Annotated in this window: 39 protein-coding genes, 1 tRNA gene and 1 pseudogene; 17 read left to right on the top strand and 24 right to left on the bottom strand. The window is 54.7% G+C overall.

All coding sequences use genetic code 11. From position 1 onward, the window contains the following. The first annotated feature begins 255 nt into the window (after window positions 1-255). Both PHP98_04845 and PHP98_04840 read left to right on the top strand, forming a co-directional pair. Entirely contained in the window at window positions 256-3,585 is a 3,330-nt protein-coding gene (locus PHP98_04845; GenBank protein MDD5482960.1) for a helicase-related protein, read from the top strand. Beyond that, window positions 3,567-4,622, top strand: a complete 1,056-nt coding sequence (locus PHP98_04840; GenBank protein MDD5482959.1) for a Fic family protein — start codon at window positions 3,567-3,569, stop codon at window positions 4,620-4,622. The genes PHP98_04845 and PHP98_04840 overlap by 19 nt, the downstream gene beginning before the upstream one ends. Before the next feature lie 117 nt (window positions 4,623-4,739). Here PHP98_04840 and PHP98_04835 read toward each other — a convergent pair whose 3' ends face one another. Both PHP98_04835 and PHP98_04830 read right to left on the bottom strand, forming a co-directional pair. Further along, window positions 4,740-4,913: a DUF2188 domain-containing protein gene (locus PHP98_04835; protein MDD5482958.1), complete on the bottom strand. Its 174-nt coding sequence runs from the start codon at window positions 4,911-4,913 to the stop codon at window positions 4,740-4,742. Window positions 4,914-4,918: 5 nt separating this feature from the next. Beyond that, window positions 4,919-5,353, bottom strand: coding sequence for a hypothetical protein (locus PHP98_04830; protein ID MDD5482957.1), 435 nt, complete (start codon window positions 5,351-5,353; stop codon window positions 4,919-4,921). A 153-nt stretch (window positions 5,354-5,506) separates the two neighbouring features. On the opposite strand from PHP98_04830, the gene dinD reads away from it, so the two are divergent. Then, window positions 5,507-6,328 (top strand): DNA damage-inducible protein D, encoded by an 822-nt coding sequence (gene dinD, locus PHP98_04825; GenBank protein MDD5482956.1) that lies wholly within the window; start codon window positions 5,507-5,509, stop codon window positions 6,326-6,328. 146 nt (window positions 6,329-6,474) lie between these two features. Here the strand turns inward: dinD and PHP98_04820 are convergent, their stop codons facing one another. Further along, on the bottom strand, window positions 6,475-7,008 hold the full coding sequence (locus PHP98_04820; protein MDD5482955.1) for an O-acetyl-ADP-ribose deacetylase: 534 nt from the start codon (window positions 7,006-7,008) through the stop codon (window positions 6,475-6,477). 150 nt (window positions 7,009-7,158) lie between these two features. Here PHP98_04820 and pdxA point away from each other — a divergent pair, with 150 nt between their 5' ends. Continuing rightward, window positions 7,159-8,190 (top strand): 4-hydroxythreonine-4-phosphate dehydrogenase PdxA, encoded by a 1,032-nt coding sequence (pdxA, locus tag PHP98_04815; protein ID MDD5482954.1) that lies wholly within the window; start codon window positions 7,159-7,161, stop codon window positions 8,188-8,190. A gap of 57 nt (window positions 8,191-8,247) precedes the next feature. Further along, complete coding sequence (gene rsmA / locus PHP98_04810) at window positions 8,248-9,147, top strand: 16S rRNA (adenine(1518)-N(6)/adenine(1519)-N(6))-dimethyltransferase RsmA (protein MDD5482953.1); 900 nt, start codon at window positions 8,248-8,250, stop codon at window positions 9,145-9,147. A gap of 175 nt (window positions 9,148-9,322) precedes the next feature. On the opposite strand, the gene PHP98_04805 is transcribed toward rsmA, so the two are convergent. Continuing rightward, entirely contained in the window at window positions 9,323-10,900 is a 1,578-nt protein-coding gene (locus tag PHP98_04805) for an NAD(P)H-hydrate dehydratase (GenBank protein MDD5482952.1), read from the bottom strand. Between the two features lie 29 nt (window positions 10,901-10,929). Continuing rightward, on the bottom strand, window positions 10,930-12,636 hold the full coding sequence (locus PHP98_04800) for a SurA N-terminal domain-containing protein (GenBank protein MDD5482951.1): 1,707 nt from the start codon (window positions 12,634-12,636) through the stop codon (window positions 10,930-10,932). 110 nt (window positions 12,637-12,746) lie between these two features. Between PHP98_04800 and galE the strand changes: the two genes are divergently transcribed. Next, window positions 12,747-13,718: a UDP-glucose 4-epimerase GalE gene (galE, locus tag PHP98_04795; protein MDD5482950.1), complete on the top strand. Its 972-nt coding sequence runs from the start codon at window positions 12,747-12,749 to the stop codon at window positions 13,716-13,718. A 56-nt stretch (window positions 13,719-13,774) separates the two neighbouring features. On the opposite strand, the gene PHP98_04790 is transcribed toward galE, so the two are convergent. Next, window positions 13,775-14,755: a helix-turn-helix domain-containing protein gene (locus tag PHP98_04790; GenBank protein MDD5482949.1), complete on the bottom strand. Its 981-nt coding sequence runs from the start codon at window positions 14,753-14,755 to the stop codon at window positions 13,775-13,777. A gap of 27 nt (window positions 14,756-14,782) precedes the next feature. Between PHP98_04790 and PHP98_04785 the strand changes: the two genes are divergently transcribed. Both PHP98_04785 and PHP98_04780 read left to right on the top strand, forming a co-directional pair. Beyond that, window positions 14,783-16,654 (top strand): hypothetical protein, encoded by a 1,872-nt coding sequence (locus tag PHP98_04785; GenBank protein MDD5482948.1) that lies wholly within the window; start codon window positions 14,783-14,785, stop codon window positions 16,652-16,654. A 59-nt stretch (window positions 16,655-16,713) separates the two neighbouring features. After that, window positions 16,714-17,877, top strand: coding sequence for a uroporphyrinogen decarboxylase family protein (locus PHP98_04780; GenBank protein ID MDD5482947.1), 1,164 nt, complete (start codon window positions 16,714-16,716; stop codon window positions 17,875-17,877). A gap of 25 nt (window positions 17,878-17,902) precedes the next feature. On the opposite strand, the gene PHP98_04775 is transcribed toward PHP98_04780, so the two are convergent. The 6 genes and pseudogenes from PHP98_04775 to PHP98_04750 all read right to left on the bottom strand — a co-directional run bounded on the left by PHP98_04775 (window position 17,903) and on the right by PHP98_04750 (window position 23,685). Then, entirely contained in the window at window positions 17,903-18,511 is a 609-nt protein-coding gene (locus PHP98_04775) for a site-2 protease family protein (protein ID MDD5482946.1), read from the bottom strand. Continuing rightward, window positions 18,511-19,488 (bottom strand): MoxR family ATPase, encoded by a 978-nt coding sequence (locus tag PHP98_04770; GenBank protein MDD5482945.1) that lies wholly within the window; start codon window positions 19,486-19,488, stop codon window positions 18,511-18,513. The genes PHP98_04775 and PHP98_04770 overlap by 1 nt, the downstream gene beginning before the upstream one ends. Before the next feature lie 123 nt (window positions 19,489-19,611). Then, window positions 19,612-19,833: pseudogene (locus PHP98_04765) on the bottom strand (FHA domain-containing protein). A gap of 210 nt (window positions 19,834-20,043) precedes the next feature. Beyond that, window positions 20,044-20,763, bottom strand: a complete 720-nt coding sequence (locus PHP98_04760; protein MDD5482944.1) for a hypothetical protein — start codon at window positions 20,761-20,763, stop codon at window positions 20,044-20,046. Next, entirely contained in the window at window positions 20,760-23,195 is a 2,436-nt protein-coding gene (locus tag PHP98_04755) for a hypothetical protein (protein MDD5482943.1), read from the bottom strand. The genes PHP98_04760 and PHP98_04755 overlap by 4 nt, the downstream gene beginning before the upstream one ends. A 175-nt stretch (window positions 23,196-23,370) precedes the next feature. Next, on the bottom strand, window positions 23,371-23,685 hold the full coding sequence (locus tag PHP98_04750) for a hypothetical protein (protein ID MDD5482942.1): 315 nt from the start codon (window positions 23,683-23,685) through the stop codon (window positions 23,371-23,373). A gap of 362 nt (window positions 23,686-24,047) precedes the next feature. Between PHP98_04750 and ppdK the strand changes: the two genes are divergently transcribed. Beyond that, window positions 24,048-26,816, top strand: a complete 2,769-nt coding sequence (gene ppdK / locus PHP98_04745; GenBank protein ID MDD5482941.1) for a pyruvate, phosphate dikinase — start codon at window positions 24,048-24,050, stop codon at window positions 26,814-26,816. A 74-nt stretch (window positions 26,817-26,890) separates the two neighbouring features. On the opposite strand, the gene acpS is transcribed toward ppdK, so the two are convergent. The 10 genes from acpS to PHP98_04695 form a co-directional block, all read right to left on the bottom strand. Then, window positions 26,891-27,301, bottom strand: a complete 411-nt coding sequence (gene acpS, locus PHP98_04740) for a holo-ACP synthase (GenBank protein ID MDD5482940.1) — start codon at window positions 27,299-27,301, stop codon at window positions 26,891-26,893. Window positions 27,302-27,391: 90 nt separating this feature from the next. Beyond that, window positions 27,392-28,123, bottom strand: coding sequence for a pyridoxine 5'-phosphate synthase (locus PHP98_04735; protein ID MDD5482939.1), 732 nt, complete (start codon window positions 28,121-28,123; stop codon window positions 27,392-27,394). Continuing rightward, a complete protein-coding gene (gene fabD, locus PHP98_04730) occupies window positions 28,111-29,076 on the bottom strand; it encodes an ACP S-malonyltransferase (protein MDD5482938.1) in 966 nt (321 codons plus the stop codon). The genes PHP98_04735 and fabD overlap by 13 nt, the downstream gene beginning before the upstream one ends. A gap of 103 nt (window positions 29,077-29,179) precedes the next feature. Next, window positions 29,180-30,205: a ketoacyl-ACP synthase III gene (locus PHP98_04725; protein MDD5482937.1), complete on the bottom strand. Its 1,026-nt coding sequence runs from the start codon at window positions 30,203-30,205 to the stop codon at window positions 29,180-29,182. Then, window positions 30,202-31,200, bottom strand: a complete 999-nt coding sequence (plsX, locus tag PHP98_04720; protein MDD5482936.1) for a phosphate acyltransferase PlsX — start codon at window positions 31,198-31,200, stop codon at window positions 30,202-30,204. Before plsX ends, PHP98_04725 begins: the two co-directional genes overlap by 4 nt. Window positions 31,201-31,214: 14 nt before the next feature. After that, window positions 31,215-31,400: a 50S ribosomal protein L32 gene (rpmF, locus tag PHP98_04715; protein MDD5482935.1), complete on the bottom strand. Its 186-nt coding sequence runs from the start codon at window positions 31,398-31,400 to the stop codon at window positions 31,215-31,217. A gap of 49 nt (window positions 31,401-31,449) precedes the next feature. Beyond that, window positions 31,450-31,938 (bottom strand): DUF177 domain-containing protein, encoded by a 489-nt coding sequence (locus PHP98_04710; GenBank protein MDD5482934.1) that lies wholly within the window; start codon window positions 31,936-31,938, stop codon window positions 31,450-31,452. A 63-nt stretch (window positions 31,939-32,001) separates the two neighbouring features. Further along, window positions 32,002-32,526 (bottom strand): pantetheine-phosphate adenylyltransferase, encoded by a 525-nt coding sequence (coaD, locus tag PHP98_04705; GenBank protein ID MDD5482933.1) that lies wholly within the window; start codon window positions 32,524-32,526, stop codon window positions 32,002-32,004. After that, window positions 32,523-33,140: a 16S rRNA (guanine(966)-N(2))-methyltransferase RsmD gene (gene rsmD / locus PHP98_04700; GenBank protein ID MDD5482932.1), complete on the bottom strand. Its 618-nt coding sequence runs from the start codon at window positions 33,138-33,140 to the stop codon at window positions 32,523-32,525. The genes coaD and rsmD overlap by 4 nt, the downstream gene beginning before the upstream one ends. A 222-nt stretch (window positions 33,141-33,362) precedes the next feature. Next, on the bottom strand, window positions 33,363-33,782 hold the full coding sequence (locus PHP98_04695; GenBank protein ID MDD5482931.1) for a hypothetical protein: 420 nt from the start codon (window positions 33,780-33,782) through the stop codon (window positions 33,363-33,365). A 186-nt stretch (window positions 33,783-33,968) separates the two neighbouring features. Here PHP98_04695 and PHP98_04690 point away from each other — a divergent pair, with 186 nt between their 5' ends. The 6 genes from PHP98_04690 (at window position 33,969) to PHP98_04665 (ending at window position 39,747) form a co-directional block, all read left to right on the top strand. Further along, window positions 33,969-35,192: a hypothetical protein gene (locus PHP98_04690; GenBank protein ID MDD5482930.1), complete on the top strand. Its 1,224-nt coding sequence runs from the start codon at window positions 33,969-33,971 to the stop codon at window positions 35,190-35,192. A 13-nt stretch (window positions 35,193-35,205) separates the two neighbouring features. Next, entirely contained in the window at window positions 35,206-35,979 is a 774-nt protein-coding gene (locus tag PHP98_04685) for a hypothetical protein (GenBank protein MDD5482929.1), read from the top strand. Between the two features lie 7 nt (window positions 35,980-35,986). Beyond that, complete coding sequence (locus PHP98_04680) at window positions 35,987-36,664, top strand: hypothetical protein (protein ID MDD5482928.1); 678 nt, start codon at window positions 35,987-35,989, stop codon at window positions 36,662-36,664. Between the two features lie 54 nt (window positions 36,665-36,718). Continuing rightward, the gene (locus PHP98_04675; GenBank protein MDD5482927.1) at window positions 36,719-37,768 is read left to right on the top strand and encodes a DUF3387 domain-containing protein; all 1,050 of its coding nucleotides are present in this window, start codon (window positions 36,719-36,721) and stop codon (window positions 37,766-37,768) included. A 330-nt stretch (window positions 37,769-38,098) separates the two neighbouring features. Further along, entirely contained in the window at window positions 38,099-38,746 is a 648-nt protein-coding gene (plsY, locus tag PHP98_04670) for a glycerol-3-phosphate 1-O-acyltransferase PlsY (GenBank protein ID MDD5482926.1), read from the top strand. After that, entirely contained in the window at window positions 38,743-39,747 is a 1,005-nt protein-coding gene (locus PHP98_04665) for an NAD(P)-dependent glycerol-3-phosphate dehydrogenase (protein ID MDD5482925.1), read from the top strand. Before plsY ends, PHP98_04665 begins: the two co-directional genes overlap by 4 nt. On the opposite strand, the gene PHP98_04660 is transcribed toward PHP98_04665, so the two are convergent. Then, a complete protein-coding gene (locus PHP98_04660; protein ID MDD5482924.1) occupies window positions 39,644-40,981 on the bottom strand; it encodes an SUMF1/EgtB/PvdO family nonheme iron enzyme in 1,338 nt (445 codons plus the stop codon). The two genes, PHP98_04665 and PHP98_04660, sit on opposite strands and share 104 nt — an antisense overlap. 37 nt (window positions 40,982-41,018) lie before the next feature. Here PHP98_04660 and PHP98_04655 point away from each other — a divergent pair. Next, window positions 41,019-41,100: transfer RNA gene (locus PHP98_04655), tRNA-Leu, on the top strand. A gap of 42 nt (window positions 41,101-41,142) precedes the next feature. Here the strand turns inward: PHP98_04655 and PHP98_04650 are convergent. Next, window positions 41,143-42,306, bottom strand: coding sequence for a nucleoside-diphosphate kinase (locus PHP98_04650; protein MDD5482923.1), 1,164 nt, complete (start codon window positions 42,304-42,306; stop codon window positions 41,143-41,145). A 135-nt stretch (window positions 42,307-42,441) separates the two neighbouring features. Between PHP98_04650 and PHP98_04645 the strand changes: the two genes are divergently transcribed. After that, window positions 42,442-43,728, top strand: coding sequence for an RsmB/NOP family class I SAM-dependent RNA methyltransferase (locus tag PHP98_04645; protein MDD5482922.1), 1,287 nt, complete (start codon window positions 42,442-42,444; stop codon window positions 43,726-43,728). The last annotated feature ends 100 nt before the right edge of the window (window positions 43,729-43,828 follow it).

The raw sequence follows: 43,828 nt of genomic DNA, 5'->3' as shown, positions 1-43,828 counted from the left end.
CATACTGCTTCCAAGTGTTTGTATTCATGCCGGAAAGCAATAGCAGACAGATTCCGGATTGTCCAGTTTTATTTTCTATCTTCTTGATTCAGCCTGTGTTACCACCACGGGTAACACAGCCCTGTTCTTCTCCCGCTTCTTGGTGTTTTCCGTTTGTTTTTCTTTGTTAATGTGCTATGAATGAAGCGGTATAAAATGGCGGATTGTTGCGTCAAAAGTAAAACAATGCGTCTGATCATAAATAAAGGTTGATGGATGATTAAGCAAACAATTTCAGGCATTTGGGACAACCATAAACGGGGCGCTATGGGGCAGTTCCTGGGGGACAGGATAAAACCGGACGCTGACCTGTCGTTTGTTTCCGCTTATTTCACGATCTATGCCTACGAGGCGTTAAAATCTCAACTAAACGATATCAGCCACCTTCGCTTCTTGTTTGGCGAGCCACAGTTCATTAAGTCCGTTGACCCTGACAAAACAGAGACAAAGGCATTTCGCATTGAGAACGACGCGCTTGCCTTAAGCAATCATCTTGAGCAAAAACATGTTGCCCGCGATTGTGCCGAATGGTTGAAGAATAAGACCGAGATCAAGTCCATCACCAAGTCCGGTTTCCTCCATGGTAAAATGTATTACATCAACAACAAGGGCGTTTCACAGGCAATCATCGGAAGCTCGAACTTCACAGTGCGGGGTTTGGGACTTGGCGTCTCCGGCAACAACATTGAATTAAATCTGGAAGTCAATGACAACCGGGATCGCGACGATTTAAAAAACTGGTTTGACGAGGTCTGGAACGATAAACGCCTCGTGAACAACGTAAAGCCCCAAGTCCTGGCTTATCTCTCTGAACTGTACCAAAATCAAGCGCCTGAGTTTGTCTACTTTAAGACGCTTTATCATATCTTTGAAAAGTATCTTTCAGAATCAGAGCGTGGCGGCTTGCTTAACGAGAAAACGGGTTTCTACGAGACCCAGATATGGGATATGCTCTTTGACTTCCAGCGCGACGGCGTCAAGGGCGCCATTAACAAGATTTTGAAACATAATGGCTGTGTTCTTGCCGACAGCGTGGGGCTGGGAAAAACATTTGAGGCGCTTGCCGTCATCAAATATTTTGAACTGTTGAATGCCCGCGTCCTTGTTTTATGTCCCAAGAAACTACGCGATAACTGGACGGTGTGCCGGGAGAATGACGAGAGAAATCCTTTGAAGGCCGACCGGTTTGCATACACGGTCCTCTCGCATACCGATCTCAGCCGGGAGAGCGGAAAATCAGGCGATGTTGATCTCGCAACCCATAGCTGGGGCAACTATGACCTCGTGGTCATTGATGAATCGCACAATTTCAGAAACAACGCCGGCGGGAAACAAAAGGACGACGGCCGGCACAGCCGCAGTAGATATGAACGGTTAATGAAGGAAATTATCCAATCCGGAGTAAAGACCAGGGTGCTTTTACTCTCGGCCACGCCCGTGAACACCAATTTGAGGGACCTTAGAAACCAGATTTATCTCATCACCGCCGGTGATGATCGCGTCTTTGAGGAAAAACTGAAGATTTTCAGTATTGCCCAGACCATGCAGACCGCCCAGACGCATTTCACCCGCTGGGCCGATCCCAAAAAAAACGCTGACAGAAAAGTTGTCCGGTTGTTGGAGTCTCTGGATTCCGCGTTTTTTACTTTACTGGACGAGTTGACGATTGCCCGGTCCAGAAAGCATATTGAAGGCTATTATGATATCAATAAGATCGGAAAATTTCCGGAAAGGCTGAAACCCATATCGCTTGCCCCGGATATTGACACGAAAAGATTCTTTCCAACTTATGACGAACTCAATGAGCAAATATCACAATACAAGCTCTCCGTGTTTAATCCCTCCGCCTATGTTCTTCCTGAATATGTGGCGCAATATGCCAGGGAAGGGGAACAAATACAGCTCTTCAACGATCAGAAGACACGCGAATATTACCTGATCGGCATGATGCGCGTGAATTTTCTGAAACGGCTGGAAAGTTCCATTGAATCCTTTGAAATCACGATTGAGCGCACCATTAAAAAAATCAGCGATCTGGAAGAAAAAATAAACCACTTTGATCGGAACCGGCACGAATACGTGAATCCGGAGTTGTTTGAAACGGAGGATGACGATGAGCTTGAAGACTTGAAAGAACGCCTCATGGTCGGCAAGAAACTGACCTACAAGCTCGAACACCTTGATATCAAGCGTTGGCTGAAAGACCTCCAGGCTGACAAGAAACAGCTTATCAAAATCCACGAAGCGGCCGCCGCCGTTGACGTGGACCGCGACCAGAAGCTCCAGGAACTTAAGCGTCTCATCCGCCGGAAGATTCAGTCTCCGGTCAATCCCGGGAATAAAAAGATTCTCGTATTCACTGCATTTTCAGATACGGCAATGTATCTTTATAAGGCGTTAGAAGACTGGGTAAGCCGGGAACTCGGCCTCCATATCGCCCTCGTAACCGGCAGTGGAGACAATAAGACCACTTTCAAGCCCAGGGAATTCCGCGCCCAGACCGATTTCAATGCCATATTGACCAACTTCTCTCCCCGTTCAAAATCCAGGGCAAAGATGAGCAGCATGCCGCAAGAAGGCGAGATAGACATCCTGATTGCCTCGGACTGCATTTCAGAAGGCCAGAACCTGCAAGACTGCGATTATCTCATCAACTATGATATTCACTGGAACCCGGTGCGAATCATCCAGCGCTTCGGCCGGATTGACCGGATCGGCTCATCCAATAAACAAATCCAGCTTGTCAATTTCTGGCCCACCCAGGATTTAAACAAGTACATTAACCTCAAAGACCGGGTTGAAGCGCGCATGGCGCTCGTTGACCTGGCCGCCACGGGCGAGGACGACCTGCTCAACACCGATCAAATTAAAGACCTCCTGCGTGATGATCTGCGCTATCGGCAACGGCAGTTGCTGAGGCTCAAGGATGAAGTGCTTGATCTGGAAGAGATGGATGATGCGGTTTCATTGAGCGAGTTCACACTTGATGATTTCCGGGTTGAATTAATGAACTACCTCCAGGCAAACAGAGAAAACCTGAAAAATGCGCCAATGGGGCTATATGCCGTGGTACCCCCTTTGAATGAAACAAAAAACTGTGATCTCTTTAACAAGTCCATGCAGGATATCATCCGCCCGGGAGTAATCTTTTGCCTGAAACATGATATTGTTTTGGAAGAAGGAAAACAAAAGAGCGTTAACCCGCTAAATCCATACTACCTCCTCTATGTGCGCAATGATGGGGAAGTCCGCTTCACCTTTGTGCACGCCAAGCAGGCGCTTACCATGTATCAGGCTTTATGCCGTGGTGAGACCGAGCCTATAAAAACATTGTGCGAATTATTTGATTCTGAAACAAAAAACGGCGCGGATATGTCCAAATATAATGAACTTCTCAAAAAAGCCGTTCATTCAATCGTTCATACATTCCAAAAACGGACCGCGGCGGGAATTCAATCGGGCCGTGATTTTGTCATCCCGGACAAGAAACAGCAGGTATCGGATGTTGATGATTTTAAGCTGGCGACATGGCTGGTGATAAAATGAAGACCCTTGAACTCATTCAGGACCGCCGTCTCCAAATCCCCATGTCCGTGTCGTGGTATTTGTCGGACATTGGCAAAGCACAGGGACTCCAGGAGCTTTTTGCACGGCAATCGCCCCAGCGCCTGAAAGCGCTCAAGGAGCATGCCATCGCGCAGAGCGCTATATCCTCGAATCGCATTGAAGGCGTGGAAATTGACCGGTCCCGCGTCGGCACCGTGGTGTTTGGCCACCCGACCCTGAAGAACCGCGACGAAGAGGAAGTTGCCGGCTACCGCGATGCGCTTAACTTGATTCATACGAGCGGATATGCTTTGCCGATATCCGAAGAAACAATCCTTAAGCTCCATAAACTCTCTCGCGGCAATGTATGGGACGCGGGTCAATACAAGGACAAGCCGGTTGATATCATTGAGAAATTCCCGGGAGGCGGAGAGCGCATTCGCTTCCGAAGCGTTGCCCCCGTGGAGACTCCCGACTTTACCCGCAAATTGATCTCTCTGTGGCGTGATCAGAGTCGTGACCATGACATATCCCCGCTGATCGTCATGGCGGCGTTCAACCTCGACTTCCTGTGTATCCACCCGTTTCGCGACGGGAACGGGCGTGTTTCAAGACTTCTTCTGCTGTTGACCGCCTATCACCTTGGCATTGAGGTAGGCCGATACATCAGTCTTGAGCGATTGATTGAGGAGAATAAGGAACGGTATTACGAAACGCTTCAGCAAAGCTCGCAAGGCTGGCATGACGGCAAACACGATCCTTGGCCCTATGTCGGGTATTTGTTGTTCATCATCAGGAAAGCCTATGATGAATTCGAACAACGCGCAGGAGAGCTCGGCGTGCCCAAAGGCGAGAAAACGGCCGCGATTCTCAGAGCCATCGAGCAGTCTCCCTGTCTATTTGCGATAAGCGATATTCAGAACGCATGTCCGGGTGTGAGCGTGGATATGATTCGACGCATTCTTAAAGGCCTTAAGGCCGATGGCCGTGTCGAGTGCCTGGGTATGGGGCGCAATGCTCGCTGGAAAAAGAAGTAGGTAATATCCAATTATATGGGTAATAAAGTAGGTAATTCAGCTTGAGTGTAGTACGCCTACGCAAGGGTATCGGTGGGGGTATTATGTAATACATAATAGGTAATGGTAATAGGTGATTTAACAGGTAAAGTTGCGGCTCAAAAGGATTATTCCATGTTGATTTTGCGCGATTTCGCGTCCAGTGCCAATTGCATCAGACTGCTTATCGAACAAACCAGTGAGCCGGGAATTACCTTCTCCACGGATACCCCACTGGCTACCAACAGGAACAATATGTTGATTTTTACTCATTTTGATCACCGCCTTTCTTGTGTTATATCTGGTTGTTCGCCAAAATCAGGCGGCGGCTCTTTGGCCTCGAATTCAATCAAGCCAAATGTTCCAGGTTCTGGTCTTGTAAATATCTCATTACGCCTTGTATATGCACTTAAAGAACCAGCGATTGCGTTCCTATTCTCTTTTGTTATTTCCTTTCCAATCCCTTTTAGTATGTCCTCGATATATTGAGGTTTTCCAATCTTCAATAAAAACAGCCTAACTTTTTCCATTTCGCTTCCTTTGCGTAGCGAACGAGAGGTTGACAACCTCAAATCTGCATCTTTTGGCAATAATTTCAAGGTATCTTGAAGAGCCTGAATATAGGCTTTTGCTTCTCCAATACTGGTTTCAAAACTCCTTATTTCCACTTGTTTTTTCTCTATGCGCTTCTCTATTTCAGCACGAGTATTCATAAAATCTCCTTTCAATGCCTAAAATGTGCAACAAACAAAGAAAGAAATCAAGGAAAATATGAAATAAAAAACATTGACTTTTATTGCTACTTATGCTTTTCTTTTATCATTCGATAACACCAATAAACATAGAAAGGACAAAAAGGAGCTATAATGCAGCAACAATCCCCTGTAATTTCGCCATTTGACGCCATAATGAAGGTTTCCAGTCGTGGTATTCAATATTGGATGGCTCGCGATTTATATAAAGATTTAGGATACTCAACATGGGAACCTTTTCCGGGAGTTATTGAAAAAGCAATAAAGGCATGTGAAGGGAGTGGACAAGATGCAATCCATCATTTTCGCCGGACAACGAAAATGATGGAAATCGGAAAAGGAGGAAGGAGAATAGTGGAAGATTGGTTTCTTACCAGATATGCCTGTTATTTAGTGGCTATGAATAGCGATACATCAAAGAAAGAGGTTGATTTTGCCCAAACATATTTTGCCATTCAAACGCGACGACAAGAAATGTCTGACAGTTTCTTACTAACAGCAAAAGAAAGCCGTTTCAAACTCAGAGATCGTGTAAAAATTGCCAATAAAGATTTAACTTCGACGGCTAAAGTAGCTGGCGTACAAAACTATGCTTTATTTCATCATGCCGGACATGTTGGATTTTATAGAATGAAATTGGATGATGTTAAGGCACGGAAAGGAATTTCTCGCACTGATGAGTTGCTGGATTGCATTGGAAGTCTAGAATTGTCGGCCCATGAATTCAAGTCTCATCTTACGCGTGAATCTATCAAAAACAAGAATATCAAGGGGCAGTATGCGTTAGAAGATGAACATAAAAGAATGTCAAAGGTTGTTCGAAATACTGTTCATAACGAAACCGGTAAATTCCCAGAAGAATTACCCGCAGAACCATCGCTTAAAAAATTAGCCTCTATGCAAAGAAAAGCTCTTAAATCAGGTCCTTCACCGTGAAGTATAAATACAGAAGTCCTGCCCACACAGCGGACACAAGAAGACCAGATATGGCGTTATCTAGGACACCGGTAAAGCGGATGCCTATGTCTTGAAAAAAGAGGTTCCATATCATAAATCTGTCACCTACAACGTCTTGGTCAATGCTACTTTCGCAGAACCTCTGCAAACCCGATAGCATAATCATTCAAATCACCTTTTGAAAAACATACGAAAATGATTTTTTTCATGGTAGTGTCAGTCTCAAGAAATCTCATGGTTTCCCTGAGCGCAACTCTACAGGCTTGATCTTTGGGATAATGATACACGCCGGTGCTGATGGCAGGGAAGGCTATCGTTTTGATACCATTCTTTTTTGCCAGGGAAAGACTATTCCGGTAGCAGTTCGCCAGTAATTCCTGCTCGTTTTTATTGCCGCCGTGCCAGACCGGACCCACAGTATGAATCACCCACTTTGCCGGAAGATTATATCCCTTGGTGACTTTGGCGCCGCCCGTTTCACAGCCGTTCAATTTCCGGCACTCTTCCAGCAATTCTGGACCGGCGGCGCGGTGAATGGCGCCGTCAACGCCGCCGCCGCCCAAAAGGGAAGTATTGGCGGCATTCACGATTGCTTCCGTCTTCTGCCCGGCAATGTCACCCTGGATAATTTCAATCCTGTCTGTAAAATTGTTATTCATCGCGGGAAAAAAAATCAGGGGGCCGGGCCGCGGTTTTCCTTTGGATAAGGCCGGTCCATCCGCCTCCGGCGGCATCTCTGCTTGAAATATTTTTTTTAAAGGTTATTTTCTTTGACAGCTGATTGCAAGCATTAAAACAGGCGAAGAGCATTGACCGGATTGATTAAAATTGCGGTTACCATGGGAGACCCGGGCGGGATCGGGCCGGAAACGGCGTTAAAAGCCGTTTGCCATTCAAAATGGCCCGGTTCTATCCGTTTTATCCTCATCGGCAAGAAACAGGTCTGGCTGAAATACGCCCGCCGGCTCCGCCTTCCCCGGCCCGCTGTGTGTCAAGACATCAAGGAAACCGGGAAAAACATGATTTCCATCTGGGACCCGCCGCCGGACGCAATTCCCCTTCCGCCGGGCGCGGGCGCGAAGCAAACGGAATGGCGGGCCGGCAAAACCGGAAAGTCAGAGGGTTTTTTCTCGCTTTTATGGATTCGCGCCGCGGCGGCCGGATGCCTTGACCGTACTTTTAGCGGAATGACAACGGGCCCCATCTGCAAACGCAGTATTCAGGCGGCCGGATGTCCTTTTCCGGGGCATACCGAATACCTGGCGCATCTGGCGGGGTGCAGAAGGACGGCCATGATGCTTATCGGCGGACCACTGCGGGTTGTGCTTGTTACCACGCACCTGCCGCTTGCCGCAGTGCCCGGGGCGCTCACCCGCCGCAACATAATTGAGACGGCTGACATGGCGGTCCTCGGCGTAAAATGGTTGAATCTGCGGCCGAAAAACATCGGTATTTGCGCGTTGAATCCCCATGCCGGCGAGAACGGATTACTGGGAAACGAAGAGCGCACAATGATAGCGCCCGCCATCAGGCAATTGCGGCGCCGGGGCATGGCCGCGGAAGGTCCGGTGCCGGCCGACGCGATTTTTTACCAGGCTATGCGAAATAAATTCGGGGCAATTGTGGCCATGTACCATGACCAGGGCCTCGGTCCGCTTAAAATGATCGCATTTGAGCGGGGGGTCAACCTGACGCTCGGCCTGCCCTTTGTGCGCACTTCGCCCGATCACGGCACGGCCTTTGACATCGCCGGCCGGAAAAAAGCTTCCCCCACCAGCATGATTGCGGCAATCAAGCTGGCCGTGAGGCTTGCGCAACGCCCTAATCCATGGAAAAGATAATCAACGGTGCGGATTTATTTTGCTTGCGTTAAAATTCTACGCCGTCGGAAAAACCATATGCGCGAACTTATCCGCAGTCTCAAGCTGACGAGCCCGGCTGACGTCGCCCGGGCTCTTGATTTATTACAGGTCAATCCCTCAAAATCCCTGGGACAGAATTTCCTGATAGACGCCAATATTCTCGGCATCATCCTGAAAACAGCGGATTTATCCGCCGGCGACGCGGTACTGGAAATCGGCGCGGGATTGGGCACGCTTACGGAAGCTCTCGCCGGAACCGCCCGGCGGGTTGCGGCGGTGGAAAAGGATTACCGTCTGGCCGATTTTCTGCAGGAGAGGCTTCAGCCTTTTGCCAATGTGGAACTTATTGTCGCGGACGTCATGCAGTTAAACCTTGCGCAATTCTGGGCCGCCGGAATCAACAAACTGGTCGCCAACCTGCCCTATTCCATTGGCTCGGCCGCGCTGGCCGGAATATTCAAGGGCGATTCCCGTCCCGGAACAATCGTGGTAACACTTCAGACCGAGGTTGCCAGAAGGCTGGCGGCCCGCCCCGATACGGATGATTACGGCCTGTTAAGCATCTGGGGGCAATTGCACTATGAAACCGAAATCTGCAGGCTGATCAGCCCGAATTGCTTTTTCCCGAAACCGGAAGTGCAGTCGGCTATTCTCCGCATGAAAGAGCGCCCCCGGCCGGCCGGGGAAATTATCCACCGCGATTTTTTCTTCGGCCTGACAAAACACGCTTTCGGGCAAAGGCGGAAACAACTGCAGAAGATTCTGGCCAACGCTCCCCCGCAATTCCGCCGCGCGGGTACGGAACTGCTGAAGATTTTCCAGAAAGCGGAGATTGACCCGCGCGCGCGGCCGGAAACGCTGGGAATTGACCGCTGGATTATGCTCTCCGGTTTGCTCGCCGCCGGCGGGGGAAAGGTTGCCCGGCCAGCCCCCTAAGGCGGCAGTGCCGCCATCCAAAACTTTCCCGGCTGGCGATCTGCCGGTCTTATTTAAACTTCCACGCAAAAGTGTATCATGTTTAAATGGAACGGTTTAAGACCATGGCGTGCCTGATTAAAAGTATGCCCCGGTTTCTGAGCGTTTTTATCCCGGATTGCGCAATATCCGGCGACTAACGTCCGCCGATTTCCCGGAACGCCCGGGGCAGGCATGCGATCAGGTCCCGGGCGATAAGCGCACGCTCGGTTGTTTTCGCCGCCGCCGCGTCGCCGGCGCGGCCATGAAGAAAAACCGCGGCCCGCGCTGCGTCAAACGGTTTCATCCGCTGGGCCAGCAGTCCCCCCAGCAAGCCCGCCAGCACATCTCCCATGCCGCCGCAGGCCATGCCGGGATTGCCGGTCAGGTTGATTTGCGTTGTTTCTCCGCGCGCCGCCACCAGAGTGCCCGCGCCTTTCAAAACAACCGCGGCCTGCGTTGCCAACGCCGCCTTCCGGACGATCTCAAGACGGTTTGCCTGGACACGGGCGGCGTTGACGCCCAGCAGGCGCGCCATTTCACCGGGATGGGGCGTAATGACCAGCGGACATTTCCTTTTCGCGAGCAGCGCCGCCCGGCCCGCGAAAACGTTGAGGGCGTCGGCATCCAATGCCGCCGGTATTTTGCTGTCGCGCAGTATCAGCTTCACCAGGCGGGCGGTGGCCGCGTGGCGCGTCATGCCAGGCCCGGCAAGGACGGCGCTGAATCCATTAAGTTGTTTTTTCCATTTTGTCCAGCAGGCTGAATCCAGCGACCCGCAGCCGGTTTCCGGCGCGCCATATACCATTGCCTCGGGGACATTAACGGCTACCAGGGGCGCGAGCCGCTCCGGGACCACCGCCGTAACCAATCCCGCTCCCGAACGGACCGCGGCCAAGGCCGCCAGCGTTATGGCGCCGCTGTAACCTGCGGCCCCGCCCATGATCAGAAGATGACCGTAACTGCCCTTGTGCGCCTGGCGCGCCCGGCGGCGGAACAGCGGCGCCAGATCGGATGCCGTTATCAATTCCATCTCCGCCTTGATTTTCCCGGTCAAAGCGGGCGGAAAACCAATGTCAAGTGTTTCCAACCGGCCGACATATTCCAGCGCGGCGGGTTCCGCCAGGCCCCGCTTCGGCAGGCCCATGGTAACAGTCAGGTCGGCGCGGACAACTTCTCCTTCCGCCCGGCCCGTGTCCGAATTGAGGCCGGAGGGAATATCAACGGCAACCACCAGGCTTTTTTCCGCGAGCGTGTTTATAAAACGAATAGCCCCGGCCGCTATTCCGCGGGCTTTCCCTTCCAGTCCCGTGCCGAGAATGCCGTCAACGGCAACCGGATATCCGGTCAATTCGCCGTGCGGGCCGGCGGCGGCGAACTTCCGCCATTCGGCTTCGGTTTTTATTTCCCGGATGGCGACGCCGCGCCTGAGCATTTTTTTAAAGTGGCAAAGCGCATCGCCGCGCAGTTGCGATCTTTCGCCGGCCAGCAGCACCTGGACATCAAAGCCGCGCTCCTTGAGTCGCCTGGCGGCGACAAAAACATCGCCGCCGTTATTGCCTTTCCCGGCCGCGAGCAGAACGTTTCGCGCAAGACAGTGTTCGCCGCAGAGGCGCATCACGGCCTGGGCCACACCCCGGCCGGCCCGCTCCATAAGCGTACGACCGGGAATATTGAATCGGTTGATCGCAAGGCGGTCAAGCTCGCGGATTTGGCGGGTGGCGACGATTTTCATTCGGCAGCCGTCTCCATTTTATCCGTTCCTCAAGGCGCCACATCGTCTTCGTCCGGCTCCTGCTCGTCTTCCGGCGGAGATTCCGTGCGTTTTCGCGCGGCATAATCCTCAAATCCGGCCTCTTTCAGGAGGTATTCCTGCCACTCGTAAAAGGCGGTTTCAACCCTCCGGCGCTGGATGAACAGGCCCAAATCGTTGCGGATGGACTGAAAAACGGCGTGGCTTTCCGGCCGGCGCGATTCCACATAAACAATGGCCGCGCCGTTCGTCAACGGAATAACTTCCGAAAGCTCCCCGGCGCTGAGCGGCAATATGTTTTTTGTCAGGGCATAGGCCAGGTCTTCGTCATCATCGTCAACCGGGAACCCCGACCGGGCGGAGAAAGGCTCGGGTCTTATCACTTCCGCGCCGAAAGGCGCGAGCGCGGCGGTGAATGTTTTGCCTTCTTTCAGCGCCTGCCCGGCCGCGTCGCGAAGGTAACGCGCCGTCTCGTTGAGCATGTTCCGCGCCGCTTCCTCCAGGGCCGCCTGAAACACCGCCTCCTTGACCTCCCGGTACTCGGGTATCCTGGGGTCGGACCTCTGGTCAAAGGCAACTATGTAATAAGCGTTGGAACCCTTGATCGGGTGGCTGAAATACTCGTCCGGGGTGGGCCGGAGATTGAAGGCCGCCTGGTTGAAGTCAATCCCCGCCTCCAGACCGGGCACAACGCTTTCCGCTGAAAAGAAAGTTGAGGTACGGACTGTAACCCCCGCCGCTTTGGCCGCCTCCTCAAAGGACGGGGCGTTGCCGGCGCGGTCCGGAGCGAGCGCCACTTCAAAATCAAGCGCCTTGTCGCCGGCGGTTTCCACGGCGTTTTCCTGCGCCAGGAGGGCGCGGATTTGGCCTTCCGCCTCGGCAAACGGGACGGGATCCGACCAGCCGTTGGTGGTCTTTACCGAAAATTTTTCAATGTTTTCATCATAATATCCCCGCAGGGTTTCCTCGGTCAGGCTTTTTTCATCAACAAACCGGCTGAAAGAAAACTCCGCGTATTTTACGCGCGCCATTTCCGGCAGTTTGAATTCTTCCCGGCGGGCGGCAAAATATTCCCGGGCGTCCGCATCGCTGATTTTTATCCTGTGGCGCAGATCATCGGCGTTGATAACGGCATAACTGACCTGGAAAATATCATAAACCTGCGAAAAGGCCTGGGCGATTTCAAGCGGCGCCACCCACACGGTCTGCGCCAGAAGCATCCGGGCCTTGTTAATCAGCAGTTCCTCGCGCACCTGCCCCTCAAACTGGGCCTGGCTCGCGCCGAGCCTGGCCAGGAAAGTCTGCGCGAAAGCCTGATACTTTTCCGGGCTGAACCGGCCGTTGTCGTTGAAAAAAGGCTGTTGCGCTATTGTTCCGGCAACCTCATCGGCGGGCGCGGCCAGACCCAGCTCATCCGCGGCGCGGAGCACAACCATCCGCCGCCAGGCCAGTTTCCGCATCAAGTCGTTGAGTTTGTCCGTAATTTGCAACGGACGGCCAAGCATCAGGGACATGGAAAGGTAGGTGTTGAAATATGCCTTGCGAAACTGGGCCGGCGGCACCTGCTTGCCGTAAAGCTTGCCGACCGTTTCTTCCTCCGCCCCCGATCCGCCGGTCTGCGTCCCCCAGACCACGAAAGAAAGCACGACAATGCCGGCAAACCCGCCCCAGAGGATTTTGTTGCGGATCAGTTTGTTGAATTTTGAAATAAACATCATGGCGGATATGTCCTGCCGGAACAATCTAATGAAAAGCGGGCGGCGGGTCAATGGCGAAAAGACAAAAAAAACTGGCCAATCAAGCCTCTTTCCATTATATTGCCGCGGTGATGAAAGTTCTGGTTACAGGCGGCGCCGGATATATCGGCAGTGTTACCGCGGCCATGCTCCTTGATGCCGGCCACGAAGTGACAATTTTTGACAATTTTGAGCGGGGACACCGCGCGGCCGTGGACGCGCGCGCCGCTCTGGTTGCGGGAGATTTGCGCGAATCAGCCGCAGTTGCAGAAGCTTTCCGCCGCGCGGCGCCGGAAGCGGTCGTGCATTTTGCGGCTTACGCGCTGGTCGGCGAATCAATGGCCCACCCCGAAAAATATTTCGCCAACAACGTCAAGGGCATGATCAATCTTGCGGAAGCCATGCTCAAAAACGGGGTAAAAAAAATAGTCTTTTCCTCCACCTGCGCCACTTACGGCCAGCCGGAGGCGATGCCGATCACGGAAGACACTCCGCAGAACCCCACCAACCCTTACGGCGAATCAAAACTGATGTGCGAAAAAATCCTGATTTGGCTGGAAAAAATCAGCGGCCTGCGCCCCGTATTTCTGAGGTATTTCAACGCCTGCGGCGCATCCGGCAAATTCGGCGAAGACCACACCCCCGAAACGCACTTGATCCCCAATATCCTGAAGACCGCCCTCGGCCGCGCGCCGGAATTCAAAATCTTCGGAAACGATTACGACACCCCCGACGGCACCTGCATCCGCGATTACATCCATATTGAAGACCTGGCCCGGGCCCATATCCTGGCCCTGGCGCCGGATCAAACCGGCGTTTTCAACCTGGGGACCGGAAAAGGATGCTCCGTGCTGGAAATCCTGGAGAAAGCGCGTGAAATCACCGGCCAGAATATCCCGGCCAAAATACTGCCGCGCCGGCCCGGCGACCCCGCGCGCCTCGTGGCCGACGCCGCCAAAGCCGAGTCCGTCCTGGGCTGGCGGCCAGAACACAGCTCTCCCCATGACATAATTTCCAGCTCATGGGCCTGGCATAAAAACCATCCGGACGGCTACCATTCCTGACCCGCGGCAGTATCCGCGACGGCAATGAGCCGGCCGGGGGTATGGGCGGGAAGAGTTTATTTACCTTCGCCGCGCTTGAAATCAGTTCGTTGTTTAACGAAATCAACCGGAGCCATTCCGTAAACGCGCTTAAAAACGCGGCTGAAATATTGCGGAGATTTGAATCCGGCCGCGTAAGCCGCCTCGCTTATCTGATATCGGCCGGAATAGAGTAAATCGCGCGCCTTGAGCAGGCGCAGGCGCGATAAATAATGCATGGGAGTTGTCCTATAGTGAACGCGGAACAGCCGCTCCAGCGTTTCGGATGAAACCGACACATGCCGGGCAACCTCTTCCAGAGTAATTCCCTTTTCCAGCCGGCTTTCAAAATAATTGACCGTCTTCTCAAGACGCCGGGCGGACAACGTATCCCGCGGGCTTAAATAAGTTTCGCGCAGTCGCCGCCATATTTCCAGATATATCAGCGTCAGAGTCAACTCGGCGAGGTCGGCCGAATAGGATGTTCTGGCCTGCGTCAATTTGCGGCTGACGGACTCAGAATCAATATCCGCCACCAAGGCGACGGCGGGCAGACCGCGCAATGCCAGGGTAAGATCAGCGGCATTGACCGCGGAACGCGCGTCCCGCACCGGCCGGCCGGATACAAGACAGTCAAAATGCGAGTATATCATCCTCAGCCGCTGGTCGGCCTTCCCACGCAGGCAGATAGTCACGCCCGGCGGAATGAAAATCATCCGGTCCTTCTGTAGTTCAATTTTGTGCCCCAGCAGATGGGCAACGGCCTGCCCTGCCAGGCCGATCCAGACGTCAAAATCGCGGAAACATTCGCTGCCGCATTTCTGGCCGGGCTGCAGTTCAAAAAAACCGGCAGAAGTTCCGGGAATAATCGCGAGTTTGCGCCAGGGCCTGAAGGCGCTGGGTCTTTGAGGTAAGAGCATATGCCGGTTGCCCATGACGGAATTGTTTAAAACTTTTGCGGTTTTGTGCAAGCTTAAAAACTTGGCGGGGGCGGCTTTTGCGTTTATGCTTATGCTCAAAGTTAAAAAGAAAAAGGCTTGTAAAAGATGGAAAAACAATATCCGTTGCGGGAATTGTGGCAGGGAATGGAAAATCGCCTGAAAAAGAGCCGGGCGAACCCGAGCGGCGCTCATCGCGAATTATACCTTGATCTGGCCGAAAAAATTATCCGGACCGCGGCGAAATGGCAGAATGAAGAAGGTATGATTATAGACCCCTGCATGAAAGCCGAGGCCAATTCGGGCAGCGCCAGATTCGTCGGCGGCCTGGGGCAGCTCATTCGGGCCGGAAGATGCCTGGACATGATTGAGATATGCGTCAGAAGTTACGAACATTGTCTTTCGCGCCTGGATGAAGCGCGGACTTCTCCTGAATTCTGGACCAAGGAACTCATGTATGCCTACGAAGGCTTGAAGAATCATATTGAGCCGGACCGGCTGGATCGCTGGAACCAAATCTGGCGCGCACACCAGCCGCGCAAATGCTATGGCGGCATTGTCCGCAAACAGAAAAATAATTTTCTTGTATTCGCAGCAATTGGGGAATTTCTCAAATCGCTTTCAGGTTTGGGCGGCGATATGGAAATGGCGGATGAATGCCTGGAAATTCTCATGGGAGATTTTACGGAATACGGCATGTACCGCGACCCGAACGATCCCATGGCCTACGATTTGGTGGTAAGACAACAGATGGACTTGATGTTAAGCCGCGGTTATCAAGGCCGGCAGGCAGCATTAATACGGGAAATCTGCCGGCGCGGAGGTTTGACCTCATTATTATATCAATCCGTAACCGGCCAGACGCCATTCGGCGGACGCAGCAATCAATATCACTGGGCGGAAGGACACTTTAGCTGTATGTGCGAAAGCCAGGCGCGCTATTACAAAAGCCAGGGGAAAACATTATTGGCGGGCGCATTCAAGCGCGCGGCCCGGCGGGCGGCCCTCTCAACAAAAGCCTGGACGCTGAAAATGGAGCCATACCGGCATCTCAAGCAGGGGTTTCATCCGAAATTGATGCATGGCATAGATAGTTACGGAAATATCGGCGTCTACGGGCTTCTTGCGGCAAGTTTGTTCGGGACCGCTTATCATCTTGCCGATGAGACGATAGAGGAAAGAGTCACACCGGCTGAAATCGGCGGATATGCCTTTGATTTGTGGCCGGCTTTTCACAAGATCTTTGCATCCTGCGGCGGCTATCATCTGGAAATAGACACAAAAGCTGATCATCATTACGACTCAACCGGCTTGGGACGAATCCAAAAAATCGGCGTTTGGCCGGAAACGGCGCTCTCCGGCAGTCTTACAAGGGATTGCAATTATATAACCCATACAAAAGACGATTATAAGAACGCAAATCCGCTGTTAAAAACATTCGCCGGCAGCCGTTCCTGCGAGGCGGATATCAAATCGTTTGCCAGAGAAACGGTGAAGAACCTGGCGTTTGGTCCGGCCTGGCGCGACGCCGCAGGCACGGAAAGGCGATTGGCCGATTTTGACCGGGAAATTAAAGACGTCAAAATGCGGTTGCTTCACGCTGATGAACGGGAAGTCGCTTTTGAGGTGGAATATTTCGGCGATCTGGGGGGATGCTCAAGAATAGTTGAACATTATCAAATTTCGGCGACCGGCATCCAATACGGGGTGGCTCTGGATCCCGTGTCAATAAAACCCTATATCCTGGTTCCTTTGATTCAAACGGACGGCATGGAAGCCGCGCGCCTGGATAAGAAGAGCGGCCGGATCAGCCTTGTTTATCGCGGAGCGCGGTACGAAATTGCGACCGGCCGCGGCGGCCGGACCGAAATATTGCCGGATGCGGCCATGCCCAATCGCAACGCGCTCTATCGGACGGGCCGGTTTGATGATAATTGTGTCATCGCAACGCTTACAGATAAAAAATCTGACATCCGCTAAATCAAATTTAGAGTTCTAAAAATTATTTCGTCTTAAAAAAAATATTATTGGAGGACCCCATGCGTTCAAAAATGAGTTCAAAAGAGAGAATTCTGGCGGCGGTTAAACATCAAGAGATCGACTATGTGCCGGTGGCTCCGCGAATATGGGCCTGGTTCCTGGAATATTACGGCAAATGCGGCTGGCAAACATACCTGCGGGCCGCAGAAGAATTTGATTTTGACCCGGTGTTTGATATCGGCCCCGGTCTGCCTTCTTACATCGGCTGGCCGGAAATAAACGATGGATGCGCAAAACTGAAAAATGTAAAGTTTGAAAAAAGCGTTCGCCGCGACAAAGAATTCAAAATTGTCCGGAGACGGTTTATCACTCCGGCCGGCGAATTGACCGATGAAATGCGCGTGCCGCCGGCCGGCGGCGACTTCGGCATTGCACCCAACCCCGAAAACACGGAATGGCTGCTGAAAACCGAGGAGGACCTTGAAAAAATAAAATGTCTCCTGCCGGACCCCGCGCTGGGCGATTACCGCGCCATGTTCCGGACGATTGATGAAATCAAGGGCCGGGCCCTGGCGGCGGCGCGCCCAACCGTCGGCAGCGACGGCATGTTATTGCTGGCCATGGGTGTTGAAAACGCCATGATCAATTATATGGCAAACCGCAAATTCATAACTTCGGCCTTTGATATTTTTCACGAATACAACCATGCGGTTGCCAAAAAATGCCTGGAGGCCGGCGCAAACGTGATTTTTGACAGCGGATACAACATGTCGCTTTCCACGGGCTGGTCGCCGGAAGCCTGGCGGGAACTGTTTTATCCCAAGGTTAAAGCAATGTGCGATCTGGCCCATTCTTTCAACGCGCTTTATTTTTATTATGACGACGGCAAAATGATGAAAATTCTGCCGTATCTGGCTGAAATCGGCGCGGATATCGTGGAAACCTGCACCCCGCCGCCGGTCGGTGATTTTGTCCTGAAAGAAGCCAAGGAAAAATGGGGAAAACGACTTTGTTTCAAAGGCTATATAGAAACCGTGCACGTTATGCGGCTGGGAACGCCAGCCAAAATCCGCGAAGCGGTGGCGGAAACAATCCGGCTGGGAGCACCGGGCGGCGGATTTATTCTGGGCACAAGCGACAGTATCCGCGACGGCACTCCCCTGGAAAACATCAAAGCCTATTTTTCCGCCGCCAGGGAATTCGGAAAAATCACGCAGTCCTGATTTTCAGCCCGGGTTTTTCCGGTTGTTATCCGGATCCAAGCAGCCAGCCGAGCAGGAAATGGAAGATGGGGAAAATGACGTGGTCCAGGACGCCCAGCCAGAGCAGGGCGAAAATTATGATGAAACCGAATGGTTCCAGGCGCAGATAGCGGTTTGCCTGTTCGTGCGACAGCAATCCCAGCGCTATCCTGGAGCCGTCCAGGGGCGGAATGGGGATAAGATTGAAAAGGCCCAGAATCAGGTTCGTGGCGCAGAAGAAGACGAGGAAATAAGCCAGCAGGGGCATGGCCGGACCGATCAGACGCAGCAGCGCCGCGCTGGCCAGGGCGGCCAGAAAATTGGTCAGCGGCCCGGCCGCGCCCACGATCATGATCCCCCGGCGCGGGTCCCGGAAGTAAGCCGGGTTGAAAGGCACCGGCTTGGCCCAGCCGAGCAAAACCGGGCTCCGGGCAAACACCAGGAGCAGCGGGAGGATGATGGAGCCGAACAGGTCAAGGTGGGCGAGCGGATTCAGGGTCAGCCGGCGCGCGCGCTTGGCGGTCGGATCGCCAAGCAAATAAGCCGCGTAGCCGTGCGCAACTTCATGGATAACCACCGCAAAGACAAGCGCAATAATTTTGAGAATCAAATCCATCAGGAATAATCTTTTTCGCCGGGCTCTTCAACGGCTTCAAGCAGTTTGTTGATGATGTCAATGGAGGTCAGGCCTTCCGAATCGGCGGCAAAGTTGGTGAAAATGCGGTGGCGCATGACGGGAATGGCCGCGCTCCTGATGTCATTGCAGCTGACGTGAATCCTTCCTTCCAGCACGGCCTTGGCCTTGGCCGCAAGGATCAGGTACTGGCCGGCGCGCGGCCCGGCGCCGATTTGCACGTACTCCTTGACGAAGGGCGGGACCACCTCATTGCGCGGCCGGCTGGCGCGGACGAGATGAATGGCGTATTTGATGACGTGTTCCGAAACCGGGATTTTCCGCACCGCTTCCTGCAGTTGAATCACCTGTTCCTTGCTAAGCACCTTGCCCGGTTGTTCAACCGCGGAAACGGTCGTGTTGGCGACCACCCGCTCCTCTTCGTGCTCATGGGGATAGTCCACCCAGATGTTGAACATGAACCGGTCCATCTGCGCCTCCGGCAGGGGGTAGGTGCCTTCCTGTTCAATGGGGTTTTGCGTCGCCAGCACGAAGAAGGGGGCGTCCAGGCCATAAGTCGTGTTGCCCACCGTTACCCGCTTTTCCTGCATGGCTTCAAGCAGGGCGGCCTGGGTCTTCGGCGGCGTGCGGTTGATTTCATCGGCCAGGAGAAGGTTGCAGAAAATCGGGCCGCGCACAAAACGGAACTCCTTTTCGTTCGTTTCCCTGTTGGTATCCAGGATGTCCGTGCCGGTGATATCGGTCGGCATCAGGTCGGGCGTGAACTGGATGCGCTTGAAATGCATGTCCAAAACCTTGGCGATGGTGCTGACCATGGTGGTTTTGGCCATGCCGGGCAGTCCGATCAGGAGGGCGTGTCCGCCGGCTATCATGCACATCAGGACCTGGTCAAGGACTTCGCGCTGCCCCACGATAACCTTCGCCACCTCGCGCCGGATGGCCTCGGTATTGCGGCTCATTTGTTTCACCAGATCAAGGTCCGCCTCGCTGGCTGCGGTCTTCTGTCCGGCGCGGCTCCCCGCGCCGGCCGAAACCGGCTCTCCGGCCGGGGATTCCGCCCCGCCGTCCCCGCTGAAAATAATTTTTACCTTGCCGATGGCAATAACATCGCCGTCCTTCAGCGCGGCGGTCGTCAGGGGTTTATCGTTCAGCAGCGTCCCGTTGGTGCTATTGAGGTCGGTCAGCACCCATTCCGCGTCCTCGCGGCTGATGCGGGCATGGTGGCCGGAAGCAAGTTCGTCTTCAAGCACAAGACGGCAGTCGCCGCGCCGGCCGACAATCAGTTCGCCGCCGTTTAATTCCATTTCCCGGACGGGTTCCCCCTCAATATGGATGCTTATCTTTGCCATGGCATTAACTCCGGATCAATTTAATTGTATCCAAAGCGACATGAACTTAATTAAAATTAATGTATATCACAAACCGCGCCGCTTGCCAGAACTTTCTTTGCCCGATCCGGAACCGGCCGGGCGTCCGGTCCTTGCCGATGTTCCGGGCCGGTTTGCTTTCGGCCGTCATTTGCCCGTCAGCTTCAAGCCGCCGAGGTCCCGCACGGAATCCGTCACCCTGATGTTGGAAAGCTCCTCATGGTAGCGGTGCCGGACGGATTGTTTCTCCGGCTCGGTCCAGACCGGATGCAGGTCGCGCGCGCGCGCGATCTGCCAGCCCGGTCCGACATTGGCCAACATGACCAGCTTGAAAGTGCGGCGGTATCCCGTTCTAACCTCAAACATGTATGTTTCCGCCGGGGTATCTCTGTAAAAAGTGCAGATAGCGCGGGCGTTTTGCCCCCGCCCGCTGGAACCTTCCAGGCGGTGAATGATCTTGTGGCTGAAAAACGGCTCGGATTTCCGGATGATTTCATGGATGTTTTTCACGTCCGCGGCGGTCAAGTCGTTTGCGCCCCGGTGCAGCCGGAGTCCTTCATAAAAGGCATCGTCGTAAATAACCAGCAGGTCGTAGCGACCCATGGGCAAACCGGTGAAGCTGAAGGAACGGTCGGGACCGAGCCTGGCTTGATAAACCTTTGCCGGATCATCCGGGGGGATTGCCAGCACATTTTCCGGCGCGCGCGCCGGCAGTTCAATGCGGCCGCTTATGCCGCCCCCCGCGTTCGCATCGGGGACGGTGTAAAGACGGTCGCGGCCGCCTTTTTTTTCCCCTTGCGCAGGGACGGATGGATTCCAACCGCAGACGCACAGGAGGCCGATTATCAACAGAACATGTTTTTTCATTCGCCGTATTCCATCATGAATTTAAGCTCCCGCGCCGCCGGATGAAATTCAAGCCGGTCGCATAATTTCCTGCCGTAGGCGCGGATTTCTCCGGGCGGCATTTTCAGGTCCACCATGCATTCAAGCAAAACCTTCGCGGCCTCCGGCAGGTAACTGGAGGCGTCCACCTGGTCGCAGTAAGCGCGCAGCATGCCGTAGGCGCGCCGCGGGTCGCCCGCCTGGCGGTAAAAACGCGATTCCAGCAGGATGTAATCGCCGCTGATTTTGCTCAGCGGAAGTTCCATTTCCCACGCGTTGAGAGCCTGGCGCGCTTCAAGCAGGTAGCCGTCTTCTGTCAGCCGCCGGACGTTTTCGGATGCCGAGGCATCCAGCAGCGCGCCGATCTTGCCTCTCGCGGAAGGAGGAGGCGGGGCGTTGGTTTCACCCCCGCCCGCCCGCGCGGCAGGTTCGGATTTCTGCCGTTGCTGTTGCACGGCATCGGTGATTTTTACCAGTCCGGCGCGCAGCTTGTCGGCCATGGAACCGCCGGAACGCGTCTCCCTGGGCTTATCGGCGACGCCCTTGGCGAGGGCGTCGTAGACGCCCGCAAACATGGCGCGTTTATGGCGCGCGAGGTTCTGAATATTGGCGTAGCGGCGGGTTGCAAGGTTTATGTCCCCGCCGAGGAAGGCAATGTCGCCCAGGCGCACCTGGGCCAGCTGGCCGATGGCATCGGAGCTCTGCGCCAGCGGGGCAAGCAGTTTCCGCGCGGTTTTCAGGTCGTTCCGATAATACGCATATATTTCGGCCTGGCGTATGACGAGCTGTTTCCGGCGGGTATCGTCCGTTGTTTCATCATGAAACTTTTGAACCCATTCCAGCGCGGCGCGCTGGTCGGAGCCGGCCGCGGCGTCCAGAAACAGCTCCTGCAAGGCAACGACCTGTTCCCCGGACAGCCGCGCGCGCATGCCCTCGGCGTAATTGCTGAAGAGTTCGCGCAGGAGGGCATAGCCGCTGCCGAATTCCAGGCTTCTCAGAAGATTGTTCCAGTAAGCGGCGTCCCATTGGGCGATTTTCTCCGGCGTTTTTTCATAGGCGCGGAGCATTTGCGTAATCGCCTGCCTGTAGGCCTGGCGGTGCTCGGGATTGTTCAGGCTGGTGGCGGCATGGGCAAAGGCATAGACGGGAAGCGCCGTTTTTGATTTCCTGGCGCCCGCCGCGGCGGAAAGCGTTATTTTGTGTTCTCGCAAACCAGGCAGCAACCAGAGAATGTTCGCGCCTTCCGTTTGCGCGCCGTCCTCAAAGAGCCAGGTGTAACGCGTGTCCGGAGAGTTTCCGGCGCACACGGCGTCCAGCTTATACAACAGCAACGGCGTTTCCTTGTCAAACCAGAAGACGTTGGCCGGGGCCGCGCTGATAAAGGCGACGGGCCCGCCGTCCCGCGACCGAACCGCCGCCACGACCGCCCCGCCGGAACGGACAATTTCATTCCCGCGCAGGACGCGCGTCTCCATCCGCGGTGTGCCCGCCATGGGAACATTGTCCGAGCGGATGCCGCCCAGTTCCTGGGCGTCGGCATTGGGCGTGCGCCACGTGAGAAACATCAATCCGCCCGTCTGTTTTGTGAAATAATCTCCCGCTCCGGGCGCGGTCTGAAACACCTCCAGCCGCTGGGAACCGTCCTTGATATCCACCCATTGCCCCGTTCCGCCCCATTTGTCAATGCGCTGGCGCGGCACAATGGTTTCACCGTTGACGCGCACCTCGGTTTCGCCGCTGAGGGTGAACGGGGCAACCCAGGTGCGTCCCGGATCCCATGTGGAGAGATAAGCCAGCAGATAAAAGACTCCGGGCCGCGGCCGGCCCGATAAATCCCCCCCGATGCTCAGCGGCGCGCGCGACGGCCCGATGGCGTTCCAGAATCGCACGTTCTGCCCGACGCGTCCAAACGCGCCGAGCGCCTGGGCATCGGCCAGTTTGCTTTTGCCGGGTTCGGTTATCAAAATGGAACTGGGCGTCAGGCCGGCGGACGGCTGCCAGAGCCGGTAATCTTTTTTACCCGTGAAATACATAAACACGCGCTCATCCTTGGCGCCGGGATCGGCAAACACCAGGCCGGCGAAACTTTTGGGATTGTGCCAGAGCAGGTAACTTTCAACCGCGCGGCCGCGCTCGGTTACGACCCGCGAAACCGGCGCGGGTCCCGGCAGAATTCCACCGTCCGGCAGGCAGAGGAAATAGCCCGCGCTGGAATGGGTGGGATGGTCCGCAAGGGTCAGTTCGCAGCGCAGCGGGGCATCGGCTACATGCCAGTCGGCCGCGCCGGCCGGCGCCGGAAAACACGATGCCGAAACGGTAAAAAGAAAAACCGCCGGGAAAACACGGCGCGCGGATTGCTTAAAGCGTTCCGCCAAAACATGCAACAATTTTTCAGGGAGCTTTGTGCTGTCCAAGGGCCGCCGCCGGCGCTTTTCGGATTGCGGTCCGGCCGCCCTGGGAAACATTGCCATAAAAGTTTTCATTTTCGGCCGTCGCGATGAACTCTCCGCCCGACCGGCGCAAAAGCGCAGACAACACGCCGTCCCGGATTGCCGGGCCGCCGGCGCCAGGGCCGCCGGCCGGAAGGGATTACTTGTTGCCGCCGCCTGCTCCGGGCACGCGTTCATCCATGATCTTTGTCACCAGAACCGGCGGGGTCGGCGGTTTCTTGGCCTCCGTGCGCGCCATCGGGGTTACCGGGCAGCAACAGCACGCGAGCAGTGTTTCAGAAGAGGAAGTTGTTCTGGGCGGGGCCGGCGGCGCTTTACGGTCGCGCGGCGGGGGCACAAAACCTTTTTCCCCGGTTCCGTCGCCGGCCAGCAGAGTTCCGGCGCAAAATGTCGCAATTAACGCCGCACTGAGCGCTTTGCTTCTTCCATGTTTTATATGTTTTTTGCTTTTCACGCCCGCTCTCCGCGCGGAAACGGCTTGCAATCCTGCGGTATAATACCCGTGAAGTTTTTGAAATAACCCATTTGGCTATTTCAAAAACTAACGTGGTTAACCCCGCGTGAGCAACGTAGGACGCAACGCGGCTACACGCCGTTGACTTTAGGAAACTTTTACCAAATTCTCCTCCCTTGTCAAGCGGTTTGTTTCCGTGATTTTCCGTAATGCGGGACAAGACGAAGTTTTCATGTCTTTTCTTCAGTTTCTTCCGTTGACATTTTCCGGCATTGTGTTAATCTGCAACGGTTTTTCTCACGTTAATTCATTGGTTTCATGCCGCGGGCAAATCCGCCCGCGGAGGAAAAAGGAGCATTAAGATGGCATCAAAAAAGAAAATGGCGGCGCGCGGTAAAAACAAAAAATACGTCTACCTCTTTGGGAGCGGCAAATGCACGGAGGGCAGGGCTGACATGAAAAACCTCCTCGGCGGCAAGGGCGCCAATCTGGCGGAGATGTGCCGGCTGGGGTTGCCCGTGCCGGCCGGGTTCACCATCACCACCGAGTGCTGCGTTGATTATTTCAGGAACAGAATGGGTTTTCCCGCCGCGCTGAAAGCGCAGGTTGAAGCGGCCCTGGCTAAAACCGAAAAACAAATGGGGATGATTTTCGGCGACCCCAAAAATCCGCTTCTGGTTTCCTGCCGCTCGGGCGCCAGGAAATCAATGCCCGGCATGATGGAAACCGTCCTGAACGTCGGACTCTGCACGGCCACTATTCCCGGCCTGATTGCCAAGACCCGCAACGAAAGATTCGTTTATGATTCCTACCGCCGCCTCATCATGATGTATTCCGACGTGGTCATGGAAAAAGCCGAGGGCATTGAGCCGGAGGAAGGCAAGGGGATCCGCGTCCAACTGGACAGACTCCTGCAGGAAATGAAAAAACACAAGGGGTACCAGAAAGACACCGACTTGTCCGCCGAAGACCTCAAGAAACTCTGCGAAGATTTCAAAACGCGCGTGCGCGTCGTGCTCGGCCGTGAATTTCCCGACGCCCCCATGGCCCAACTCTGGGGCGGCATCGGCGCGGTCTTTAAAAGCTGGAACGGCAAACGCGCCATCGCCTACCGGAAAATAGAAGGCATTCCCGACGACTGGGGCACCGCGGTCAACGTCCAGTCAATGGTTTTCGGCAACATGGGCGAATCTTCGGCCACCGGCGTCGCCTTCAGCCGCAACCCCGCCACCGGCGAGCATAAATTTTACGGCGAATGGCTCTCCAACGCCCAGGGCGAGGACGTTGTGGCCGGCATCCGCACGCCCAACCCGCTGAACGAGGCGACCAAGTCGGAGCACAACGCCGCGCTCCTTTCCCTTGAAAAGGGCATGCCGTCCGTCTACACCGAACTGGATAAGATCCAGAAAAAACTGGAAAAGCACTACAAGGACATGCAGGACATTGAGTTTACCATTCAGGAAGGCAAGCTTTACATGCTGCAATGCCGCGTGGGCAAACGCACCGGCACCGCCGCCCTTAACATGGCCATGGACATGGTTGCGGAAAAACTTATCCGCGAAACGGAGGCGGTCATGCGCCTCACGCCGGCGCAACTGGACGAACTCCTGCACCCGATCGTTGATCCGGCCGCGGAAAAACATACCCATATTCTTGCCAAAGGCTTGCCGGCCGGACCGGGCGGCGCCGGCGGACAAATCGTGTTTTCAGCCGCAGCCGCGGTGGAATGGGCCAAAAACGGCAAGAAAGTCATTCTCGTGCGCGAGGAAACCAACCCCGAGGATATTGAAGGCATGCGCGCCGCCGAAGGCATTCTGACCGCCCGCGGCGGCATGACCAGTCACGCCGCCCTCGTGGCGCGCGGCTGGGGTAAATGCTGCATCGTCGGCGCCGGCAGTATTCACGTTGACGCCGTTTACAAGAAAATGACGATCAACGGCCGGGATTTCAACGAGGGCGAACGCGTTACGCTGAATGGCACGAAAGGTTATGTTTACGAAGGCGAACTGCCGATGATCAGCGCCAGCGAGAATCCGCGCTTCAAAAAATTCATGGCGATCGTTGACAAATACCGCCGCCTCGGCGTCCGCGCCAATGCCGACACGCCCGCCGACGCGAAAAACGCGCGCGACTTCGGCGCCGAGGGCATCGGGCTCTTCCGCACCGAACACATGTTTTACGGCAAGGGCAGCGACCAGCCGCTCTTCATCCTGCGCAAAATGATCCTCAGCCGGACCACGGAAGAGCGCCGCAAGGCTTTGGATGAATTGTTCCCGTTTGTGAAGGCTTCCATCAAGGCCACCCTGGAGGCGATGGAAGGTTTGCCGGTTACGATCCGCCTGCTGGACCCGCCCCTGCATGAATTCGTTCCGCAGGATGCGGAAAAGCAGAAGGATCTGGCGCAGAGCCTCGGCATCTCGGCCGCCGACGTGCGCAAACGGGGCGAGCTGCTTTCCGAATCCAACCCGATGATGGGCCACCGCGGCGTCCGCCTCGGCATTACCTATCCGGAAATCGCCGAGATGCAGTTGCGCGCCATTTTTGAGGCCGCGGCCGAGATCATCAAAGCCGGCAAGAAATGCCAACCCGAAATCATGATTCCGGTAACTTGCGACGCGAACGAATTAAAGGATCAGAAAGCGATTGCCTGCCGGGTTTATGATGAAACGCTCGGCAAAATGAACATGCGCTCCATTCCGCATTTGTACGGCACGATGATTGAAATCCCGCGCGCCTGCCTGACCGCCGATAAAATGGCGGCGGAGGCGGGATTCTTCTCGTTCGGCACAAACGATCTGTCCCAGATGGGATTCGGCTTCAGCCGCGACGATACCGGCGCGTTCATGCAGGACTACCTTGACAAAAAAATCATCGCCGCCGACCCGTTCCAAACCATTGATCAGGAAGGCGTCGGCCAGCTGATTGAAATGGCGGTGAAGAAAGGGCGCGCCGTTCGCAATGACCTTAAAATCGGAATCTGCGGCGAGCAGGGCGGCGACCCGGCTTCGGTTGAATTCTGCTTCAAAACCGGGTTGAATTACGTAAGTTGCAGTCCGTTCCGCGTGCCGATCGCCCGCCTGGCGGCGGCCCAGGCCGCCATCAGCGCCGGTAAAAAAGGGAAAAGCAAATAATTCCGAAACCGCCGTATTTTTTTACGGCCCGGCGGCAGAAGAGGGTTCTTTACCCGTTTTGGCCGTCCGGCGGATTATGCCAACAGGGCCGCGGCGGTTGTGTAAGCGCGGGTGTGGGAAATGCTGATGAAAACCCGGCGGATGCGCCGCTGTCGGGCCAGTTTTTGGGCCCGGAGGCTCAGCTTCACAACGGGAGCTTTTAAATCCGCGGATATGATTTCAATATCCCGCCAGGATATTTTTCCGCCGATGCCGGTGCCGAAGGCTTTGGCAACGGCTTCCTTGGCGGCAAAACGGCCGGCGTAATGAATCCAGGGTCTTGCTTTTGCGCGGCAGTATTTTTTCTCGCCCGGCAGGAAAATACGGTCAATAAACCTTTTACCGCGGCTGGCAAGGATTTTGCGGAAACGGGGAATATCCACGATATCAATGCCCATGCCGGCGACAGGGCCGTTGAAATTGTTCGTTTTTGTCCCGCGTTTCATTTGTATACAGGCTGTATATCGTAAGCGGGCTCTCCGTCCGTCATCACCGGAGGGCTTTGCCAGAACCCCGCCCTTTTACCAAAATTCCGTTCAGCCGCGATATTTTGCCATTTTCTCAAGCATTTCGCGGACGGCGGCCTGCAGGCCGACAAACACGGCGCGCGCCACGATGCTGTGGCCGATATTCAATGTGTCCAGAAAAGGCATTTTCAGTATGCTTTTGATATTGCCGAGGGTGATCCCGTGTCCGGCATTGACTTTCAAGCCGACGGCATGCGCATAACGCGCGCCTTCAATAAGGCGTTTCTGTTCTTTTCGGGCGCCGGCGCCGCGGGCATTACAGAAGGCGCCCGTATGCAGTTCCACGCAGGGCGCGCCGATGGCGGCGGCCGCATCCAGTTGTTTTTTCTCCGGATCAACAAAAAGACTTACCATGATTCCGGCCGCGGACAACCGCCGGCAGGTTGCCTTCAGACTTCTTTGCTGGCCGGCGGCGTCAAGTCCGCCTTCTGTGGTCAATTCCCGGCGTTTTTCGGGCACGATACAGACCTCATCCGGTTTTGCCTTCAAGGCAATGTCCGCGATTTCCGGCGCATTGGCCATTTCAAGGTTGAGCGCGGCCTTTTTCAGCAAACGGCGCAGGGCAAACAGGTCATGATCCTGAATATGCCGGCGGTCCTCGCGCAGATGAATGGTGATGCCGTAAGCCCCGGCCGCCACGCATATCCGGGCCGCGTCAGTTACGCTCGGGTAATTTACCCCGCGCGCCTGGCGCAGGGTGGCCACATGATCAATATTCACGCCAAGTTTCAAGTTTTGCATGATATTTCATCGCCTCCGGAATTTGATCCGAGCAATTCCCGAGCCGCCTGAAGCGACCGGTTGTCCTGGACGTTGCCGAGCCGGGCCGGCGGCTGGATGCGTTTGACAAGCCCGGAAAGAACGCGGCCAGGACCGCATTCAACATAGCAATTAACGCCCGCTTTTTCCATTTCCCGAATGCAGTCAATCCATTTCACGGGGGAAATTATCTGCGCGACCATGGCGCGTTTTATTTCCTCCGGCGAACCGTGGGCGCGGCCGCTCACGTTGGACATCACCGTGCATTTCGGGGGATTAATCCGAACCTTTTCCAAAAACACGCGCATTTTTTCGGCGGCCGATTTCATCAGGGACGAATGGTAAGCCCCGGCCACGTTCAATAACATGACGCGCCTGGCCCCCGCCGCCCCCATCATTTTTTCGGCTTCCGCTATATTCGGTCTTCGGCCGGAAAGGACGGTCTGCTCGGACGAATTATAATTGGCAATTTCAACCCCGCTGTCCGCCGCGGCTTTCAAAAGCGTTTCATGCTTCAGGCCGATCACGCTCAACATGGCGCCTTCCTGCTCTTCGCAGGCCTCCTGCATGTAACGGCCGCGCGCTTCCAGCGCGCGCAGGCCGTCCTCAAAGGATATTGCGCCGGCCAGACACAGCGCCGACCATTCCCCGAGACTTAAACCCGCCGCCGCCTGAAATGAAAGATTTGATATTTCAAACTGCAAAGCCTGGAAGCAGGCGATCGTAACGGTGAAAATGGCCGGCTGACAGTGATTTGATTTCACCAGCTCGTTTTCCGGCCCCTCAAAAATTATCTTTTGCAGTTCATACCCGAGGATTTCATCGGCCTTTGCAAAGAGGGCGCGGCATCCGGGAAAAGAAGCGGCGAGTTCGCGCCCCATGCCGACGGTCTGGGCGCCCTGTCCCGCGCAGAGAATGGCGAGTTGATATTTCATGGCATTTCAAAGGCGGCAGATAGCCGCAAACAAATCTTTGGTTGCGCTGCGTTCTCTGCGTCTCTGCGGTCAATCGCCCGCGCGCCACGCTAGAGACGCACGGTCACCATTCCAGCAAAGTCGCCCCCCAGGTGAATCCCCCGCCAAAGGCCACGAGCAGGATAATGTCGCCGCTTTTTATCCGCCCCTGTTGCTCGGCCTCGTCCAGCGCCACTGGTATGGAAGCGGCCGACATGTTGCCGTAGCGGTTCAGATTGACAAAATATTTTTCCGCGGGCGCGCCCAGCCTTTCGCCGATAGCCTTGATAATGCGCATATTGGCCTGATGGGGAATGATCAGGTTGACCTGGTCTATTTTCACCGCCGCCTTTTTCAGCGCCTGATTGGCGGCGTCCACCATGGAATTGACGGCGTGCTTGAACACTTCCCGTCCCGCCATTTTAAGGTAGTGCAGGCGGTCATTGACTGTCTGTTGCGAGGCCGGATGCAGACTGCCGCCGCCCGGAAGATTCAGAAGACCGGTCAGGCGGCCATCGGAAGCAATGGAGGTTGCCAAAATACCGCGCGTCCCCGGCCGATGCCGGAGAACAGCCGCCCCGGCGCCGTCGCCGAAAAGGACGCAGGTGGCGCGGTCCTGCCAGTCGGTGATACAGCTCAATTTTTCGCTTCCGATCACGAGGGCGGTCCCGGCCGTCCCGTTGGCCAGGAACTGGCGGGCGATTTCAAGCCCGTAGATAAACCCCGAACAGGCGGCCTGAATATCAAAGCAGACCGCGCGGAATGCCTTTAATTTTTCCTGGACAAAGCAGGCCGTGCTCGGGAAGGGCATGTCCGGAGTAATGCTGGCGACGATAATCAAATCAATTTCATCGGCCGTGACGCCGGCTTTCTGCATGGCGCGCTGGGCGGCTTTTTGCGCAAGGTCGGATGTTACCTCGTTGCTCGCGGCAATCCGCCGCTCGCTGATACCGGTGCGCGTGGTGATCCATTCGTCGGAAGTGTCAACCATCTGCGCCAGTTCGGCGTTGGTCAGCACTTTTTCGGGGACATACGAGCCGGCGGCAATCACCGAAACGGAGCGCAGCGGCTCGCTGGCGGCGGCGGCTTTTTTAATCGCATGGGGCGTCATGGCAAATCCTCTATGGTTTTGATGATCATCTCATTAATCTCCTGATGGACCGAATCGCGCGCGACCCGGATGGCGTTAAAAATGGCGCGGCCCGACGACGCGCCATGGCATATGATGCAAATGCCGTTGACGCCGAGCAGGGGCGCGCCGCCGTACATTTCCGGGTCCATGGTCCGCTTCATCTTGTTCAGCGCGCTTCTCAGGCAGAAAGCTCCGAGCTTTCTCCATGGATTGCTGGTAAACTCGCGTTTGATCCATGTTCCCACGGCATGCGCCACGCTTTCGCTTGACTTTAAAATGACGTTGCCGACGAAGCCGTCGCAGACCGCAACATCAATATTTCCCTTGAACAAATCATGGCCTTCAATGTTGCCCTTGAAGTTCAGCTGCGAGGCCGACAAAAGGCGGAAGGCTTCTCTGGTGGTCTCGTTGCCCTTGGAATCTTCCGTGCCGACGCTCATCAGCCCGACGACCGGCTGCGGATTGGAAAGGATCTTCTTGGCGTAGACATGGCCCATGACGGCAAACTGCAGCAGCAGGCCGGGCGAACAGTCAGTGTTTGCGCCGGCGTCAATCAAAACGAACGGCTTGGAAGGCGTCGGCATCATGGTTGCGATGGCCGGACGTTCAACCCCCCGCAGGGTGCGCAGTTTCAAGGCGGCGGCGGCCATCACCGCGCCGGTGTTGCCCGCCGAGATCATCGCCTGGGCCCGGCCGCTTTTGACAAGATCAACGGCCCGGTTGATGGAAGAATCCTTCTTGTGGCGGACGGCGTTAACCGGACTTTCTTCCATGCCGATGGATTCCGCGGCGTGGAAAATTTCAATGCGGTCCGGCGTCTGCCCGAAAACGCGCAATTCGCGGACGATAACGGCCTCATCGCCGACCAGGATGATGCGCTCAATATCCTTCAGAGAGTCAACCGCCTGTAATGTTCCGGCAATGATCGCGCGCGGGGCAAAGTCGCCGCCCATGGCATCAATGGCAATCTGCATAGGGGATGAGACTTTCAGCTTTTCACGGTAACGGAAAGAACCTGCCGCCCCCGGTAATATCCGCAGGAGGGACAAACCCGGTGGGGAGGCTGCAGCTCGCCGCAGTTGGGACACGGCCTGGTTGAGGTCAAAAACAGCTTATGCGATCGTTTCCGCATCCTTGTTTTGCTCTTGGATACTTTTCTTTTTGGAACCGCCATACGATTTTCTCCTTATTTGCCGACAACCGAAATTCAACGCGGCATGCCGTTATGAATCTCGCTTCTTGCGGGGCAGGCGCAGATCGCCCAATTTCTGCCAGACATCCGGCTCGGCGGCCGGCTTGCATTTACAGCTTTCCCGGTTCAGATTGGCGCCGCATACGCGGCACAGCCCGCGGCAGGTTTCAGAACAAACCGCCACCATTGGCAAGGCAAGGAGAATATCCTCCCGCACATCGGCGGTCAAGTTGATTAATTCACTTTTTGAGGTCAGGGCGAAATTGCGGTAAAAATCCGTGATAAGAACTTTCCTGGAAAAACTGTCGCCGCAACGGGCGCAGCGGCATGCAAAACCGATTTCCAGCGCGCCGCGCACGATCAATTCGCCGGATAACAACTGCGCGGTCAGGTCGTACGCCAGAGACCCTTCCGGCCGCGCCAGGCCGCCGGTCTCAATTTCCAGCGTTTCCGCCGGCGCGCGGCCGCGGATTCTTTCGGGCTTGGCGCGCAAGCGCCGGGGTTCAATAATTAAGGACATGGCAAAACCGTAGTCAGAATTCAGTGGCCAGCAGGCGAGAGGCGGAATATGATTCGGGGAATTTCATGGCTTTTTTTCAAACTCTGACTGCTGACTACTGGCTCCTGACTGCTTGATCTTCTTTTTCAGCGCCTGCTGCACAAAATCCGGCACAAACTTGCCGGTGTCCCCGCCCAGGGCGGCCACTTCGCGCACCGCGCTGGAGCTTAAAAAACTGTAGGATTCTTTCGTCATCATGAAAAACGTCTCAATATCCGGCGCCATGTGGCGGTTGGTCAGCGCCATTTGAAATTCATATTCAAAATCGGAAAAAGCGCGCAAGCCGCGAATGATCACGTGCGCCCCTTTTTGACGGACATAATTCACGAGAAGACCGTCAAATATTTCCGCTTCTGCGCCGGGAATCCGGCGGCAAAGCCGGCGGGCCATGACGAGACGCTCGTCCGCCGCAAAGAGGGTGGTTTTGCGCGGCTTGGCCGAAACGGCAATCACAATATGTCCGAATATGCGCGCGGCCCGCCTGATCAAATCAACGTGCCCGAGCGTCAGCGGATCAAAAGTTCCGGGATAAATGGCCAAGTCTTTCATTTTACATCCTGCGCCGGCACGCGCGAACCGTGAATCCGATAAATGCAAACCCGTGTTTCGCCGTACAGCTTTTCCCGGCAAACATCCCACCCTTGCGCCTCAATTAAAGGCGATTTTGCGCCGGATTCAATGATTACACGTCCGTCTGGCGAGAGAATAGACCGCCGCGAAAGATGAAACAAGATTTTTTTTGACCATTCCCCTTCGGCGTCATAAGGCGGATCGGCAAAGATAATATCGGCAATACAAGGAACCGGATCACGCGTCAGAAAACTTACGGCATCCGACCGGACTATGAGAAGTCTGTTTGTTTCAGCGGCTTTGTCCTTTTCATCCGCCTTTCCGCCTGTCAGCCGGCGGACATTTTTCCTTAAATACGGCATAACGAAACGATCGTTCTCAATAAAACACGCAAAAGCCGCGCCGCGGCTCAATGCTTCCAGTCCGAAAGCGCCCGTGCCGGCAAAAAGATCCAGCACTTTTGCCCCCCGGATAACGTTTTGCAGGGACGAGAATATGGCCGCGCGCACGCGGTCCTGCGTGGGCCGCACCCCTTGCGGGGGCACATCAAGCAGACGTCCCCTGAAAATTCCGCCTGTAATGCGAATTGACATTATCCCGCAACCTTTCAATTATTTTTGGCACTTGATTCCCCGACCAAAATCCCCTTTATTTATAGGCGGCTGATATACCCATTAGCACCTGAAATGTCAAAAGCCGTGATGAAAAGCAAGAAAATAATGCTGGGTAAGGATGATGTGGGATGAAGCATATGCGCGGTGCATTTCGTTCGGAAAATCTCCGGCGATTCCGGCGCATCTGCGGATTTCCCGCCCTCACGCATACACGAGTATAGCGTTTCGGGCGGCGCATCCGCATTCCTGCCCCGCAAGGCGTGGTTTTAAGAGAGCATCAAGGATTTGGCGGAAGGGTCGCGTGTCTTTAACGGCAGCCATTTGATCCATGAAGCGGTTGTTGAATGCGATCTGAATGCCGCAGGGGAACCAGGTTTGGAGGCGGACACTCATAAAGCCGAAGAGGGGATGGTCGTAATAAAAGTAAAGATGTTTGCAGCGGGAAAAGAGATGCCGCAGTTGAGGGAAACCGGCCTGGGCGTCATAGTGGGCGCGGAAAGAGGAACAGACTTCGACGCAGTACCAGACGCCGATGAGACCGTGTTTGATGCCCAAGTCGCGTTGTCGTTGATGGGCAATGGCTTCCTTGCGTTCATTGGAGGAAGCAATAGGTTCATGCATAAGAATTTCAAACTTGCCGCAAAAGAGCGCAAAATCGGGGGTAGGAGCCGAACCCCTGTTCGGCGATGCATCTGGTGTTTGGAATCGCCGCATGGGGATGCGGTTCGTCCGGAATCGCCGCATGGGGATGCGGCTCCTACGCCGCTCAAATACAGTTGCCGCTTTTGGCGGCCTAATTGAAACGCCTTGTCCACAGGTTTTGCGCGCATAGCGGTCGGCATGTTCCACGATCAATTTCGATTGGGCCATCATCCGGGGCTTGTAGTTTTTGTTGAGGACGCCGCGCCAGCGGAGGAAGGCCATGGCGCCGTCGGCATAGGCGATGGGGCGGAGGCAGCCTTTGAAAACGCTGCGGTCGAAGCCGCTGATAACGCCCTTGATTTTATTGCTGAATCTTTGTGTAAACGAGTTCATGCGCCGTCCTCCTGTGATGGTTGTTTGTTCACCCATAACATATTGGGTTGCGGGCAGAGACCGCTTTGGATTGTGGAGTTTGACTCAGTATCGTCAGCGGACTTCATTGGTGAGTCTAGTGGCGTTAAAGTCTATGCAACGAGCAAAGGTTCTGGAAATGTTGTAGTTCAGCTTAAGGTTACTCCCTCTGGAGTTACGTTGCCAAGCGGATTTGTTTCATGGAACGGAGGGTCTGCAGGAAGCGATCAACTCCAGCGGATTCTCTCAAAAGCATCTCTTATAGAAGCCGGAGAGGCAATCACGGCCAGTGCGAATTCTGAAACTGTGTTTAATGGCCGTGTCTATGTTTTCAATGGCGCACCAAATCCTGCGTCTGTGTATATCCATGTTCCGGTTACAAGGAATGATTCTATTGCTACTCCCTTTGGTCTCACTGACAGGGCGGAAATCTGGTATCCTGATGATAAGTACTTAATTTATTATGAGAGCAAAAAATGGAAATTTGTTTTTGACGAAGTATATTATGAGATAAAATGGGGTGTAAATAACGGTGGCCGCGCGGATGTTCCGAACCCAGCGGCTAATCCTTTTCCTCTTGGAATGGGCATGAGCACCAACAGCACGGAATATGAAAAGAAGACTCAAGCAAAAGATGATTTGACTCCTAATGATATTGGATGGCCGACAAGGGATTGTTATTGGGCGTCAGCGTTGAGTCAACAGCATGAATTATTCCATGTCAGTGACTGGCTGAATAATTATTATACGCCAAAAGTTTATGAGGCGGAGAGTTGGATAGAAGCGCAAGAAGATGAAGTGACTTTGTCAAACCTTGTTCCGAATGATGTTTTGAATACAAGAAAGTCGTCATTTTATAATAAATTAATTCCGGTTACCAAAGACGCAAATGATGAATATGACCCCGAAAAAGAAACTAGGGCGTACGGAGATGGAAAAGCAAGCTATCAAAGTTTGGCTGATTCAATAATCCCATAAAGGAATAAATAAAATGAATAAAGTAACGCAATTATTGTTCACGTTGGTTTTTATAGCCATAAACTTAATAAGCGGAGGAATTAACATGGCTTTTGCGACTGATGCTCCGAATAAAGAAATGGCTTTTCAAGCTGAATTACAAGAGAAAAGAGAGTTTTACATCAAAGTTTCAGGAAAAAAGCCGACCCGTGAAAACCTAATCAATAGTCTCAAGATCAAGAATGCAGACGGACTAAAATCAACTGAAATAGTCATGGCGTTTAATCTGCTGGAAATGGAAAAGGAGAAGGACAGGACGTTAGTTCCCGAAATTATTAAATGCTATAATAATAATTCAGATTGGCTTATTCATGTTAAATGCTCGGAGATGCTTCTTGATCTTGATGAAGAAAAGGGTGTTGAGATGGCAAAGAAGATAATTAACGACCCGCAGGCAAACTTGGAAGCCAAATTAAGTATGAGCAAAAGGCTCGTAAAGAAAGGGAAGCTATTTGCTTATCCTGTGTTGCGCGAAGGGCTTACAACAAGCAATAGTTACCGGAAGAGGATGGCCATGGAATTATTGGAGAAATATCGTCCTTATGACGGCAAGGCATGGGATGAAAAATCCGGCAAAAAGATTAATATTGCTCAATTATTGAAAGACGTAAACATTAAAGTTTCCACAAATAGAACAGATGTCAGCGTTGAGCCAATTGAATATATCGCTGAGACAAATCTAAATTTAAAAGTTGGCGATTCAGGAAAAACGGAGGCTGTCTCGGCTACCAATACCACGGCGCAATGAACGCTACATGAAACATGTTGTTATAATTATTGCGCTATTATTAACCGGTTCAACACAGCGGGCCAGTGCAGAAGCTAATACGACGGGGAAAAATAAAGATGCTGTTGTTCGCGCGGAATGCATAAATGTCAGTGCGGGAGTAACAGTAGGTTTTCGTGTTGAGGTTATGAATCCTAGCCAGGATAAAAACCTCGTGCTTGTTGTACGCGACAGCATGTCTAGTTTATTTCATATCCAATTAATAAATGAAAATGGATTGGACATCTCTCCTTTGAGATCACCAGTATCATCTGGTAGATGGGGGCCTTATCCCCCTTTGAAGAATAAGCACGAGATAATATTGCCTGGAAGTAATTGTTTTTGTTTTATTCCTGTTCCGAGCCAAGTCCGTATTGACCTAGTGAAGCCCAATGAAAACAATCTTAAGCCGACTCCGGATGGTAAATATATGGCAGAGATTCTTGTTACTACCTCTTACTTTATACAAGACAAAGAAGAAAAGTCAATTCCAAAATCTCCTAAATTTCAAAGTCTACGCCTAACGTTACCACGTATTCCTATCATAGTAGATTCAAAGCAGTTAGGTCAGAATATTGAGGATATGTATCGGGGAGAATTGTCGGGGTCCGAAACCAATAAACAGACACAAGTCTCTCCAATCAACAATCCTAGCAATAACGAATGATGGAGCCTTGTTCTAATTGATGGCGATGGGATTATATAATCTCGACTTGATTATATGCGCTTTTTCAGTGTCGGCACTTCTGATCGCCTTTCTATCATCCTTCAGGCCGAGGAATTCATACTTTCAAGAGAACAAGGCAAAGACCGGTTTGTCAAAGAGTCAACCGCGCTTTCAAAGCTTTTTGCGCTGGCCGTTCCGCATGAAGACGCACTTGCTTTGACCAATGAAATCGCCTTCTTCCAATCCGTCCGGGCACGGTTGCTCAAATTTGAAGGCGAAGGTGATAACGGCGATAAAAAGAATTATGAATCCACTATCCGGCAGATCGTGAATCAGGCGGTTGAATCAACCGAAGTTGTGGATATTTTTGATGCGGCTGGTATTAAGAAGCCGGATATTTCATTGCTCTCTGAAGAATTCCTGCAAGATGTAAAGGAGATGAAGCACAAGAACCTTGGCATTGAACTCTTGAAGAAGATTCTCAATGACGAAATCAAGGTGCGGCTGAAATTCAATATTACCGAAGGTAAAAATCTTCTGGATATGCTTGAGGCATCATCTATCTTGCCCACGGAGGAATTTTCCAGGCACCGTCTGGAAAATCCGACACAATCACTTGATCCAGGGTTTTTCCGTCGGCTTATTGTCCTTGCTTTTGGTTTGATCGCCGGATTTTTCAATCATGACGGCCGGGGGAGGATCGTCCCTGCCTTGTTTGAACTCGCGCGTTTCCAGGGGCAGTTTGGAGCGCGGAACGTCGTAGGGATTGAAAGAACGTTTGGGCGCGTTGACGTCTTCCAGGCGCAGGCCGTAGGAATCGGCCAGCCTTTTCCACTCGCGGGAGCTGAACTGGAAATATTTGTCCATCCCGTTGATCAGATCGGCGGGGTTCAGGGTCGGCAGTCTTTCAACCCGGCACGGCCAGCCCATGTCCTGCAGGAGAATTTTCGGCACGGTTTGATCGTCGCCGAAAATAAACGCGGGTTTCGGGGGAGGGGCGATAAAACGCAACGCGCGGAAATCATCAAGGCTGACGTATTGCCAGGCGCTGCCCGTCCAGACATGCAACAGGGGGTTGTCAGAGCCGGGCTTGCCCCGGAATGAGACCAGAGTTACCGCGCGCATCTTTACAAAGTCAAAGGCCAGTTGCAAAACGGCCGGCCGCGCGGGAACGATCAGCAGGGCATCCGCGCCGCGCTTGAACGGCGGATTCAGGGCCCGTCCCTCCGCGCCCGACAGTAAAAAAGATATGCCGGCGATCCCTGCAACCGCGAAAACAGAAAATCTTTTCATTTGCCGCCTCCCTCAGATAATGATATCGTTTCGGTCCATTAAATAACATATTGTTTTGTAAATCAAGAAAAAATTGCCGGGCCGCGAAAACAACTGCGCGGTAATCGCGGTTTCATTCATATGGGCGCGCTTCAAACCACAATGCTGATAACGGGGGCGTCCGTTCTGGCTTATCTGGTCGGCGCGTTTCCGACCGGTCTACTACTGGCGCGCGTGAAGGGCGTTGACATCAGGCGGGTCGGCAGCGGCAATATCGGCGCGACCAATGTCTACCGGTGTGTTGGCCGCGGCTGGGGTGGGTTGACTTTTGCGATTGACTTGCTGAAGGGTTATCTGCCCGCCGCGTTTTTGCCCGTCCTGTGCCGGAAACTGGGCGCTGAAATTTCCGGCGCGCACCTGGCGTTGCTTTATGGGTGCCTGGCCGTTGTCGGTCATAATTGGCCGGTCTATTTGCGTTTCCGGGGCGGCAAGGGAATGGCGACCGGCGCCGGCGCCCTGCTGGGGATCGCGCCGCTGGTTCTGCTGGCCGGCGCGCTTGGCTGGGTGATGTTTTTTCTGGCGACAAGGTATGTTTCTTTGGCCTCCATGCTGGCGGCCGTTCTGACGGCCGCCTGTTCGTGGTGCATTTATCGCGGGCAGATATTGATTCCGGCGGCGCTTTCCCTCATGGGCATAATCATTATCTGGCGCCATAAGACCAATCTGCGGCGGCTGCTCGCCGGCACCGAATACCGTTTTAATTTTGGCGGCGGGGCGCGAAAGGATAAAGGAACGGGGGTTGGATCATGAAAAACATTGCAATCATCGGCGATGGAGGATGGGGCACGGCGCTGGCGCTGCATTTTGTCTCCGGTAATTTCCGGGTCAGAGTCTGGGGGCCGGATGCGGGCTACCTGGCCTCGGTGCGAAAGGCGCGCAAAAACAGGTTTTATCTGCCCGGCATTTCTCTGCCTTCCGGCATTGGCTGGACGGCCGATTGCGGCGAAGCGGCGGACGGCGCCGATCTGGCGGTGCTGGCCGTTCCCAGCAAATATTGCCGCGCCGTTTTCCAGCGGTTTGCCGGTTTGTTCGGCAATAAATGCGCCATTTTGAGCGTTAGCAAGGGGTTTGACCCGGCCACCGGGAAACGCATTTCCGGGGTTGCGGAGGAATATTTCGGCCGTCTTCCAATCGCCGTTCTTTCCGGTCCGAGCCACGCGGAGGAAGTGGCGCGGGGCATACCGACGGCGGTCGTGCTGGCGGCCCGCGAACATGCGTTCGCGGTCCGCCTGCAAAAGGCGATTATGTCGCCGAAGTTCAGGATTTATACTTCGGAAGACGTGGTCGGGGTGGAGCTGGGCGGGGCGTTGAAAAATATTGTGGCCGTCGCGGTCGGCGTCAGCGACGGTCTTGGTTTTGGGGATAATACGCGGGCGGCGCTGATCACGCGCGGCCTGGCGGAAATGACAAGGATCGGCTGCCGACTCGGCGGCCACCCGGAGACATTTGCGGGCTTGAGCGGCATGGGCGATTTGATTGTAACCTGCACCAGCCGCTTGAGCAGGAACCGGTCCGTCGGGGAAAGGCTTGGCAAGGGCGAAACGATGGACGCAATCGCGGCCTCAATGAAACAGATTGCCGAGGGGATTACTACCTGCGCGGTTGCGGGCGGCCTTGCGCGGAAATACGGCGTTTCCGCCCCGATCATCAACGAGGTGCAGGCGTTGGTTTACCGGGGAAAGAACCCGTCGTCGGCGGTGGCCTCATTGCTGGGCCGCGCGGCGCGGCCCGAAAGGGATAAGGCGCCATGACAACGCGAAAGCCGATCATGGCGTTGTTTTTGTCCGGCGACGCGCTGCTTCGGTAGTTGACGGCCAGGATTTCCGGGTCGTGGTTGTTCCAGGCGGCCCCCCGCAGAGCCCGCGCTGTTTTGGTTTCATCAAACCAGTTCTGGCACCATTCCCAGACATTGCCGCCCACTCCGTAGAGGCCCCATGCGTTCGTTCCGCTTTTGTCCACCGGGGCGGACACAATGAATCCGTCGTTATGGCCCGCGATGAATTTTTCGTCGTGAAATATGCCGTAAAACATTCCGGCGCCTTCCACGCCCTTGTAATTGAACGAGTCCGGCGGCGGCCATTGATTGCCCCACGGATATTTCAATTCCAGACCGCAGTCGGCGAAAACGAGCCATTCCTGTTCGGTCGGCAGACGGCAAGCGAACCCCGGCGGGAGCCGGTCTTGAAAGTTGCGGTTCAGCCAGCCGCAGTAGTTGTTGGCGTCCTCCCACGAAACCATCGCCGCCGGCTGGTCCGGCATATCCAGAATGTTGTTGTAATATCTTTTCGGATCATGCGCGCGGTTAAAACGGCTGTACTGCGCGTTGGTCACTTCATCGCGTCCGACCCACATGGCCAGGGGAGCGATCCAGATAAATGAAATATATTCTTTTTCACCGATCCGCAGATTGAAGATTTCCGCCGCGGTTTTGCCGTCCGTCCCGCCCCGGCCGGATTTGTCCGCCTGCCCGGCGGGATTTTCCTGCTGAGTTTGCGCCGCCGCGGCATCATCCATTTCCAGACCGCGGGCGGCGGCCAGTTCCTTGCGTTCGCTTGGGTTGAAATGGAAATATTCCGACAGGACGGCCAGGGTCGGCAGCCTTTCAATTCTGCACGGCCAGGCCAGGTCTTGCCGGATGACCCTGGGCACGATAGAATCGTCGCCGATGATGATTGCCGTTTTGGGCAGCTGGTCAACGAAACGGAGCGAGCAAAAGTCGTCAAAATCCAGGGGGTGCCATTTTGTTCCCGTCCAGATGTGCAGCCGGGGCTTATCGCCGGGCCTGTCCCGGAAGGCGACCAGGCGGATGGGGCGGATGGCGGCGATTTCAATGGCCGGCTGCACAACCGCCGGTTGAGCGGGGATTAGCAGGATGACATCATTATTCCGCGCCGCCGGCTCGCTGCCGCCGGCCGCGCCGAGCGTGATCATATACAAGCCCAGCAGGGCGGTCTGTATTCTGCAGCTATGCGCTCGCAAAATCATGATTTACAACAACGGTTTACAGTGTTAAAAAATAACAGGGCGAGTGGTGAAACCGGCAGACACGCAAGACTTAGGATCTTGTGCCGCAAGGCTTGCGGGTTCAAATCCCGCCTCGCCCATGCTTTTGCCGGTCCGGCGGCCGGATTTCCGCGGGTCTGTTTTCACTCTCCATAATATTTTTTGACCAGGGGCGAAAACAGGTCTTCTTCAATCTTGACTATCGCGATTTCCCGTTCGGCGTTTTCAACGGAATCAGAGGCGTGTGCCGCATTCACCATGATGTCGTGGCCGAATTCGCGCCGGACGGATCCGGGCTGCGCCTTGCTTGGGTCGGTGGGGCCGAGCAGGCGGCGTATTTTTTCCACCGCGTCCGGTCCGGCATAGACCAGGGCGAGGCACCTGCTGCGGCCATCCCTGGCTTTTTCCTCGCGGGTGCAGGCCGGCGGATAACAGCCGGTCATGAATTTGATGATCTGGTTAAACTGCTCGTCGCCCACCAGCGGGCCGATGTTGTCTTCTATCATCTTCCGGATATCCGGAGAAACCTCTATATGGAACTCTTGTTCAAGCATTTTTACGGTTTTCTCGCCCACCCGGCTTTTCATCTTTTCGCGCAGAACGGGCCGCACCGGCCGATAAAATTCCTCCGCCTGCAATACGCTCATTTGGTGGACCTTGGCGGCGATGATTCTCAATCCCGAACGCGAAAGCATGTCAATGATATTGCCGGGCCGCGAACTGGGGAACATGAAATTATCGGGCTTGATCAGCACCAAGGTCCGCTGCCATTGGCCGCTGCCGGCGTTAACATCAACGGCCGCCTTGAGCAGACCGCCGTCGGTGAAATTGTAGCGGTTCCATAATTTCAAGGTTGCCGCCGCGTCCTCATGTCCCGACCCGATCAAAACCGCCGGCTCAAAATATTTTACCTTCTTGTCATCGTCAACCACGTAGTCGCCGAAGGTGTCGCGGATGGTTTCCCCGCTGCCTATGATTACGGGGCCGGCCGTGTTGATGACCTTTTGAACGGCGTTTTCGCCCTCCAGCAGAATCATCATGACCCGCCGCGGCCGGCCGGTTTTATGGTCGGGGGCGTAATTTTTCCGGACATAGTCTGCCAGGAGAGAGCGTATTTCGGGCGCCAGGTTGCGGCTGCTGCTGATGAGGCCGGCGTATTCCTCAACGAGCCGGGCGCTGGGGGCAAACATGCGCGCGCCGACCAGATCTAGACCGGTGCGGCTCATGAAACGGCCGAGCACCCCGCCCGTTCTTGACTTGGCGATCGTGTAGGGATTGATCAGGACAAATGCCAGTTCATTAGTCATATTTACGGAAATTAATTGATTAATTTGAGACAATAGTATTATCCTGCCGGCAAATAGACAAGTAAAATTATTGGCGTCGTGTTTTTTACATCCCGCCCGCGGCGGGTGGAACATGGGGGCGGGAGCAAGGCAGGTATGAATAAAATTATCAGAAGCCAGGCCGCAGTCTGCCTGGCGTTGGTGCGGGAAACGGACCGCGCCGTTATTGCGGATCGCCAGAGCGCCGACCAGGTACTTGCCCGCGTCTACCGGCGGCACCGGGAATACGGCGCGCGCGACCGGAGGTTTTTTTCAAACGCCGTCTTTTCCTGGTTCCGCTGGCGCGGCTGGCTGGAAACGCCGGACGACAGGCGCGTTGCCGCCGCCCTGCTTTTGGACGCGGCGGAAATTCCGCCGCAGGCGGAATATATGGCGGCAAGTTCCGGCCGGGCCGGCGCCGGGCTGAAAGCCCTCGGCGCGCTGAGTCTTGAGGAAAAAGCCGCCGGCTTGCAGGCGCTGTTAGAAAGCGGTCCGCGGCGGATTGAACAGCTGGCGCCGGACTGGCTGGCGGATTTTCTGTTTATTCCTCCTGACCGCGACAAGGAATCCTGGCTGCGGCGATGCTTGGAAGCTTTTCAGTCCAGGCCGCCGGTATGGATAAGACTGCGGCGGGGCGGAGAAGACAGCGCTTTGAGCCGGCTCGTTAAAGCCGGCTATGTAACAGAATGCCACCCCCTGCTTTCGCAGGCGGTCTTTATCAAAGGCGGAAAACAATTTGACGCGGCCCTTTTTCCGGAAATCCAGGTGCAGGACCTGGCGTCGCAGTGCGCGGGATTGTGCTGCAGCCCGCAACCGGGGGAAAAATGGTGGGATGTCTGCGCCGGTTCCGGCGGCAAAAGCCTTCACTTGGCGGACCTCATGCGGGACTGCGGACAAATCCTGGCAACTGATGTCCGGCCGGCCATCCTGGAACAACTCTCAAGACGCTTGCGGCGTGACAGGCATCCCTCCATCCGGCCTTTGTCCTGGGATGGCTCTGCTGATCCCGCCCCGGGAACTTGTTTTGACGGCGTTCTGATTGATGCGCCTTGCTCGGGGCTTGGGACCTGGGCCCGCAATCCCGACGCCCGTTGGCGGATGTCCGCCGGGCAAATCGCGGATTATGCCGTCATTCAGCAAAATCTCCTGCAAATTGCCGCGCAAAAAGTCAAGCCGGGCGGCCGGCTGGTTTATGCAACCTGCAGCCTGACCGAAGCGGAAAATACAGGAGCCGTTAATGCATTCCTGCAACGGGAGAAAGGGTTTTATATGGAAACAACCGCAAACCCGTTGACCCGCGCGCCCGCCGGCGGTTTGATCTGGATCTGGCCGTGGGAAGGCAACTGTAATGGATTTTTTCTGGCCGTGATGCGGAGAGCAGGGCTGTGTTACCCGTGGTGGTAACACAGGCTGAATCAAGAAGATAGAAAATAAAACTGGACAATCCGGAATCTGTCTGCTATTGCTTTCCGGCATGAATACAAACACTTGGAAGCAGTATGCA

The organism is Kiritimatiellia bacterium (genome assembly GCA_028715905.1).
In the GTDB taxonomy this organism is placed as follows: domain Bacteria; phylum Verrucomicrobiota; class Kiritimatiellia; order JAAZAB01; family JAAZAB01; genus JAQUQV01.
Note: the sequence above shows the minus strand (reverse complement) of the source record. Positions and strands in the feature narration are given on the sequence as shown.

Coding starts and splice junctions, on each gene's coding strand:
- PHP98_04845 (MDD5482960.1), top strand. CDS start 256: ATGATTAAGCAAACAATTTCAGGCATTTGGGACAACCATAAACGGGGC.
- PHP98_04840 (MDD5482959.1), top strand. CDS start 3,567: ATGGCTGGTGATAAAATGAAGACCCTTGAACTCATTCAGGACCGCCGT.
- PHP98_04835 (MDD5482958.1), bottom strand. CDS start 4,913: ATGAGTAAAAATCAACATATTGTTCCTGTTGGTAGCCAGTGGGGTATC.
- PHP98_04830 (MDD5482957.1), bottom strand. CDS start 5,353: ATGAATACTCGTGCTGAAATAGAGAAGCGCATAGAGAAAAAACAAGTG.
- dinD (MDD5482956.1), top strand. CDS start 5,507: ATGCAGCAACAATCCCCTGTAATTTCGCCATTTGACGCCATAATGAAG.
- PHP98_04820 (MDD5482955.1), bottom strand. CDS start 7,008: ATGAATAACAATTTTACAGACAGGATTGAAATTATCCAGGGTGACATT.
- rsmA (MDD5482953.1), top strand. CDS start 8,248: ATGCGCGAACTTATCCGCAGTCTCAAGCTGACGAGCCCGGCTGACGTC.
- PHP98_04805 (MDD5482952.1), bottom strand. CDS start 10,900: ATGAAAATCGTCGCCACCCGCCAAATCCGCGAGCTTGACCGCCTTGCG.
- PHP98_04800 (MDD5482951.1), bottom strand. CDS start 12,636: ATGATGTTTATTTCAAAATTCAACAAACTGATCCGCAACAAAATCCTC.
- galE (MDD5482950.1), top strand. CDS start 12,747: ATGAAAGTTCTGGTTACAGGCGGCGCCGGATATATCGGCAGTGTTACC.
- PHP98_04785 (MDD5482948.1), top strand. CDS start 14,783: ATGGAAAAACAATATCCGTTGCGGGAATTGTGGCAGGGAATGGAAAAT.
- PHP98_04780 (MDD5482947.1), top strand. CDS start 16,714: ATGCGTTCAAAAATGAGTTCAAAAGAGAGAATTCTGGCGGCGGTTAAA.
- PHP98_04775 (MDD5482946.1), bottom strand. CDS start 18,511: ATGGATTTGATTCTCAAAATTATTGCGCTTGTCTTTGCGGTGGTTATC.
- PHP98_04770 (MDD5482945.1), bottom strand. CDS start 19,488: ATGAGCCGCAATACCGAGGCCATCCGGCGCGAGGTGGCGAAGGTTATC.
- PHP98_04760 (MDD5482944.1), bottom strand. CDS start 20,763: ATGAAAAAACATGTTCTGTTGATAATCGGCCTCCTGTGCGTCTGCGGT.
- ppdK (MDD5482941.1), top strand. CDS start 24,048: ATGGCATCAAAAAAGAAAATGGCGGCGCGCGGTAAAAACAAAAAATAC.
- acpS (MDD5482940.1), bottom strand. CDS start 27,301: ATGAAACGCGGGACAAAAACGAACAATTTCAACGGCCCTGTCGCCGGC.
- PHP98_04735 (MDD5482939.1), bottom strand. CDS start 28,123: ATGCAAAACTTGAAACTTGGCGTGAATATTGATCATGTGGCCACCCTG.
- fabD (MDD5482938.1), bottom strand. CDS start 29,076: ATGAAATATCAACTCGCCATTCTCTGCGCGGGACAGGGCGCCCAGACC.
- PHP98_04725 (MDD5482937.1), bottom strand. CDS start 30,205: ATGACGCCCCATGCGATTAAAAAAGCCGCCGCCGCCAGCGAGCCGCTG.
- plsX (MDD5482936.1), bottom strand. CDS start 31,200: ATGCAGATTGCCATTGATGCCATGGGCGGCGACTTTGCCCCGCGCGCG.
- rpmF (MDD5482935.1), bottom strand. CDS start 31,400: ATGGCGGTTCCAAAAAGAAAAGTATCCAAGAGCAAAACAAGGATGCGG.
- PHP98_04710 (MDD5482934.1), bottom strand. CDS start 31,938: ATGTCCTTAATTATTGAACCCCGGCGCTTGCGCGCCAAGCCCGAAAGA.
- coaD (MDD5482933.1), bottom strand. CDS start 32,526: ATGAAAGACTTGGCCATTTATCCCGGAACTTTTGATCCGCTGACGCTC.
- rsmD (MDD5482932.1), bottom strand. CDS start 33,140: ATGTCAATTCGCATTACAGGCGGAATTTTCAGGGGACGTCTGCTTGAT.
- PHP98_04695 (MDD5482931.1), bottom strand. CDS start 33,782: ATGCATGAACCTATTGCTTCCTCCAATGAACGCAAGGAAGCCATTGCC.
- PHP98_04685 (MDD5482929.1), top strand. CDS start 35,206: ATGAATAAAGTAACGCAATTATTGTTCACGTTGGTTTTTATAGCCATA.
- PHP98_04680 (MDD5482928.1), top strand. CDS start 35,987: ATGAAACATGTTGTTATAATTATTGCGCTATTATTAACCGGTTCAACA.
- PHP98_04675 (MDD5482927.1), top strand. CDS start 36,719: ATGCGCTTTTTCAGTGTCGGCACTTCTGATCGCCTTTCTATCATCCTT.
- plsY (MDD5482926.1), top strand. CDS start 38,099: ATGCTGATAACGGGGGCGTCCGTTCTGGCTTATCTGGTCGGCGCGTTT.
- PHP98_04665 (MDD5482925.1), top strand. CDS start 38,743: ATGAAAAACATTGCAATCATCGGCGATGGAGGATGGGGCACGGCGCTG.
- PHP98_04660 (MDD5482924.1), bottom strand. CDS start 40,981: ATGATTTTGCGAGCGCATAGCTGCAGAATACAGACCGCCCTGCTGGGC.
- PHP98_04650 (MDD5482923.1), bottom strand. CDS start 42,306: ATGACTAATGAACTGGCATTTGTCCTGATCAATCCCTACACGATCGCC.
- PHP98_04645 (MDD5482922.1), top strand. CDS start 42,442: ATGAATAAAATTATCAGAAGCCAGGCCGCAGTCTGCCTGGCGTTGGTG.